This is a genomic window from Phenylobacterium sp., from assembly GCF_036495085.1.
Classification (GTDB): domain Bacteria; phylum Pseudomonadota; class Alphaproteobacteria; order Caulobacterales; family Caulobacteraceae; genus Phenylobacterium.
Map to the genome: position 1 here is coordinate 1 of NZ_DASXNL010000101.1, position 47,546 is coordinate 47,546.

52 protein-coding genes are annotated in these 47,546 nt (G+C 67.3%); 21 read left to right on the forward strand and 31 right to left on the reverse strand.

The window, feature by feature from the left end; genetic code table 11:
- Together VGI62_RS12030 and VGI62_RS12035 are read left to right on the forward strand one after the other, a co-directional pair.
- Nucleotides 1-663: PEPxxWA-CTERM sorting domain-containing protein (locus VGI62_RS12030; RefSeq protein ID WP_331504733.1), on the forward strand; the 663-nt coding region annotated here is incomplete at its 5' end.
- A 478-nt stretch (nt 664-1,141) separates the two neighbouring features.
- Nucleotides 1,142-2,119 (forward strand): SDR family NAD(P)-dependent oxidoreductase, encoded by a 978-nt coding sequence (locus VGI62_RS12035; protein WP_331504734.1) that lies wholly within the window; start codon nt 1,142-1,144, stop codon nt 2,117-2,119.
- Here VGI62_RS12035 and VGI62_RS12040 read toward each other — a convergent pair.
- From VGI62_RS12040 to VGI62_RS12050, 3 genes are all read right to left on the reverse strand, one after another.
- Complete coding sequence (locus tag VGI62_RS12040; RefSeq protein ID WP_331504735.1) at nt 2,116-3,258, reverse strand: serine hydrolase domain-containing protein; 1,143 nt, start codon at nt 3,256-3,258, stop codon at nt 2,116-2,118. The genes VGI62_RS12035 and VGI62_RS12040 overlap by 4 nt on opposite strands.
- Before the next feature lie 75 nt (nt 3,259-3,333).
- Nucleotides 3,334-3,750 carry a DUF2784 domain-containing protein gene (locus tag VGI62_RS12045; protein WP_331504736.1) on the reverse strand — a complete coding sequence of 139 codons (417 nt, stop codon included), beginning with the start codon at nt 3,748-3,750 and terminating at the stop codon, nt 3,334-3,336.
- A 93-nt stretch (nt 3,751-3,843) separates the two neighbouring features.
- On the reverse strand, nt 3,844-4,284 hold the full coding sequence (locus VGI62_RS12050) for a CBS domain-containing protein (RefSeq protein WP_331504737.1): 441 nt from the start codon (nt 4,282-4,284) through the stop codon (nt 3,844-3,846).
- Nucleotides 4,285-4,542: 258 nt separating this feature from the next.
- Between VGI62_RS12050 and VGI62_RS12055 the strand changes: the two genes are divergently transcribed.
- From VGI62_RS12055 to VGI62_RS12095, 9 genes are all read left to right on the forward strand, one after another.
- Entirely contained in the window at nt 4,543-4,680 is a 138-nt protein-coding gene (locus VGI62_RS12055) for an entericidin A/B family lipoprotein (RefSeq protein WP_331504738.1), read from the forward strand.
- A gap of 138 nt (nt 4,681-4,818) precedes the next feature.
- On the forward strand, nt 4,819-5,181 hold the full coding sequence (locus tag VGI62_RS12060) for a DUF983 domain-containing protein (RefSeq protein ID WP_331504739.1): 363 nt from the start codon (nt 4,819-4,821) through the stop codon (nt 5,179-5,181).
- A gap of 68 nt (nt 5,182-5,249) precedes the next feature.
- On the forward strand, nt 5,250-5,408 hold the full coding sequence (locus VGI62_RS12065) for a DUF3309 family protein (protein ID WP_331504740.1): 159 nt from the start codon (nt 5,250-5,252) through the stop codon (nt 5,406-5,408).
- Between the two features lie 60 nt (nt 5,409-5,468).
- Nucleotides 5,469-6,797: an MFS transporter gene (locus tag VGI62_RS12070; RefSeq protein ID WP_331504741.1), complete on the forward strand. Its 1,329-nt coding sequence runs from the start codon at nt 5,469-5,471 to the stop codon at nt 6,795-6,797.
- On the forward strand, nt 6,790-7,509 hold the full coding sequence (locus tag VGI62_RS12075) for a DUF599 domain-containing protein (protein ID WP_331504742.1): 720 nt from the start codon (nt 6,790-6,792) through the stop codon (nt 7,507-7,509). Before VGI62_RS12070 ends, VGI62_RS12075 begins: the two co-directional genes overlap by 8 nt.
- A gap of 13 nt (nt 7,510-7,522) precedes the next feature.
- Nucleotides 7,523-7,951: a YciI family protein gene (locus VGI62_RS12080; RefSeq protein WP_331504743.1), complete on the forward strand. Its 429-nt coding sequence runs from the start codon at nt 7,523-7,525 to the stop codon at nt 7,949-7,951.
- A 20-nt stretch (nt 7,952-7,971) separates the two neighbouring features.
- The gene (locus tag VGI62_RS12085; protein ID WP_331504744.1) at nt 7,972-9,204 is read left to right on the forward strand and encodes an RNA polymerase sigma factor; all 1,233 of its coding nucleotides are present in this window, start codon (nt 7,972-7,974) and stop codon (nt 9,202-9,204) included.
- Nucleotides 9,205-9,245: 41 nt separating this feature from the next.
- Entirely contained in the window at nt 9,246-11,021 is a 1,776-nt protein-coding gene (locus VGI62_RS12090; RefSeq protein WP_331504745.1) for a feruloyl-CoA synthase, read from the forward strand.
- A gap of 18 nt (nt 11,022-11,039) precedes the next feature.
- Nucleotides 11,040-12,581, forward strand: coding sequence for an acetolactate synthase large subunit (locus tag VGI62_RS12095; RefSeq protein ID WP_331504782.1), 1,542 nt, complete (start codon nt 11,040-11,042; stop codon nt 12,579-12,581).
- 95 nt (nt 12,582-12,676) lie between these two features.
- On the opposite strand, the gene VGI62_RS12100 is transcribed toward VGI62_RS12095, so the two are convergent.
- From VGI62_RS12100 to VGI62_RS12110, 3 genes are all read right to left on the reverse strand, one after another.
- Nucleotides 12,677-14,005 (reverse strand): hypothetical protein, encoded by a 1,329-nt coding sequence (locus tag VGI62_RS12100; RefSeq protein ID WP_331504746.1) that lies wholly within the window; start codon nt 14,003-14,005, stop codon nt 12,677-12,679.
- A 169-nt stretch (nt 14,006-14,174) separates the two neighbouring features.
- Nucleotides 14,175-14,636: an NfeD family protein gene (locus VGI62_RS12105; RefSeq protein WP_331504747.1), complete on the reverse strand. Its 462-nt coding sequence runs from the start codon at nt 14,634-14,636 to the stop codon at nt 14,175-14,177.
- Nucleotides 14,637-14,639: 3 nt separating this feature from the next.
- The gene (locus VGI62_RS12110) at nt 14,640-15,629 is read right to left on the reverse strand and encodes an SPFH domain-containing protein (protein ID WP_331504748.1); all 990 of its coding nucleotides are present in this window, start codon (nt 15,627-15,629) and stop codon (nt 14,640-14,642) included.
- A 107-nt stretch (nt 15,630-15,736) separates the two neighbouring features.
- On the opposite strand from VGI62_RS12110, the gene VGI62_RS12115 reads away from it, so the two are divergent.
- The gene (locus VGI62_RS12115) at nt 15,737-16,306 is read left to right on the forward strand and encodes a hypothetical protein (protein ID WP_331504749.1); all 570 of its coding nucleotides are present in this window, start codon (nt 15,737-15,739) and stop codon (nt 16,304-16,306) included.
- Here VGI62_RS12115 and VGI62_RS12120 read toward each other — a convergent pair.
- The 10 genes from VGI62_RS12120 to VGI62_RS12165 all read right to left on the reverse strand — a co-directional run bounded on the left by VGI62_RS12120 (nt 16,285) and on the right by VGI62_RS12165 (nt 25,622).
- Nucleotides 16,285-16,680 (reverse strand): MmcQ/YjbR family DNA-binding protein, encoded by a 396-nt coding sequence (locus VGI62_RS12120; protein WP_331504750.1) that lies wholly within the window; start codon nt 16,678-16,680, stop codon nt 16,285-16,287. The two genes, VGI62_RS12115 and VGI62_RS12120, sit on opposite strands and share 22 nt — an antisense overlap.
- A 31-nt stretch (nt 16,681-16,711) precedes the next feature.
- The gene (locus VGI62_RS12125; RefSeq protein ID WP_331504751.1) at nt 16,712-17,695 is read right to left on the reverse strand and encodes a nitronate monooxygenase family protein; all 984 of its coding nucleotides are present in this window, start codon (nt 17,693-17,695) and stop codon (nt 16,712-16,714) included.
- A 70-nt stretch (nt 17,696-17,765) separates the two neighbouring features.
- Entirely contained in the window at nt 17,766-18,551 is a 786-nt protein-coding gene (locus VGI62_RS12130) for an SDR family NAD(P)-dependent oxidoreductase (RefSeq protein ID WP_331504752.1), read from the reverse strand.
- A gap of 212 nt (nt 18,552-18,763) precedes the next feature.
- The gene (locus VGI62_RS12135) at nt 18,764-19,561 is read right to left on the reverse strand and encodes a 3-hydroxybutyrate dehydrogenase (RefSeq protein ID WP_331504753.1); all 798 of its coding nucleotides are present in this window, start codon (nt 19,559-19,561) and stop codon (nt 18,764-18,766) included.
- A gap of 2 nt (nt 19,562-19,563) precedes the next feature.
- Entirely contained in the window at nt 19,564-20,385 is an 822-nt protein-coding gene (gene yaaA, locus VGI62_RS12140; RefSeq protein ID WP_331504754.1) for a peroxide stress protein YaaA, read from the reverse strand.
- A 53-nt stretch (nt 20,386-20,438) separates the two neighbouring features.
- Nucleotides 20,439-21,848 (reverse strand): FAD-binding oxidoreductase, encoded by a 1,410-nt coding sequence (locus VGI62_RS12145; protein WP_331504755.1) that lies wholly within the window; start codon nt 21,846-21,848, stop codon nt 20,439-20,441.
- Between the two features lie 23 nt (nt 21,849-21,871).
- Entirely contained in the window at nt 21,872-22,795 is a 924-nt protein-coding gene (locus tag VGI62_RS12150) for an L-threonylcarbamoyladenylate synthase (protein WP_331504756.1), read from the reverse strand.
- Nucleotides 22,796-22,829: 34 nt separating this feature from the next.
- The gene (locus VGI62_RS12155) at nt 22,830-23,582 is read right to left on the reverse strand and encodes a class I SAM-dependent methyltransferase (protein ID WP_331504757.1); all 753 of its coding nucleotides are present in this window, start codon (nt 23,580-23,582) and stop codon (nt 22,830-22,832) included.
- Nucleotides 23,583-23,649: 67 nt separating this feature from the next.
- Nucleotides 23,650-24,981 carry a YceI family protein gene (locus VGI62_RS12160; RefSeq protein ID WP_331504758.1) on the reverse strand — a complete coding sequence of 444 codons (1,332 nt, stop codon included), beginning with the start codon at nt 24,979-24,981 and terminating at the stop codon, nt 23,650-23,652.
- Between the two features lie 35 nt (nt 24,982-25,016).
- Nucleotides 25,017-25,622 (reverse strand): YceI family protein, encoded by a 606-nt coding sequence (locus VGI62_RS12165; RefSeq protein ID WP_331504759.1) that lies wholly within the window; start codon nt 25,620-25,622, stop codon nt 25,017-25,019.
- Between the two features lie 151 nt (nt 25,623-25,773).
- On the opposite strand from VGI62_RS12165, the gene VGI62_RS12170 reads away from it, so the two are divergent.
- From VGI62_RS12170 to VGI62_RS12180, 3 genes are read left to right on the forward strand one after another with little or no spacing between them, the layout of a single operon-like run.
- Nucleotides 25,774-27,123, forward strand: a complete 1,350-nt coding sequence (locus VGI62_RS12170; RefSeq protein ID WP_331504760.1) for an amidohydrolase family protein — start codon at nt 25,774-25,776, stop codon at nt 27,121-27,123.
- Nucleotides 27,124-27,125: 2 nt separating this feature from the next.
- Complete coding sequence (locus VGI62_RS12175; RefSeq protein WP_331504761.1) at nt 27,126-28,238, forward strand: dipeptidase; 1,113 nt, start codon at nt 27,126-27,128, stop codon at nt 28,236-28,238.
- A 39-nt stretch (nt 28,239-28,277) separates the two neighbouring features.
- The gene (locus tag VGI62_RS12180) at nt 28,278-30,020 is read left to right on the forward strand and encodes an acyl-CoA dehydrogenase (protein ID WP_331504762.1); all 1,743 of its coding nucleotides are present in this window, start codon (nt 28,278-28,280) and stop codon (nt 30,018-30,020) included.
- Between the two features lie 28 nt (nt 30,021-30,048).
- Here VGI62_RS12180 and VGI62_RS12185 read toward each other — a convergent pair whose 3' ends face one another.
- On the reverse strand, nt 30,049-31,230 hold the full coding sequence (locus tag VGI62_RS12185) for an amidohydrolase family protein (protein ID WP_331504763.1): 1,182 nt from the start codon (nt 31,228-31,230) through the stop codon (nt 30,049-30,051).
- A gap of 46 nt (nt 31,231-31,276) precedes the next feature.
- Here VGI62_RS12185 and VGI62_RS12190 point away from each other — a divergent pair, with 46 nt between their 5' ends.
- Nucleotides 31,277-31,834, forward strand: a complete 558-nt coding sequence (locus VGI62_RS12190) for a DNA-3-methyladenine glycosylase (RefSeq protein ID WP_331504764.1) — start codon at nt 31,277-31,279, stop codon at nt 31,832-31,834.
- Nucleotides 31,835-31,844: 10 nt separating this feature from the next.
- Here VGI62_RS12190 and VGI62_RS12195 read toward each other — a convergent pair whose 3' ends face one another.
- Entirely contained in the window at nt 31,845-32,489 is a 645-nt protein-coding gene (locus tag VGI62_RS12195; protein WP_331504765.1) for a DUF1109 domain-containing protein, read from the reverse strand.
- Nucleotides 32,479-33,027 carry a sigma-70 family RNA polymerase sigma factor gene (locus tag VGI62_RS12200; RefSeq protein WP_331504766.1) on the reverse strand — a complete coding sequence of 183 codons (549 nt, stop codon included), beginning with the start codon at nt 33,025-33,027 and terminating at the stop codon, nt 32,479-32,481. The genes VGI62_RS12195 and VGI62_RS12200 overlap by 11 nt, the downstream gene beginning before the upstream one ends.
- Before the next feature lie 110 nt (nt 33,028-33,137).
- Here VGI62_RS12200 and VGI62_RS12205 point away from each other — a divergent pair, with 110 nt between their 5' ends.
- Nucleotides 33,138-33,824 (forward strand): DUF1223 domain-containing protein, encoded by a 687-nt coding sequence (locus tag VGI62_RS12205; RefSeq protein WP_331504767.1) that lies wholly within the window; start codon nt 33,138-33,140, stop codon nt 33,822-33,824.
- Nucleotides 33,825-33,934: 110 nt separating this feature from the next.
- On the opposite strand, the gene VGI62_RS12210 is transcribed toward VGI62_RS12205, so the two are convergent.
- Nucleotides 33,935-34,417, reverse strand: a complete 483-nt coding sequence (locus VGI62_RS12210; protein WP_331504768.1) for a peroxiredoxin — start codon at nt 34,415-34,417, stop codon at nt 33,935-33,937.
- A 126-nt stretch (nt 34,418-34,543) separates the two neighbouring features.
- Between VGI62_RS12210 and VGI62_RS12215 the strand changes: the two genes are divergently transcribed.
- Nucleotides 34,544-35,107: a YqgE/AlgH family protein gene (locus tag VGI62_RS12215; RefSeq protein WP_331504783.1), complete on the forward strand. Its 564-nt coding sequence runs from the start codon at nt 34,544-34,546 to the stop codon at nt 35,105-35,107.
- Here VGI62_RS12215 and VGI62_RS12220 read toward each other — a convergent pair.
- Both VGI62_RS12220 and VGI62_RS12225 read right to left on the reverse strand, forming a co-directional pair.
- A complete protein-coding gene (locus tag VGI62_RS12220) occupies nt 35,104-36,771 on the reverse strand; it encodes a bifunctional diguanylate cyclase/phosphodiesterase (protein WP_331504769.1) in 1,668 nt (555 codons plus the stop codon). The genes VGI62_RS12215 and VGI62_RS12220 overlap by 4 nt on opposite strands.
- 39 nt (nt 36,772-36,810) lie before the next feature.
- Complete coding sequence (locus VGI62_RS12225) at nt 36,811-37,422, reverse strand: GNAT family protein (protein WP_331504770.1); 612 nt, start codon at nt 37,420-37,422, stop codon at nt 36,811-36,813.
- Nucleotides 37,423-37,562: 140 nt separating this feature from the next.
- Here VGI62_RS12225 and VGI62_RS12230 point away from each other — a divergent pair, with 140 nt between their 5' ends.
- The 3 genes from VGI62_RS12230 to VGI62_RS12240 are packed head-to-tail and all read left to right on the forward strand — an operon-like array spanning nt 37,563 to nt 39,723.
- On the forward strand, nt 37,563-38,807 hold the full coding sequence (locus VGI62_RS12230; protein ID WP_331504771.1) for an acyltransferase family protein: 1,245 nt from the start codon (nt 37,563-37,565) through the stop codon (nt 38,805-38,807).
- A complete protein-coding gene (locus tag VGI62_RS12235) occupies nt 38,804-39,424 on the forward strand; it encodes a hypothetical protein (protein WP_331504772.1) in 621 nt (206 codons plus the stop codon). The genes VGI62_RS12230 and VGI62_RS12235 overlap by 4 nt, the downstream gene beginning before the upstream one ends.
- Nucleotides 39,421-39,723 (forward strand): transcriptional regulator, encoded by a 303-nt coding sequence (locus tag VGI62_RS12240; RefSeq protein ID WP_331504773.1) that lies wholly within the window; start codon nt 39,421-39,423, stop codon nt 39,721-39,723. Before VGI62_RS12235 ends, VGI62_RS12240 begins: the two co-directional genes overlap by 4 nt.
- Here the strand turns inward: VGI62_RS12240 and VGI62_RS12245 are convergent.
- From VGI62_RS12245 to VGI62_RS12285, 9 genes are all read right to left on the reverse strand, one after another.
- Nucleotides 39,720-40,934: a pitrilysin family protein gene (locus VGI62_RS12245; RefSeq protein WP_331504784.1), complete on the reverse strand. Its 1,215-nt coding sequence runs from the start codon at nt 40,932-40,934 to the stop codon at nt 39,720-39,722. The two genes, VGI62_RS12240 and VGI62_RS12245, sit on opposite strands and share 4 nt — an antisense overlap.
- A 104-nt stretch (nt 40,935-41,038) precedes the next feature.
- On the reverse strand, nt 41,039-42,430 hold the full coding sequence (gene thrC / locus VGI62_RS12250) for a threonine synthase (protein ID WP_331504774.1): 1,392 nt from the start codon (nt 42,428-42,430) through the stop codon (nt 41,039-41,041).
- Entirely contained in the window at nt 42,430-43,188 is a 759-nt protein-coding gene (locus tag VGI62_RS12255) for an SURF1 family protein (RefSeq protein WP_331504775.1), read from the reverse strand. The genes thrC and VGI62_RS12255 overlap by 1 nt, the downstream gene beginning before the upstream one ends.
- A complete protein-coding gene (locus VGI62_RS12260) occupies nt 43,181-43,537 on the reverse strand; it encodes a DUF983 domain-containing protein (protein ID WP_331504776.1) in 357 nt (118 codons plus the stop codon). The genes VGI62_RS12255 and VGI62_RS12260 overlap by 8 nt, the downstream gene beginning before the upstream one ends.
- Nucleotides 43,537-44,409, reverse strand: coding sequence for a cytochrome c oxidase subunit 3 (locus VGI62_RS12265; RefSeq protein ID WP_331504777.1), 873 nt, complete (start codon nt 44,407-44,409; stop codon nt 43,537-43,539). Before VGI62_RS12265 ends, VGI62_RS12260 begins: the two co-directional genes overlap by 1 nt.
- A gap of 226 nt (nt 44,410-44,635) precedes the next feature.
- The gene (locus VGI62_RS12270) at nt 44,636-45,244 is read right to left on the reverse strand and encodes a cytochrome c oxidase assembly protein (RefSeq protein WP_331504778.1); all 609 of its coding nucleotides are present in this window, start codon (nt 45,242-45,244) and stop codon (nt 44,636-44,638) included.
- A complete protein-coding gene (locus tag VGI62_RS12275) occupies nt 45,222-45,374 on the reverse strand; it encodes a hypothetical protein (protein WP_331504779.1) in 153 nt (50 codons plus the stop codon). Before VGI62_RS12275 ends, VGI62_RS12270 begins: the two co-directional genes overlap by 23 nt.
- A complete protein-coding gene (gene cyoE, locus VGI62_RS12280) occupies nt 45,371-46,345 on the reverse strand; it encodes a heme o synthase (RefSeq protein ID WP_331504780.1) in 975 nt (324 codons plus the stop codon). Before cyoE ends, VGI62_RS12275 begins: the two co-directional genes overlap by 4 nt.
- A 79-nt stretch (nt 46,346-46,424) precedes the next feature.
- The coding region (locus tag VGI62_RS12285; protein WP_331504781.1) for a cbb3-type cytochrome c oxidase subunit I at nt 46,425-47,546 on the reverse strand (1,122 nt) is incomplete at its 5' end.

A 47,546-nucleotide genomic window follows, 5' to 3' on the forward strand; every position in this document is an offset into this window, starting at 1 on the left:
GGCATCTGCCTAGTGTTGGGAGAAGATCACATGCGTAAGGTGCTTCTGGGACTCGCCGCTTCGAGCGCAATTCTTGTCGCCGGCGCGGCCAATGCCGCCGTCACCGTGCAGTACTGGGTCAATCAGACGGCCGTGGCGCAGAACGCCACGATCGCCAACGTCACCGGGCTTGGCACGCCCAGCGGAACGGGCAGCGTTTCGACGTTCAACTTCTCAACGTCTAACAGCCCCGGGACCTCGATCGACACGTGGCTGGGCATCAGCACCGGCATAAACGGCAGCCACGCGCTGGACAACACGGTCTTCCTGTTCACCGGGTCCACCTTCCTGCACGCCGGCGTCAACAATTACACCATAGAGCACGACGACGGCGTGCAGTTGTCAGTCGGGGGTATTTCCGGCTTCCCGTTGAACGCACCTGGGCCGACCCCGCCGGAGTCGACGGCCTTCTCGATCACAGCGCCTAGCGCCGGCAACTACAGCTTCACGCTGTCCTACGGCGAATGCTGCGAGGGTCCGGCCGTCCTCCAGATCCTGCCGGGCGCTGGCGCCACGCCGTTCGGCAGCCCAACTCCCGAGCCCGCGACCTGGGGCCTGATGCTGGCGGGCTTCGGCGCGATGGGCGCGGCCCTCCGTTCGAGACGCCGGCTCCAGACAGCCTGATCCAGTCAGACCAGGTTGCCTCAAGTTCGAGACGAGCCGCGGTCGCTCTGGCGACCGCGGCTCTCCATTTGTGGCGGCCGCTACTGTCGCGAGTGCGGAATACCAATGGCAGTTCGCGACCTCCAGATGGTGTATCGCGCCCGCTTCTGATCCGTGGACTCGGGCTTCGGCCGACACGAACCCTGGCGACCTGACCTGCGGCCGCCGCTCGAGCTGGGTAAGCGAAGCATTGGTCCGGACACCGGAGGGCGCCTTGTCAGCCCGGGTGGCCGGCCTTGCGGGAGCGGCTCCGGAGTCAAGGCCACTATCAGTTCGGCCTTCCGCGCTCCCGGGCAGGCGCCGGCTGGCGGCCAGGATGGGCCATTCGTGCGATACGAACCACCGGCGCCACGAAGGCGAAAGCGTGCGCGGCGCTAGCGCAGGCGCTAGCGTGGCCCCTCTTAGTCCAGAACGCCCAACCCAACCTCGCGAGAACCCCATGGCCGGACCCTTCGGAGCCCAATCCACAACCGACGAAGTCCTTGAGGGCGTCGACCTCAGTGGCAAGCGTATCCTGGTGACCGGCGTTTCAGCCGGCCTGGGCGTCGAGACGGCCCGCGCCCTTGCAGCCCATGGCGCGCAGGTGGTCGGCGCCGCCCGTGACCTCGCCAAGGCGCGCACCGCCACCGAGCCGGTCCGCGCTGGGGCCGCCGGGGGCGGCGGATTGGATCTGGTGGAACTCGACCTGGCTTCCCTGGCCAGCGTGCGCGCCTGCGCCGACGCCCTTGTCGCGGCCGGCAAGCCCTTCGACATCGTCATCGCCAACGCAGGCGTAATGGCCACACCGTTCGGCAGGACGGCCGATGGCTTCGAAACCCAATTCGGCACCAACCACCTCGGCCACTTCGTCCTGGTCAACAGGCTCGCCTCGCTGATGCGGCCAGGCGCACGCCTGGTGAACCTCTCCTCGGCCGGCCACCGGTTCTCTGACGTCGACCTCGACGACCCGAACTTCGAGCGAACGCCGTACACGGAGTTCGGCGCCTATGGTCGCTCCAAGACCGCCAACGCCCTCTTCGCCGTGGAGTTCGACCGCCGCCACAAGGCCGGCGGCGTCCGCGCCGCGGCTGTCCACCCGGGTGGGATCATGACCGAGCTCGGCCGCTACATGACGCCCGAAGTCACCCAGGCGATGATCGATTCGATCAATCGCGCGACGCCGGCGGGCGACGCCCCGGCCTTCAGCTGGAAGACCATTCCACAGGGGGCGGCGACCACGGTCTGGGCCGGCGTTGTCGCAGCCGCCGACGAAATCGGCGGGCGTTACTGTGAGGACTGCCACGTCGCCCAGATCGAGGCCGATCCGGACGTGCGCGGCGGCGTGCAGCCCTACGCGCTCGATCCCGAGCGCGCCATGGCGCTGTGGGCCAAGAGCGAGGAGCTGGTCGGCGAGCGGTTCGGAACGATCAGCCGCTAGATCGTCCCCAGCGCTGTCCACATCGCCATCGCCAGCCCGAGCGCGCGCATATCGCCCGTCGTCGTCCCGGCCATCTTGTTCATGGCGTAGCCGAAGGTCGTGCGGGCATCCATGTCGATGATAACCAGCGATCCCCCATAGCCGCCCCAGAAGATAGTGTTGGGGTTGGGCAGCGGGACCACGCCGCCGGCCAGGCCGAAGCCCATGCCAAACCGGGACGGGGCGCCGAGGATCAGGTCATCGCCCTCGATCTGCAGCTCCAGGGCCTTGCGGCAGCCGGCCTCGGACATGAAGCGCTTGCCCCTGGCGACGCCGCCGTTGGCCAGGATTGCATGGATCTCAGCGATCGAGCGGGCGTTGCCGGTCCCGCCGGCCGCGGGGATCTCCGCGCCGCGCCAGCCGCGGGTGCCGGTGGCCGAGACGTCGATGCCCGGGTTGTTCGACATGTTGGCCTGCAGCTCGGTTTGCTGGCCGTCAGCGATCGCTGAGCCCCGCGGCGGCGGGAGCAGCTCGGCGACGCGCGCGTCCTCCGAGGCGGGCAGGCCGATGTGGAAGTCAGCCCCAAGGGGTTCGGCGATCTCCTGGCGGAAGACAGTGCCGAGCGTGCGGCCAGTGATCCGACGCACCACCTCGCCGACCAGGTATCCCTGGGTGAGCGCGTGGTAGCCGGACTGCGTCCCCGGCTCCCAGTAAGGCGCCTGGGCGGCCAGCAGCGCGGTGACCTTTTCCCAGTCGTAGAGGTCCTTGGTAGTGATCGGCTCCTTCCAACCCGAGAGACCCGCGGCGTGGCTCATCAGGTGGCTGACCTTGACGCCGGCCTTCCCGTTGGCTGCGAACTCGGGCCAGTAGCGAGCGACCGGAGCCTCGAAGTCGAGCTCGCCACGATCGGCCAGGAGCAGGGCGGTGAGCGCCGTCATCGTCTTGGTCGTCGAGTAGACGTTGACGATTGTGTCTCGCTCCCATGGCCGGGTCTTGGCTGGATCGGCGAAACCGCCCCACAGGTCGACCACCGTCTCGCCCTCGACCGTGGCGCAGAAGGAGGCGCCGATGTCGGCGCCGCTCGCCAAGTTCGCCTCAAAGGCTGCGCGAACCGGCGTGTACCGCTCGTGTGTGGACCCCTGCACCGCACCGTCAGCCATGTCGCGTCTCCCCTGGTCCCCGCCCATCGCAGGGGAAGAGGTCAGGGGATCATCCGGCGCCCGCGTTCGGCAAGTTCAAATTTTCCGGACACGTCCTTCGGCACCGGCTTTTGTCCGCCTGACAGGGACCCTCCACCAAAGCGCGACCACCAGGGCGAACAGTGCAATGTAGATCACCCCGAACACCCAGATCGGCAGCGGCCAGTAGATCAGGCTGTTGACCCAGCGCATGATCAGGGGCGCCTCGCCGCTGGTCCGGCTCAGCTGGTCTTGCCACAGAGTCAGGAAGCAGGCGCGCCCGAGCAGCGCCTGGGCGGCTACGACGCCCCACGAGGCGAGATGCAGCAGCCGCCACCAACGGATATGGACCCATTCCCAATGGCGCGCCGCGCCGACCAGGATGGCGATCAGGCCCAGCACATTGAAGGCGATCACCGCCAGATGCAGTGCAAGGACCGCATCGCCGAGCAGTGGGGCCGCTGTCGAAGCCATGTTCGGCACTAGCTCTCCGTGTGCCGCAAGAGCCAAGCCATCGCCGGCCTGTGAAGACCAGCGTCGCTATGCCGAGACAGCGCCCCGGTGGGCTCAGTGGGCAGTCTGTGAGTGCTGTCCGCCGTGCCGAGAAATGTCGCAGAGCGCGTCGCCGGTTCGATGCGACAGGCCATCTGCAGCCGCCATGTCACCCAGCGAAATGATCCCGACGAGCCGCTTCTCATGGTTCAGCACAGGCATGCGCCGAAGCTGCAGTTCGCCCATGTTGCGCAGGACCTCGCCGATCTCCTGATCGTCGTAGCAGTATTTGACCTCGGCGTTCATCACCTCGGAGACCTTGGCGCTTGGTCCCTTGCCCTGGGCGACCGCGCGTATCGCGATGTCGCGGTCGGTGATCATGCCGACTAGGCGGTCATTGTCGCTGACCGGCAGCACGCCGGCGTCGAGCTGCGCCATGGCTTTGGCGGCATCAGCGATGGTGTCGTTGGGGTTCGCCAGTTTCACCTCGCGCGTCATGCATTCGCTCACTCTCATCGCTGCCTCCTGAAGGGATTTCGGCGGGCCGATCCCGCCGCGCCGTGTTCGCTCCGAAAGCGGCGCGGCGTCGATTGGAGGCATGACCAACCCAGGGGCGCGCAGAGTGTTCCCGGCGGGCGGCGGGCGTTCATGTCGACTAAGATGCACGATGCAGTGATCCCGGCGCAGCCGGCGTCATTATTGCGCATTAAGCGGGAGCTTGACTGTGCCGCGCGGTTTGGCGAAATCGCTCCGGACCTGAGGGGGATTTTCCGGATGCGCAAACTGATCGTGCTCGCCGCTGCGGCTTCGGCTCTGCTGGTGGCTAGCTGCAACACCATCGCCGGCGCGGGCAAGGACGTATCGGCGGCCGGCAAGGCGGTCACCCGCACGGCCGACGACGCCAAGCACTAGGCCGGCCAAAAACTCACAGACGGCGAGCCGAAATAGCTTGGCGGCCCCGCGGCGGATCGGCCCTCGCGGGTTTTCTTTGCGTGCGCGCGAGCGCATATGTGAGCGATGGCTGAGATCATCCATCCAATGAGGCGCTCGGTGTTTCGGGGCCTTGCGGGGCATTGTCCGGCATGTGGCCGCGGCAACCTGTTCTGGAAATACCTGAAGGTGAACGCTCACTGCGAGGTCTGCCACACCGACCTTTCGCGCTATCCGGCCGATGATGGCCCGGCTTACCTGACCATCCTGCTGGTCGGCCACCTGGTGGTGGCGCCGATGCTGTTCTTCCCGATCGTCTGGCGCTCGAACCCGCTTTACGCGCTGCCGATCATCCTCGTACCGCTCTCGATCCTGACGCTTGGGCTCCTGCCGCGCATTAAGGGCGGCTGGGTCGGAATGATGTATGCCCTGGGCGTCAAGGACACCGACGCAAAGCTGCACACCGCCGACGTCGCCGACTAGCTTACCGGAACCTCCCCTCTGACTGTCCGTTTGCCGCCCCGCGGTCGGACACGACGAAGGAGAGACACATGAGCCTCGGCCTGATCTTGATCATCATCTTGGTGCTGCTGCTTGTCGGCGCCTTGCCGAGTTGGGGCTATTCACGCAGTTGGGGTTACTTCCCGAGCGGCGGTCTGGGCCTCATCCTGGTGATTATCGTCGTGCTGGTGTTGCTCGGGCGAATCTAGCGCCGCCCCTGACGCCGAGCGCAAACTCCCCTAGCATGGCCCTCCACACGGGGGAGCTGCATGGCGGAAGACGGGGCGACGACAGCGGGCCAGGCTCTACAGCCGCCGCCGGCGCTGGGAACCCTGGCGCGGATCAAGGCGATCCTCGGCGGCTCGGCCGGCAATCTGGTCGAATGGTACGACTGGTTCGCCTATTCCTCGACCAGCCTCTATTTCGCCGCGCACTTCTTCCCGAAGGGCGACGCCACCGCTCAGCAGTTGCAGACCGCGGCCATCTTCGCCGCCGGGTTCATCGCCAGACCGGCCGGCGCCTGGCTGATGGGCGTCTACGCTGACCGCGCGGGACGTCGCGCGGCTCTTACCTTGTCGGTGGCGCTGATGAGCTTGGGCTCCTTCGCCATCGCACTCCTACCCACCTTCGCCCAGATCGGCGTCCTGGCCCAACTCGGCCTGCTCGCCGCGCGGCTGGTCCAGGGCCTGTCGTTGGGCGGCGAGTATGGAGCCAGCGCCACCTACATGTCGGAAATGGCCGGCAGTCGGCGGCGCGGCTTCTGGTCGTCTTTCCAGTACACCACGGTCATTGGGGGCCAAGTGACGGCCCTGGTCGTCCTGGTGGTGCTGCAGCACGTGCTGTCGACAGAAGCGCTCGAGGCCTGGGGCTGGCGCATTCCCTTCGCTATCGGCGGCCTGCTGGCCATCGTCGTGTTCTGGATTCGAACGGGCCTCGAGGAGACCCGCGCCTACCTCCGGGCCGCCGCCCAGACCGGCAAGCGTGGACAGACGTTGGCGCTCTTCCGAGATCACCCGAAGGAGTTCTCGATCGTCCTTGTCCTGACCGCCGCCGGCTCCTTGGCCTTCTATGCCTACACGACCTACATGCAGAAGTTCCTGGTCAATACCGCGGGTTTCTCCAAGGACACCGGCACCGCCATCATGGCCGCTGTGCTGGTCGTCTACATGCTGATCCAGCCCGCGGTCGGCTGGCTTTCCGACATCGTCGGCCGCAAGACCACCATGGCTGTGGGCCTGGTGCTGGGCGGGCTCGCCACCTACCCGGTGATGACCGCGATCAGCCACGCCGGAGCCCCGCTCACGGCATTCGGACTGGTTATGATCCTGGTGCTCTGCCACTCGGGCTACTCGGCGGTGAACGCCGCGGTGAAGGCCGAGCTGTTCCCGGCCCACGTCCGCGCGCTTGGGGTGGCGCTTCCCTACGCGATCGCGAACGCTCTCTTTGGCGGCACAGCGGAATATGTCGCCGAGTGGCTTAAAGGGGCGAAGATCGAAAGCGGTTTTTATGTCTACGTCGCGGTCGTCATGCTGGTCGGCGCTGTCGCCGCCGTGCGGCTTCGCAACACCAATACCACAAGCCTGATCCACGATGATTGAGCTCAGCCCTCTGAACACCGTCGCGATCGGATTGTTCGCGCTCTGCTGGCTTTTCTACCAACCGGTGCTGACCTTTCTGGCCCGTCGGGGAAGGGGGTCGATCAACACCGACCTGACGGTCGTGCGCGCCGCCTGGATGCGCAACATGGCCAGGCGAGAGAACCGCTTCATGGACGGCCAGCTCCTGGCTCAGTCACTGAACTCGGCCTCGTTCTTCGCCTCTTCAAATCTGCTGCTCATCGCGGCCACCGCCGGCGCGCTCTTCGGCGGCCAGGCGACATTCAGGAACGTCGCCAGCCTCGTCGTGATCAAGACGTCGTCGCGGGTGCTGTTCGAGGGCCAGATGGCGCTCGTGCTGCTGACCCTGGCGCGTGGCCTGCTCGACTTCATCTGGGCGATCCGGCAGATGAACTATTGCCTGGCCGCCATCGGGGCGACGCCGGAGCATGTCGACGACGCCACCCACCACGCCTTCGGCGACCTCGCCGCCCGGCTCCTGAACCCGGCGATGCACTCCTTCAATTCCGGCGTCCGCGGCTACTATTTCGCACTGGCGGCAGCCTCGTGGCTTTTCGGTCCCATCGCCTTCATGGTCGCAACCGTGGGCGCAGTCACGCTGCTGGTCTGGCGCCAGCGCCGCTCGCCGGCCGCCGCGGCCATGGCGGAACTTCGCAAGCTGCTGGAAAGGCCGCCTTCCCCACGCGCCGGCTAGGCCCGGCAGGCAGATGTCGAATCCCGTCGGCCAGGCGCGTCTCTCCGATGACGCGGCCTCTCGCGTCGATCAGACTGACGAAACGGGAAAGGACCACATCATGCAATATCTGCTGCTCATCTACGGGGACGAGAGCCTGAGCGATCCCCAGGCCCTGCAGGAGATCACCGCGGCGCACATGCGTCTGGGCGCCGAGCTCCAGGAGGCCGGCGTCATCGTGGGCGGCAATCGGCTCAAGCCCACCGACACCGCCACCACCGTGCGCACGGTCGCCGGTTCGCAGAGCCTGCACGACGGCCCTTATGCGGAGACCCGCGAACAGCTGGGCGGATACTATCTGGTCGAGGCGCCCGACCTCGATGCCGCCATCGGCTGGGCCAAGAAGATCCCCGGCGGACCGAACTACGCCATCGAGGTCCGCCCGATTTGGCCCCTGCAGTAGGCGTTCCGGAGCCGGCCGCGGTGGGCCCGGAGGCCATCCTTGACGAAGCCGTGCGCGAAGCGGGCGACCGCATTCGCGCCGCGCTCGCCATGCGTTTTCGCGACTTAGACATGGCCGAGGAGGCCTTCGCCTTCGCCAGCCTACGCGCCGTCGAGACCTGGCGGCGGGACGGCGCTCCTCGAAACCCCGCCGCGTGGCTCTACGCGGTGGCGAGGCGGCGGGCATTCGACATCGGGCGTCGCGCCAAGGTGCGCGGCGCAGCAATGCACGATCCGCCCGAACCGGAGCCCGACCCCGAAACCATCCTGGTGGCGGCCTTCGAACCGATCCCGGACGAGCGGCTGCGGCTGATCTTCGTCTGCTGCCATCCAGCGCTGGCCCCTGAGGCTCGGATCGCGCTCACCCTTCGCACACTCTGCGGCCTGTCCGTGGAGCGGATCGCCCGGGCCTGGCTGGCCAGCGAGACCGCCATGCTCCAGCGCTTGACGCGGGCCAAGCGCAAGATCCGCCAGGCGCGCATTCGCTTCGAGATCCCCGGGCCGGACGCCTGGGGAGAGCGTCTCGAGGCGGTGCTCGCCACATTGGAGATCGCCTACGCTCAGGCCTACGAGGACGCCGCCGGCCGATCCGACGCGGCCGAACTGGCCGGCGAGACGCTCAGGCTCTCCGGCCTCCTGGCCGAACTGCTGCCAGCCGAGCCCGAGGTCCTGGGCCTGGCCGCCCTGATCCGGCTGGCCGAGTCACGGCGGCCCGCCCGGCTCGACCGCGCCGGCGCCGCGGTGCCGTTGTCGGAGCAGGACGTGACGCTTTGGGACGGCGAGCTGATCGCCCAGGCGGTCGGCCTGATGCGCCGCGCCGCCGGCATCGGCCGCAGCGGACCCTATCAGTTGATGGCCGCGATCCACGCCGCCCACGCCTCGCGCCTTGAGACCGGCGTCACGCCCTGGAGCGACATTGTCGCCCTCTATGACGCCCTGTTGACCGTGCGGCCCTCTCCGCTCGCTCAGGTCAACCGCGCAGTCGCTGTGGCGGAGGCAGAAAGTGCTGAGGCCGGTCTCGCGGCCCTGACGGCCGTGGCCAGCCCCGAGCGCCTCGTCGCCTGGCTGCCCTATCAGGCGGCTCGCGCCGGCCTCTTCGCCAAGGTCGGCCGTGAAGATGAAGCTATCTCGGCACTGCACGCGGCCTTGGCGCTGCACCCGCCGCCGGCGGAGCGCCTGTTCCTGGAGCAGAGACTGGCTGCATTGAGCCGCTGAGCCTTCCCTTCGCCCCCGGCGCTTGGAATAAGGCTCCCTGCATGGACGCCGAACCTAATATCTCCACCGCCCCGCTCCGCGACCCGCGCTATGCCCCGCGGCGGCTGGAGGTGGAGCGGCGGCCGGGTGGCGAGCTGGTGCTGACCAATCCGACGCCCTACTCCACCGAATTCCAGACCATGACCGCCGCCCTGGCGTACTGGGCGAAGATCGCGCCGGGTCGGGTATGGCTGGCTGAGCGGTCGGGCGAAGGCTGGCGGATGGTGACATTCGCCGAGGCGCACGAAACGATCTGCGCGATCGCGGGCGGCCTGCGGGCGCAGGGGGTCGTGAGCAGCCGGCCGCTCTTGATCCTCGCCTACAACGGGATTGACCATGGACTCATCGCCTACGCTGCCATGAGCCAGGGCATGCCGGTCGCACCGGTGTCCCCGCAATATGGTCTGAAGAACGCCAATCCCGAGCGCCTGACCCGCGCCTGCGAGGTTCTGAAGCCGGCGGCCGTGTTCACCGATGACCCCGCAATATTCGCCGAAGGCCTGGCTTCGCCCGACCTGGCCGGCTTGCCGGTGATTGCGGCAAAGCACGCCCGAGCGGGCGATATCTCCTTCAAGGAGCTGCTCGCCGGCCCGGCTCTGGCCGCAACCGCTGTGGCGGGAAGCCATGCCAAATATCTGCTGACCTCCGGCTCGACGGGCCATCCCAAGGCGGTGATCTGCAGCCACGCCAATGTCTGCCTGAACTCAGCCCAGATCGCCGCCTGCTACGACGACCCAGAACCCCCGGTGATGGTGAACTCCGCGCCCTGGAGCCATAGCCTGGGCGCCAATTCGATCCTGCATATGTCGGCGCACCGCGGCGGCACGCTCTACATCGATCATGGCCAACCGACGGCGGCGCGGTTCGGTGAGACGGTGCGAAATCTGAAAGAGATCTCACCCACCTATCAGAACATGGTCCCGGCGGGCTGGATGCTGTTCGTCGACGAACTCGAACGCGACGAGGCGTTGGCCCGGCGGTTCTTCGAGCGCGTGCGGGTGCTCCAGTACGGCGGCGCCGCGCTGGGCCAGGCGGTCGCCGACCGCATCCAGGCCCTGGCGGTCCGCACTGTGGGTGAGAAGATCAGCTTCGCCTCGGGCTATGGCGCGACGGAGACCGGCCCCACCGCCTGCAATGTCCATTGGCCGAACGACCGCATGGGTATGATCGGCCTGCCCGTGCCCGGAACCTCGGTGCGCCTGGTCCCAGAGGCCGGCAAGCTCGACTTCCGCGTGAAAGGTCCGCAAATCACGCAAGGCTACCTTGGCCGGCCCGAACTCTCGGCGCAGTCCTTCGACGACGAGGGCTTCTATGTGATCGGCGATGCGGCGCGCTTCATCGATCCCGAAGATCCTGCGCAAGGGATGATTTTCGACGGCCGGCTCTCGGAGAACTTCAAGCTGGCCTCCGGCACCTTCGTGGGCGTCGGCGACCTGCGGATCGGCGCCGTCTCGGCGATCGGTGGGGCCGTGACCGACGCGGTCGTCTGCGGCGAGGGGCGCGAGGCGGTGGGCCTGCTCTTCTACCCAAATCCTCGCCTCGCGCCGGACGCTGTCGCAGCGGCCGTTCGAGCCGGGCTCGAAAGCTTCAACGCCAGGGCCCGCGGTTCCGGCGGCCGCGTGGCGCGCGCGCTCGTTCTGCCGGATGCGCCCGATGCGGCCTGTGGCGAGATCACCGACAAGGGCCACATCGCCCAGGCGCTCGCCCGCTCGCGCCGTGCGGATGCGATTTCGCGGCTGTTCGCGGACCCTGCGCCGCCCGACGTTTTGGTGTTCTGACGTGAAAGGCTTGGCATGATGAACGGCGCAGACGCCCTGCTCGCGACCCTGGTGGCCAACGAGGTCACGGCATGCTTCGCCAACCCTGGCACCAGCGAGATGCAGTTCGTCGCCGCACTCGACCGAAGCCCGAAAATGCGGCCGGTTCTCTGCCTCTTCGAGGGCGTGGCCACCGGGGCGGCGGACGGCTATGGCCGCATTGCCGAGAAGCCGGCCTGCACGCTGCTGCACCTCGGCCCAGGCTACGGGAACGGGGTCGCGAACCTGCACAACGCGCGCCGCGCCTATACCCCGATCGTGAACGTCATCGGCGACCACGCGACCTATCACCGCCAGTACGACGCACCGCTGAACTCCGATATTCCAGCTCTGGCCGCGCCCAATTCCGTCTGGGTGAGGTCCGCCGACAGCCCCGACGCCGTGGCCGGCCTGGCCGCAGAAGCCATCGCCGCAAGCCTGGGGCCGCCGGGCGGCCCCGCGAGCCTAATTCTGCCGGCCGACAGCGCCTGGCTGGAGACCTCGAGCGATCCCGTCATCGCACAAAGGCCGGTGCGTCCTGCGCCCGCTGGATCAGCCGTGGACACCGTCGCCCGCGCGCTGAAGGCCGCCGCCAAGCCGGTGATCCTGATCGGCGCCCAGGCCTGCCGCGCCGAAGGCCTGGCCCAGGCCGCGCGCCTGCAGGCGGCAGGCGTCACGGTCTATTGCGACACCTTCGTCGCGCGCCAGCCGCGCGGAGCCGGCGCGTTCGCGCCGAAGAAGATGCCGTATTTCGGCGAGATGGCGCTGGCCGAGCTGGAAGGCGTCGACCTGATGGTTTTCGCAGGCACGACCCAGCCGGTGGCCTTCTTCGCCTATCCGAACCGCCCGAGCGTGCTGGTGCCCGACGGCTGCGCCACCCTGACGTTGGCCGAACGGAGCGAGGACGCCGTCGCGGGTCTCGCCGCCCTGGCCGATGAGCTCGGCGCGCCGAGCCTAGGCCCAAGCCAGGCGCTCGCCCTGCCCGAGGCCGCGCCCAGCGGCAAACAGACCGCCTACACGATCGGCGCCTCGATCGCCCGACACATGCCCGAGGGCGCCATCGTCTGCGACGACGCGGTGACGTCCGGAGCGGGCGTCGCGGCGGCGGCGATGACGGCGCGACCGCACGAGGTGCTGGCGCTGACCGGCGGGGCGATCGGGGCCGGCCTGCCGCTGGCGATCGGCGCGGCGGTGGCGGCGCCGGACCGCAAGGTCCTCTCCCTGAACGGCGATGGCGCGGCGATGTACACGGTGCAGTCGCTCTGGACGATGGCGCGCGAGAACCTCGACGTGACAGTCGTCGTCTTCGTCAACAACAGCTACCGCATCCTGAACATCGAAATGACCCGGACGGGCGCGGGTGACGCCGGCCCGCAGGCCGCCAAACTGCTGGGCCTGGGTGATCCGTCGCTGGACTGGGTCTCGCTCGCCCGGGGCATGGGCGTGAGCGCCGTGCGCTGCGCCAGCGCCGAGGACTTCGAAAACGCCTTCGCCGCCGCCATGTCCCAGCGCGGCCCGATGTTCATCGAGGCAGCCATCTAAGGGGCGATCCCGCTTCCCAACGCTGGACGATAAAAAAGGCCCGCGAGGCTTTAACCCCGCGGGCCTTCATGGACCGCCGCTCGGGCGGGCGAGCGTTAGCTCTTGCCCTTCGGCTTGTTGGTCGGCAGCACGCAGTTGCCGGCGAAGCTGCAGGCCACGGCTTCCTTCGGCGTCTGCGGATCCGAGAAGGAGATCATGTAGCCCGGCAGGCCGTCGGAGCAGGCCACTTCCAGCCGGATGGCGCCGTCAGCGCCCTTCAGCGGCTGGCCAACGCTCGACACGACGCATTCCTTCTTGTCGAACTTGCGCAGGTCGGCGGTCAGGCTGGCGTAGTCGGCTTTGCCGAGGGTGCACTTGTAGCCGGCGACGAGCGCATGCCCGCAGTCCAGCACGACGCCCTTGCCGGTCGCCGGGAACATGCCGATGGCGCCGGAGCCATCCGCGCAGACCAGCTCGACCACTTCGGTGTCGCCCTTTGCCGGGAAGATGGCATATCGCGACACGTTGCAGTTGGACCCGGAGTTCTTGGCAAGCTTGGTGTAGAGGCCGGCCTGTTCGGCGGTGGCCGCACGGGTGTCGGTGAGCGTGCAGGTGCCGCCCGGGACTTTTGCACAGTCCAGCGTCTCCTTGATCGCGCCTTGGCTGACCTTGAAGATGTAGCCCTTGCCGCCTTCGCAGGAGACTTCGAAGCCCTCGGTGCCGTCAGTGAAGAGGCCGACGAAGCGGCGGTCCTTCACCACGCAGCCGTTGTTGGCCGTCTTGGCCAAGTTGTCGACAACAGCCAGACGCACGGCGGGCGTGGCCAGCGTGCACTTGATGTTGCCGCTCGCCGCGTCATAGGCAAGGCAGTTGGTGGCGCTCGCGGGCTTGGCGATGTCGAGCGGAGCGCTGGCCGTGACGACGTAGCCGACGCCGCCGGGGCAGGAGACCTCAATCAGCGTATTGTTGGCGGTCTGGCCGATGCCGCGGATCCCGTCCGGCGCACAATTCACCTTGGCCGAGGACAGCAGCGTCGCGACCGCCGGCTTCAGTTCGAGGTTGGTGGGCAGAATGCAGGGGGTGTTCGTCTTGGTCGCCGGGTCAGCCGGATAGTTGACCAGGATGCAGCTGAAGGCGTTCGGCGGGCCCGCCGCTGCGGTCTGCAGCAAGAAGCCCGGCGCTGCGTCACAGGCGACTTCATACAGGCTGGAACCGGGCGAGCCGGTCTTCTTGTCGGGCGGCGCCTTGCCGATGAGGCGTGCGTCGCTGACCTTACAGGGAAGCGATGCGGCCGCGACCAGCGCCGGGGCGTCGGCCATGCCGGCCTTGCGCGCTTCCGGGCTGACGGCGATCGCCGGCGCCTTCGGGGTGGCGGCCATCGCCGCTGCCGGCGCCATCATCATGACGATGAGGGCCGCGAGCAGCCTTAATCCTATTGGCCTCATGACTTCGGTATCTCCTGGACGTTTGGTGCGGGTATGACCCCTTTGGCGCACATAAGTGCCATGAACGTCCCGGGGGTCAAGAAGGCCCTATGGGAGCGGCGAACTATGACGCACTTCCAAGGGTTTAGCAGGCCGCAAGGCCGTCATGGAGCCCGCCAGCGGTCGAATCTCAGGCGCTGCGCACCTTGAGGTGGGCGCCGGCCACCCCGGTGACCTCGACCCGCGACCCCGCCTCGAGGCCGTCGCCCTCGTCGAGTTCGGCCGCCCATTCCTTGCCGTCGATGAAGACGCGGCCCGCGCGACCGTGGAACGCACCGACCGCGCGCCCCTGGTGGCCGACCAGCCTCGCCACATTGTCGTTGATGTCCCCGACAGGATGGGTGAGCAGCGATCGGGGCAGATAACGGCGGGCGAGGACGGTCGAGGCTATCGTCAGCACGGCGAACGCCAGCACCGACTCCGCCAGGCCAAGGTCTGCGAAAGTCGCCAGCACGGCCACCGCGCCGGCCGAGGCGGAGGGCCACAGCAACCAGCCCGAGCCGGTAGCCACCTCGAGGGCCAGCAAGGCCGCTGAGAGCGCGATCCACACCCAGAAGGGGTGGTTGGCGTAAAACATCGTCAGGTCGGGCATGGCCTAGCTCCCGGTGGGCGGCACCGCAGATCCGCCGCGCGTCGCCGGCCGGGTAGAGCCGCCGCCGCGGGGCGGGGCCGGCGGCTGCTCGGCCTGGGCGGTTTTTACGAGTTGGGTGATGCCGGCGATGGAGCCCACCAGGGACGCCATGTCAGCCGGCACGATCACCGTCTTCTGCTGTGGACTCTCAGCCAGCTTGCCGAAAGCCTCCACATATTTCTGGGCGATGAAGTAGTTGATCGCGTTGACGTCGCCCTTGGCGATGGCGGTGGAAACCAGCTCGGTCGCCGTGGCCTCGGCCTGGGCGGAACGCTCGCGCGCCTCGGCGTCGCGGAAGGCGGCCTCGCGACGGCCCTCGGCCTGCAGAATCGCCGATTGTTTCTGGCCCTCGGCCACCGTGATCGCCGCCTGTTTCTCGCCGTCGGCCTCGGTTATCACCGCGCGCCGTTCGCGTTCGGCCTTCATCTGCCGCGCCATCGCGTTGGTGATGTCCGGCGGCGGCTGCAGGTCCTTGATTTCGATCCGCGCCACCTTGACACCCCACGGGCTGGTCGCCTGATCGATGACCTCCAGAAGGCGAGTGTTGATCTGGTCGCGCTGCGACAGCACCTCATCCAGCTCCATATTGCCGACCACAGTCCGCAGGTTGGTCATGGTGAGCTGGGTGATGGCGAAGTCGAGGTTCGTCACGCGATAGGCTGCGGCGGAGGCATCCATCACCTGGATGAAGACAATGGCGTCCACCTGGACCGAGACGTTGTCCTTGGTGATCACGTCCTGGCGCGGCACGTCCAGCACCTGCTCCATCATGTTGATGCGCCGGCCGATGCCTTCGACGAACGGGGTCAGGAAGCTGATGCCGGGCTTGAGCGTACGGGTGTAACGCCCAAACCGCTCGATGGTGTACTCGCGTCCTTGCGGCACGATCTTGATGGCCCCGAGCGCGACCACGACGGCCAGCACCAGGAAGACCGCAGCGACAGCAAGACCCATGAAAAGCTCCTCAGCCAGACTCCAAGCTTAGCCACCGCGCAGCCCGGACGCCACGGAAACCGAACGCCGTGCTCGCGCCCAATTCTGAGGTCTGGTAGCGCTTGCCCATGCTCTTGAAGACCCAAGCCCTCGTCGCCGCCGCCCTCCTCGTCTCGGCCGCCGCCCCCAAGTCCAACGCGCCCAAGGCGACTGCGGCCAAGCCGGCGGCGACAAGGTCCGCTCCCGTCAGGCCCCAGGTTGCGCCCGTCGCGAACTTCGACGCCCGCAATCCGGCGAGTGTCGTGGAACTCCTGAACGCTGGCGGCGGCAAGGCTGCGATCGCGCGCAAGGACCCGGACGCAGTGCTGGTGCTCGTGACTTCGGTCGCGGCCAATTTCAGCCTGCAGTTCGCCGCGTGCGACGCCCAGGGTCGCGGCTGCAAGGCCGTGCAGTTCGATTCCCTGGCTGAAGGGTCGGGCCCGACGTTCGCCCAGCTCAATGCGTTCAACCAGACCTCAGCCCTATGCCGCGGCACGGAGGACAAGACCGGCAAGCCCCATGTCCTCTATTCGACCCTGCTATTCCCGGACGACACCTACGACCACTTCCGCGTCCAGATGGAAGCCTGGACCGGGTGCATCGGCGAGTTCCGCAACTTTTTGAAGGATCCGAACGGCTACCTGGCTTCGGCGCCCTGACCCGAGTGCAAAGCCTCGAGCTCGGCTTTCTGCTTGCGCGTGAGTTTGGAGCGCACCTGATCGTAGGAGTGGCCGACCAGGCGTTCGATCTCCTCAACCGGCACATCGGCCTCGAGGCCGACGCTTATCCAGAAACGCCGATCCAGATGGGAGCGGTGGCCCACGCCGGCATATTGCTCGCGCAGGACCTCCGCCAAGTGCGGGTCACATTTTAGGATGACGGACTTCGTGCGCCCGAGCGTCAGTATGGCGAACATCTTTCCGACGACCTTGTAGATCAGGACGCCGGGCGCGGAGGCCAACGGCGCACCCACGGCCCCGGGCATGGCCTCCACACTGGCTTTCACCGCCGCGACTTGTTCATCGAGCCTCAAGGCGGGCTCCATTGGCCGGCTAACGGTTGGACTACGCTGGGGCGTTGGCCTTCGCGCGGAGCGCTGCAACTCGGTCGATGGAAGCCTCGGCCTCGGCCATGATGCGCCTGACGATCTCGCCGGCGGGCAGGACATCATGGACTCCCCCAGCCGACTGCCCCATGGCGAAGGCGGAGGTGTCGGCGTCGAGGCCTTCGATCTGGCCGCCGATGCCGCCCATTACGCCTGCGCGACTGGAGAGGATGGCCTGCTGGGGAAACGGCTGAATCTCTTGCGGCCGACGCTCCCAGTCCTCGACGTAGGGGTTCTTTTTCACCCGCATCGGCTTGCCGGAATAGCTGCGGGTTCGGACCGTGTCCTCATCGGAAGCCTCGACGATGACGTCCCGGTACATCTGGCCGGCATGCGCTTCTTCGGAGGCGATGAACCGCGTGCCCATCCAGACGCCTACCGCGCCCAGGCTGAGGGCCGCAGCCAGACCGCGGCCGTCATAGAGACCACCGGCCGCCACCACGGGGATCTTCACCGCCTCGACCGCCTGAGCGACCAACGGCATGGTGCCGACGAGACCGGTGTGACCGCCGCCCTCGCCGCCTTGGCAGATCACCGCATCGCAGCCGGCCTGCTCGGCCTTCACCGCGTGCTTCACTGCCCCGCAGACCACCATCACCTTCAGGCCGGCGCTCTTCAGCCGCTGCATGATCGGCATCGGCACACCAAGACCGGCGACAAAGGACGACGCGCCCTCCTCGATGATGATATCCACCGAGGCGGTGAGGCTCTCGGGACTGGCGGCCAGAAGGTCGACACCGAATGGCCTGCGGGTCAGCGCCTTCACCTTGCGCATCTCGTCGCGGATGAAGTCCGGGGTGCGGCCCGCCATGCCCAGCACCCCATAGCCGCCAGCGTTCGACACCGCCGCTACGAGCTCGCCGTAGGAAACCCCGCCCATGCCGGCAAGCATGATCGGATGCTCGACGCCAAGGAGATCGCAGAGCTTGGTGTGCAGGGTCATGGTGTTCCTTCCCGGTCTTGTCGTGGGAAGCATGGCGCCGCGGCGGCCGCGTGCAAACCGTGACGTGGGGTCAGAAGATCGCGTAGCCCCCGTCGATCAGGAAGCTGTCGCCGGTGTGGAAGCGCGATGCGTCGGACGCCAGGTAGACGGCGATGCCGCCGAAGTCCTCCGGTTCGCCCCAGCGCCGGAACGGAACTCGCTTGATCACGGCGTCGTTGAACTTGTCATTGCCCTGGGCGCCCGCGGTCATGTCGGTGGCGATCCAGCCCGGCAGGACGGCGTTGGCGCGTACGCCATAACGGGCATGTTCGACGGCGATGGCCCGGATCATCGAGATCACCGCGCCCTTGGTCGAGGCGTAGGCCTCGTTGCGCGCCGCCCCATCGATCGCCGAGAGCGACGAGGTGACGATCAAGGAGCCGCCGGCCTTGTCGCCCGCGCCAGACCGCTCGACCATGTGCTTGCAGGCTTCGCGGAAGGTGAAGAAGACGCCATCCAGGTTCACCGCGAGCACCCGGCGATAGGTTTCGGTCGAAAATTCTGCGAAGGACTTGGCCCCGCCGCCAACACCGGCATTAGCGATCACGGTGTCCACCCGGCCGATCTTCGAGACGGCCTCGGCCATGCCAGCGGTCACCGCGGCCTCGTCGGCGACGTCCACCTTCTGGACCATAACCCGGCGGCCATGCGCCTTGAGCTGGGCCTCGGCCGCGGCGTTCTTCGCCGCGTTGGTGCCCCAGATCACCACGTCCGCACCGGACTGGGCCATGGCGTCGGCCATGCCGAGGCCGATGCCGCCGTTGCCGCCGGTGACCAGCGCCACCTTGCCCGTCAAGTCGAACGGCTTGTAGGCCATAACCGCCTCCTCCCCTCGTGGTTTTCAAACGGTTGTTGGTTGCGAAAGGCCTCGATCGGACGGCGCTCGTCAAGCCGCGGCGTGCGGCCCCAACCAGGCTACCTCGACCTTCACCTGGTTCAGTTGGGACGACGTGCCGGTCACCGACCGCGTTGAAGTGCGCGCGAACATGGGGCGCCTCGCGTGAGATTGGCGCGCGCGCCCACCTCGGATCAGGTGGCAGTCCATCCGCCATCGACCGAAAGCGCCGCACCGGTCGCAGACGCCCCCAGGTCGGAGACAAGGTAGAGCAGCATGCCGGCCAGGTGAGCATACTCCACGAACGCCTTGGTGGGCTGAGCCGCCAGGATGACGTCTTCGATCACCCGATCCTCGGGAATGCCGCGGGTCTTGGCCTGGTCGACCACCTGGGCCTCGATCAGGGGCGTCTTCACATAGCCTGGGCAGATCGCGTTGACCGTGATCCCGGTGCGCGCGAGTTCTACCGCGCAGCCCTTGGTGAAGCCCACCACCCCGAACTTGGCGGCCACATAGGGCGCCTTGAACGCGGAGGCGACCAGGCCGTGGGCCGAAGCGATGTTGACGATCCGCCCGCGCCCCTGGCTCTTCATGATCGGGATCGCCGCTTTGGTGGCGTGGAAGGTAGAGGACAGGATCACCGCGATCAGGGCGTCCCATTTCTCCTCCGGATATTCGTCGACCGGCGCAACATGCTGGATGCCGGCGTTGTTCACGAGGATGTCCAGGCGACCGAATTCCTTGTGGGCGAAGGCGATCAGGTCGGCGATCTCCTCGGGCTTGGTCATGTCGGCGCCATGATAACGGACCGCGGCGTTGGTCTTCTGCTGGATCGCCAGGCGGTCGGCCTCGATCTTGGCCGGATCTCCGAAGCCGTTCAGCACCACGTTGACGCCCTGCTCCGCAAGCGAGGTCGCAAGCGCCTGGCCGATGCCGCTGGTCGAGCCGGTTATCACGGCCACCTGGCCGTCGAGCTTGTAGTCCACCGCCATCGTCAGGCCTCCTGTTTGGTTTGGGCCCGCTGACGGGCGCGAGTTTGGGCGACCGGGGCCGGCTGAGGCCGGGCGAAGGTATATTCCTCGTCGGTCGAGAGGTTGGCCACGAACCGGTAGCCATCGCGGTCGAAGGCCTTCAGGTCGGCCGCGCGCTCTATCCGGTTGTCGATAGCAAAGCGCGCCATCGTGCCGCGCGCCCGCTTGGCGAAGAACGACATGATCCGCGCCTCGCCATCCTTCTCTTCGAGGAACCGGCAGGCGACCACCGGCGCCTTCAGGGCCTCGCGGTCGACGGCGCCGAAGTACTCCTGGCTCGCGCAGTTCACGAGGGTCGCGTCCTTGTGGCCGGCCAGCGCGGCGTCCAACGTCTGCGAGACCCGCGGGCCCCAGAAATCGTAGAGGCTGGATCCCCGCCGGGTCCGGATTCGCACGCCCATCTCCAGCCGGTAAGGCTGGATGGCGTCGAGCGGTCTGAGCACGCCATAGAGTCCCGACAGGATACGCACATGGTTCTGCGCCCAGCCGAGCGCCTTGCGGTCGAGCTCGCGGGCGCGCAGGCCCAGGTAGACGTCGCCGTTGAAGGCAAAGGCGGCCTGCAGGCCGTCCTCGCTCTCGGGCTGGAAGGCCTGAAACCGCTCTCGGTTGAGCTTCGCCAGGTTGTCGGAGAGATCCATCATCCGCTTCAGGTCAACGACCCTGAGCTTCTTGGCGACCTTGGCGAGTTCGGCGGTGTGGTCGGTGAGCTCCGGCGCCGTCAGCGGCGCGGCCTCAGGCGGGGCGGTGAAATCGAGCGCCTTGGCCGGGGATAGGACGATCAGCATCGCCGATGCTTTGCCGCGTCTTGCCCACGGCGCCAACCGTCCAATTGGATAACCTAGAACAACACCCGCGGGTTCATGATCCGCTTTGGGTCGATCGCCCGGCGGATCGCCGAAAGCGCCTCGATCTCGACCGATGATTTGTAACGACGAGCTTCCTCGGTCTTCATGGAGCCCAGGCCATGCTCGGCGCTGATCGAACCGCCCATCGAGGCGACAAGGTCGTGGACGATGCGCGCCCCTGCATCGCGCTTTGCGGCGTGCTCAGCGTCCGAGCCGCCGTCTGGTCGCAGGACGTCGTAGTGGATGTTGCCATCGCCCATATGCCCGAATGCGGCGATCCGCGCGCCGGGCCGGAAGGCCTGCATCGCCGCCGTCGCCTGATCCAGGAATTCAGCCACCCGGCTCACGGGCACAGAGATATCGTGCTTCCACGTCGCGCCTTCCGGCTTCTGGGCGGGCGACTGGTTTTCGCGGATGGCCCATAGCGCCTTGGCCTGTGCGTCCGTCTGAGCGACCACCGCATCCTGGATCAGGCCATGCTCCAGGCCGGCGGCCAGGAACCGCTCCATCGAGGCCTCGGCCGATCCCGGCTCGCCGGACGAGAATTCCGCCAGAACGTACCACGGATGGATCTCGGCCAGCGGATCGCGCGTGCCGGCGATGTTCCTAAGCGCGAAGTCGACGCCGAGGCGGCCCATCAGCTCGAAAGCCTCGACAGCGCCGCCGGTCTCGTCCTTGGCGCGGACCAAAAGCTTCAAGGCCTCTTGTGGCGAGGCCAGGCCGATCATCGCCACCGCGCGCGAGGCCATCACCGGATAGAGTTTCAGCGACGCGGCGGTGACCACGCCCAGCGTCCCCTCCGCGCCGATCAGGAGCTGCTTAAGGTCGTAGCCGGTGTTGTCCTTGCGCAGGTGCTTCAGCCCGTTCCACACCTCGCCGTTCGGCAGCACCGCCTCCAGTCCCAACACCAGGCTGCGCGTCATTCCGTAGCGCAGCACCTGCGTGCCGCCGGCGTTCGTGGAGACGACGCCGCCGATGGTTGCGGACCCTTCCGACGCCAGACCCAGCGGAAAGCGCCGACGCACGGCCGCTGCGGCCTCGTGCACCCCAGCCAGCGTCACGCCGGCCTCTGCAACCAGGACGTCATCGAACGTGTCGGTTTCGCGGATTGCCCGCATCCGCTCAGTCGACAGCAGGACCTCGCCCATCGGGATCTGGCCGCCGACCAGCCCCGTGTTGCCGCCCTGGGTGGTGACTGGCGTCCCGGACTCGCAGCAGATGCCGATTATCGCCGCGACGTCCTTAGTGGTCCTGGGCAGCGCCAGGAGGGGTGTCTCGCCCGTCCAGCGGTCGCGCCACTCCAGAAGCTTCGGGGCCAGTCGCGCGGGATCCTGGCTCCAGCCATCTTCACCCAGCACCGCCTTCAGGCGGGACAGCACATCGGCGGGCACGGACACGGTCATCGCAGGACCTTAGCGCCGCAGGCCTAGCCGACAAACCCCGCCGCGCGGCGCAGACGATCGTTGATCGCCTCGCCAAGGCCGGTGTCCGGTATCGGGGCCACCGATATGCCCGCTGCGCCCTGGCTGCGGTCGGCGGCGCGCAGGTAGGCGAAGAGATTGGCCGCGGCCTCGGCGAGATCGCCCTCGGGGCTGAGGTTGAAGCCACTGCCGCCGTGTGGACCGAAGCCCAGCCAGACCTCGTCGGTCCGCGGCTCGGTCGCGTTCAGTCGCAGCGGCAGGCTTGGAGCGTAGTGGCGGGAAAGCCGCCCCGGCGAGCGCCTGGCGTCGGCCTCGGCCTCCAGGAGCGGCCCGATCAACGCCTCGATCTGGCTTCGCGTAACCGAGCCGGGCCGCAGCAGTCGCGCCTCGTCGATCAGGGCGACGACCGTCGACTCCAGGCCGATGGCGCACGGACCGCCGTCAAGCGCGGCAGCGGCGGCGGGCCCGGTCTCTTCGACCGCGTCGGCATAGGTGGTGGGGCTTGGGCGACCCGAGCGGTTGGCGGAGGGCGCCACAAGGGGCCCGCCGAAGGCCTCCAGCAGGGCATGGGCCACCAGATGGGCTGGAGAGCGCACGGCCACGGTGTCGAGGCCGGCGCGGGCCAGGTCGCAGACGAGCGCATCGTCCTCCACCGGCAACACCAAAGTCAGCGGTCCTGGCCAAAACGCCGCCGCCAGCCGCTCGGCGCGCTCGTCGAACCTGGCGATGCGCCGCGCAGTCGCGACGTCCGCCACATGGGCGATCAACGGATTGAACGCCGGCCGCCCCTTGGCCGCATAGACCGCCGCCACGGCGCGGGCGTCGCCCGCGTCGGCCGCCAGGCCGTACACCGTCTCAGTCGGCATGATGACGAGGCCCCCCCTTTTCAGGGCGGCGACGGCGGCTTCGATGTCGGCGGCTTTCTCCACGCCGGCTCGTTACACCGCCTGGGCGTCGGCTGTCCTACTTCTTGGGTTTGCGAAACTTGTAGACGAATTGGTCGGTATGGCCGCGGATGGTCTTGTCGAAGACCAGCTTCTTGTGGTCGTCGGCGGGGTTGCGCAGCACGTCGCTCTCGCCATCGAAGACGAAGCCCGCATCGGTGACCTGCTTTTTCACGATCGCCGGGTCGATGCGATGCAGCGTGTCGGTGTCGCGCAGGCCGGAGCCCGCCTCGGCGACGTGGTCGACAACGAGGAAGGTCCCGCCGGGTTTCAGCGCCCGGAACACCGCCCGATTCAGCACCATCGGGTCGATCTTGCCCATGAATTTGTCCGGATAGTCGTGGTAGTTCTGAACCGTGAAGACCAGATCCACCGGTTCGGGCGCGGCGAACTGCGCGCCAGGCTGCAGCATGACCGAGGTATTGGGATAGCCGGTCTTGGCGAGGTCGGCATTCTTCACCGGATCCGGCTGAGCTTCCTTGGCGTACTCGTTTGGCCAGATCATGTAGACGTGGCCCTTGGGCCCAACCGCTTTCGAGAAGATCTTGGTGAAATAGCCAGAGCCCGGGATCAGGTCGACGACCTTGTCGCCCGGCTTCACGCCGGAAAATGCGAGAAGTTCGGCGGGATGACGGCGTGAATCGGCCTCGCGGTCGGCGTCGCGGCCTTTGTCGGCGACCGCGGATGCAAGATATGGCGGGATCGCTGTCGCGGCGGCGGCCACAGCGCCCAGGCTGACGGCCACGCAGGCGGCCACAAGCAAGGTTTTCATCTTCCATCCATCGTGGTGCGGGTGTGGCCACGCTCCGGCTGCGCAGCGCCCCTGTCAATGCCGCCCTCTACCGTTGGTCGCGCCTAGCCGTCAGTTGGACGTGGACAGCCACTTTGGCCGGGATCTGGTCGGTGGCGGCGAACTCACCCTGGCCGACCCCGAAGGCGATCCGATCGAGGCTCGTGTCTCCGCTCATCTGCGCCTTGTCGCCGGTTATCTTCAGGCGGAACGGCAAGTCGACAGGCCTGGTCACGCCTCGCAAGCTGAGCGATCCGTGGGCGACATAGCGCTCGGCCCCGGTCTTCTCGAACCTAGCCGCGGTGAAGGTCGCCTTCGGATGCGTGGCGGCGTCGAACCAGTCGCCGCTCGGCAGCGAGGCGTCGCGCTGATCGTCGCCGGTCTTGGCCGAGGCCGTGTCGATCGTCACCGTCACCTTTGAGCGGTCGAGGGCGTCAGGACTGAAGACGATGTCCGCCTTCCAGGTGTCAAAGCGGCCTTGCACAGCCTGGCCGCCCCAGCTTGTCGAGAAGGTAAGGCTGGAGCCGGCTGCGACCTTCCAGGCGACGGGCTCGGCCGGTGGCGGCGGCGCGACCGGAGCCGGCGCTGCAGCCGCCTGCGTCGCTGCGGGCGGAGCGGGCTCCTGCGGTGCGGGCGATGAAGCTGCCTCTTGCACGGGCGCCGGCGGCTCAGCAGCGGCCGGCGGGGGTCCTGCGGCCGGGCGGGGCGGCTGCACGATCTTGCCAAATGCGGCCGCGCCTACGACGGCGAGCGCGATCACCAGCAGCCTAGGCTCCCACCACCGGCCGTCCACCGCGCCAGGCGCCATGCGCCCCAGCACCGGCTCGTCGCGGCCGAGGAACTGGTGTTTCAAGGCGCCGCCGACATGCAGGACGAACAGCAGATAGACGCCATACGAGAGCAGTTCGTGGCCGTTCTGGCCGAAGGCATGGGCGATTTTCTTGGCGCCGGGCGCAAGGCCGGCGACACCCGGAAAGTCGGGCCACCGCACGGTCCAGTAAAGCAGGGTCGGAATCGAACGTCGGCTCGCCGAGACCATCAGCCAGCCGGTCAACGGCATGCCGATCATGATCACGTAGAAGCCCCAGTGGACGATCTTGGAGAGCACCAGCTCCCAGCGCGCCAAACCCGGCGGCTCCGGCGGAGGCGGGTTGCCCAGGCGCCAGCCCAGCCGGATCAGGCTGAGGAGCAGGATGGTGATCCCGATCGACTTGTGGAGCTGGATGAGCGCGAAGCTCTCCGGGGTGGGTCTGCCGCCCATCCGCCAGGCGATGCTCACCTGAAAGGCGATGGCCAGCGCGATGATCCAGTGCAGGATAATCGCCACAGTCGAGTAGCGGCTGCGGCCGATCCTCTGTGGATCGCGGGCGGCCTCGGTCATCGTTGGAGCCTTCCTGCTGGCTTGCGGCGCCGGTTCTACTTCTTTTCGAACTCGCCCTCGAAGATCACGTCGACGTCGTCGGCGGCGAACTGGTTCAGAATACTATTGGAGAGACCAAAGTCGGATCGCTTGATCTGCGTCACGCCAGAGAACCCCAGCCGCGTGCCCAGGGGCACCACGCCATGGCCGGCGCCCGCGAAAGTCACGTCCAGGGTCACCGGCTTGGTCACGCCGCGAAACGTCAGGTCGCCCGTCAGGGTACCCTTTCCGTCCTGACCGCCCTGCACGCCGGTCGAGACGAAGGTGATGTCGGGATATTTGTCGGCGTCAAAATAGCCGGCGATCTGTTTGTTGAAAGCCGGATCATTGGTGTCGACGGACTTGGGGTCGATCGTGAACGTGACCTTGGTCGCCTGCCAGTTCGCCGGATCGTAGGTGAAATTCCCGTCCAGCCCGTTGAAACGCAGCGTGTAGTGAGAGAAGCCCATGTGGAGGACCTTGGCGGTCAGGCTCGCGTGGCGCTTGTCGAGCACATAATTCCCCGCCGGGACCTTGGTCGGGTCTTGGGTGGTGGGGTTGGCCACCGCAGATCCTGATAGGAATATGGTGACAGTCAGGGCTGCAGCGGCGTGACGGATCATTGCTTCGTCTCCCAAGGGTCGTGGCTGCAGATGGGTCGAAGAAAGCCTAACCGAAAGACAGGCCGCGCGGATTTACGCCGTATGAAGTGCGGCCTTGCCGGGCGCGCGATCGCGACCTAACCCTCCGGGCGATGCTCGGGGAGGGGTTCGCATGATCCGTTTGGGCTTTGCAGCCGCCATCGCGGCCTGCTTCGCCGTTCTTGTCGGGGGAACGGCGTGCGCCGCGGATGGGCCGCCGGCGACGGTCTATCGTCACGCCTGGCTGATCGACGGATCGGGGGGGCCGATGCGCCCGGGGATGTCGGTGCTGGTCGAGGGCGAGCGGATCAAGTGGGTGGCGCCGGACGCCGAGATGGCCGTCCCGACGGGCGCACGGGTTGTCGATCTCACCGGCAAATATCTGTTGCCCGGCCTGATCGACTCCCACGAGCACCTGGCGACGCCGCCTAACCGCCGCCAGGCAGAAGCCAACATGCGCCGCGACATCTATGGCGGGGTGACGGCCATCCGCGACATGGCTGACGACCTGCGCGCCGTGGCCGAGCTCACTCGCGCCTCGCGCGCCGCGGAGATTCCAGGGCCGGATATCTATTACGCCGCCCTGATGGCCGGCCCGAGCTTCTTCGACGACCCTCGCACCCACGCCGCCACCTTCGGCGTGACACCGGGCAAGGCGCCCTGGATGCAATCCATCGACGAGACGACCGACATGCGCACGGCCGTCACCTTGGCCAAGGGCACATCCGCCACGGCGATCAAGATCTACGCGAACTTGCCGGCCGATCTGGTCTCGAAGATCGCGGCCGAGGCTCATCGTCAGGGCCTCCTGGTCTGGGCGCATACCGCCGTCTATCCCGCCACGCCCTCACAGGTGCTGGCGGCGCGGCCGGATGCGGTCTCCCATGCCTGCGGTCTCGGCCACGAGGTCGCCGGCACGCCGCAGACCTACCAGTCGCGCACGCCGATGGACCCCGCGCCCTACCTGGCCGGTGACAACCCGACCATTGCGAAGCTGCTGCAGACCATGAAGGCGCAAGGCACGATCCTCGACGCCACCGGAAGCATCTATGCCGAGCATTCCGAGCAGCTGGCCTCCAAGAACCCCAAGGCCAAGCCCTCGCTTTGCAGCGGCGCCATGTCCGATGCCCTCATCCGCCAGGCCTGGCGCGCCGGGGTTGCGGTGTCTTCCGGCACCGATTGGGTCGCGCCGTGGGATGATCCATGGCCCACCTTGTATCACGAGCTGGCGGCCCTGGTGCGGATCGGCATGTCGCCTGGCGAGGTTATCCACGCCGCGACGCTGGTGGGCGCGCGTGCGGCCGGCCAGGAGCCCGACATGGGTTCGATCGCGCCCGGCAAGCTCGCCGACATGATCGTGCTGACACGTGACCCGCTGGCCGACATCCAGAACCTGAAGAGCCTGGAACTCACCATCAAGCGCGGCCGGACCTACCGCCGCGCCGACTTCAAGCCCCTGACCAAGCAAGACCTCGAGGACTGAGCATGACCTTCAACCGCCGCACAGTCCTTGCCATGTCGGCTGCGGCGGCCGCCGCGCCGGCGCTTGCCGCCAAAGCCGATCCGATCGCCGGGATGACCGTGATTAACGCGTTGGGCGGCCTGATTGACCCCAACCACGACCAGCCGCCTCACCCGGTCATCACCCCGCGCATACTGGCCGACGCCCGAGCCTCCGGCATGACCGCGGTGAACTGCACCTTCGGCTATGTGGCGGGCGCCGATGAGCCGTTCGAGAGCTCGGTCGCCAACGTCGCCGAATGGGACCGTCTGACCCGCGAACATCCGCGCGACCTCATCAAGGTGCTGAGCGCCGCCGACATCGCCCGCGCCAGGGCGGAGAAGAAGATCGGGGTGATCTACGGCTTCCAGAACGCAGCCATGATGGGCAAGGACCCGGCGCGCGTGGACATTTTCGCCAACATGGGCGTGCGCGTGATCCAACTCACCTACAATGTCGCCAACCAGCTTGGCGACGGATCCATGGCGCCCGAGGGACGGGGCCTCACGAGGTTCGGCCACGAGGTGGTCGAACGCCTCAACGCCAACCGGGTGATGGTCGACCTCTCGCATTCCGGGACCCGGATCTGCCTCGACGCCGCGCGGGCCTCGAAGCAGCCGATCTCGATCAACCACACCGGCTGCCGCGCGCTCACCGAGCTTCCGCGCAACAAGACTGACGAGGAACTGCGGCTGGTTGCCGAACGCGGCGGGTTTGTCGGGGTCTACTTCATGCCGTTCCTGAGCCTCTCCGGCCACCCGACATCCGCCGACGTGGTGGCGCACATCGAACATGCGCTCAATGTCTGCGGCGAGGACCATGTCGGCATCGGCACCGACGGCGGCACGACGCCGATCGACGACCTGGAGGCCTACAAGGCCGCGCTCGCCAAAGAGCATGCCGATCGCGTGGCCAAGGGGATCGCCGCGGCCGGCGAGCGAGCCGACACCCATCCGTTCGTCGACGACCTGCGCGGGCCCGACCAGTTCCGCAAGCTCTACCGCCTGCTGGCCGCGCGAGGCCACAAGCCGGCGCGCATCGAGAAGATTCTCGGCCAGAACTTCGTTCGCTACGCCCGCGACATCTGGGGCGCCTGAGCTTAAAACACCGCCCGACCCTGACCAGGAGACCCGACCATGACCTTCCGCGCGCCCGTCAGGGACCTGGCCTTCGCACTCTCGAGCGTGGGCCACGACGCGCTGATCGCGCGGGCTTATCCAGACCTCGACACCGGCACGGTGGCTGCGGTCCTTGAAGCCGCCGGCGCCTTTGCGACCGATGTGCTGGCGCCGCTGAACCGCAAGGGCGACACCGAGGGTGCGCGCTACGAAAACGGCAAGGTCACTGCGGCTCCAGGCTTCGCCGATGCTTACAAGGCGTTCGTGGATGGCGGCTGGAACTCGCTGAGCGCCGATCCGGACTTCGGGGGGCAGGGCCTTTCCAAGGCCATGGAACTGGCGGTCTTCGAGATGGTCCACGCCGCGAACATGGCCTTTGGCCTCTGCCCTATGCTGACCCAGGGCGCCATAGAGGCGCTGGCGATGCACGGCACCGAACGCCAGAAGCGCCTGGTGTTGCCAAAACTGGTCTCCGGCGAGTGGACGGGGGCCATGTGCCTGACCGAGCCGCAGGCCGGCTCCGATCTTGCAGCGCTCACCGCCATGGCCAAGCCTGACGGCGCCGGCGGCTACCAGCTTTCCGGCCAGAAGATCTTCATCACCTGGGGCGACCACGACGCTGCCGACAACATCTGCCACCTGATCATCGCCCGCACGCCAGACGCGCCGCCCGGCGTGAAGGGCATCAGCCTGTTCCTGGCGTCCAAATTCCAGGTGAAAGACGACGGCAGCCTTGGCCCGCGCAACGATTTCCGGCCGGCTTCCATCGAGCACAAGCTGGGGATCCACGGCTCGCCGACCTGCGTCATGCTCTATGAGGGCGCGCAGGCCGAGCTGGTGGGAGAACTGGGCCAGGGCTTGCCACATATGTTCATCATGATGAACGCCGCGCGACTGCAGGTCGGTGTTCAGGGCGTCGCCATCGCTGAGCGCGCCTTCCAGCAGGCGCTGGCCTTCGCACAGGAGCGCAAGCAGGGCCGCACGACCTGGGACGCTGACGGGACGATCTACGGCCATCCCGACGTACGCCGAATGCTGATCCTGATGAAGGCCAAGACCGAAGCGGCCCGCGCCATATGCCTGACGACCGGCGTGTTGGCCGACATCGCCCGCCTGGCCGACAGCGAGGAGGAACGCGCCGCGGCTCGCGCGCGCCAGGAACTCTTGACCCCCATCGCCAAGGCCTGGTCCACCGACATTGGTGTCGAAGTGGCCTCGCTCGGCGTGCAGGTGCACGGCGGCATGGGCTTTATCGAGGAGACCGGCGCAGCGCAGCACTATCGCGACGCCCGCATCGCCCCCATCTACGAGGGCACCAACGGCATCCAGGCCATCGACCTCGTCGGCCGCAAGGTGGCGATGGAGGATGGCAGGGTCATGGGCGGCCTTTGCGCGGAACTGGCCCTGACCGCCGAGAGCCTGACCGAGATCCCTGAACTGGCGTTGGTAGGACGGCGGCTGGCGGCCGGGGTCGCAGCCCTGGAGCGGGCCACCGAGTGGCTGCTGGCCAACCGCGGCGCGCCAAGCCTTGCGGCCGCCACGCCCTACCTGAAGCTCGCCGGCGACGTGATCGGCGGGGCGATGCTGGGCCGCCAGGCGCTGGCAGCCGCCGGCTCGGATGACCCTTGGCTCAAGGGCAAGGCGGCGCTCGCCAGGGTCTACGCGGGCCAGGTCCTGGCGCAGGCTGGTGGCCTTGCCGATGGCCTGATGGACGGCGCCGACGACCTAGAGGCTACACCCGCCGCGGCGCTGGCGTCTTAGGTCCTTCCGCTCCAGGACAGGCGTCGCCTCAAGCCGCCTGCAGCTCAGGCAGATCGTGCAGGGCCGGGTCGAGGCCGGCTCCCATCAGGTCGATGAAGTTGTCGCGGAAGAACCGACGCCGCGCGGTCTCCGAGGCGCCTTGCAGGCTGTCGTTGAATCTCTTGAGCGGGTTGCGGCCGCCCTCCACGTGGGGGAAGTCCGACGAGAACAGGCACATCTCCTCGCCGGAGTTCTCAATGATCCAGCGCGTGTCCTCATGCGGATAGGGCGTTGCGCGGAATTGGCGGCGCAGGATCTGGCTGGGCCTGGCCGACAGCTTTTGCAGCCGTTCTTCCTTGCCGAACGCCGCAACGCCGGAATCCAGAAAATGCATCAGGCTGGGCAACCATGAAGCGCCTAACTCGATTGCGCCCCACTTCAGGCGTGGGAAGCGGTCGAACACACCGTCGATGATGAGCGCCGAAAGCGTCTGCCAGAGGCTGAGCGGGATCGCCATAAAAGTCAGCGACGTGAAGTTCTCATCACCGCCGTGGAAATCCTTCACGAAGGGCAGGCCATTCTCCAGGTAGTCCCTGGCCATCTTCTCTTCGCCGCCCACGTGGAAGAGCACGGGCACCCCGGCCTCCTGCGCGAGCGCCCATAAGGGGTCGAGTTCCACATGGCTGGGTGAGAAGCCCGGCGGATGGCGTGACGGGATCACCAGGGCCTTGGCGCCCAGCGCCAGCGCCTCACGCGCGATCTGCGGCGCACGCGCCCGATCGATCAGAGGCACATAGCCGGTGGCCAGCAGGCGCCGGTCGACCGAGCAGAACTCGGTCATCATACGATTGTGGGCGCGCGCCGTTTCGACGGCCAGTTCCACCTCGCCCATCTGCTCAAGCCCGAAGTTGGAGAGGCAGGCGGTCGTGAACACCAGCTGGCTTGCGAAGCCGAGGTGGTCGAGTGTCGCCGGCCGGTCCTGGGCTTTGAAGGCGCCCAGGGCTTCGTAGTTCTTGCGCAGCAGGATGTTGGCCTCGGCTCCGGCGCGAAACTCCGGGTCCTCCTGCTGGGCGGCGGCCTTGGCGAACCACTCGGGCAGCACGTCCTTGCGCCCGGTCTTGGCCACGAAGGCGTCGCGGAATTTGGGGTCAATATAGCGATTGATCGTGCCCGGCAGCTCCATCACATGGCTGTCGGCGTCGTGGATGGTTTGGCCCTCGACGTACGGCATGCGAAATCCTCCCGGTATGGCTGGCCCTATTTCGCGCCCCGAGACCTTGCGCCGTCAAGCCGAGGTGTTCACCGCACCCTCAGACCAGGCGGCGCGGATGCTGATCGGGTGGACGTTGACGATGGATGGCGTCGGCGGGCGCATCGTCGAGACCGAGGCCTACCACTTCGAGGACCCGGCCTCGCACAGCTTCGCGGGCCCGACGGCCCGCAACGGGGTGATGTTCGGCCCGCCGGGCGTGGTCTACGTCTACCGCTCCTACGGCATCCACTGGTGCATGAACCTGGTCTGCGGGCCGCAGCCCGGCAGCGCGGTTCTGCTCCGCGCAATCGAACCCACGGTGGGGATCGACCTGATGATCGTCCGCCGCGGCGTGGACGACCTGCGCCGGCTCTGCTCCGGGCCGGGGCGGCTCTGTGAAGCCCTGAGCGTGACGAGAAAACAGAACGGCCTTCGCGTGGACGAGGCGCCGTTCGCATTGGAGCCGGGCCCGGCGACCGAGGTCGTCGTGGGCCCGCGGATCGGGATCAGCAAGGCGGTCGATGTCCCTTGGCGGTTCGGAGAAGCCGGATCGCGCTTCGTGAGCAAACCGTTCCCGCGGTGAGCCGCAGGAGCTACCTCCAGCGCAGCAATCGCGATCCCAGGAGTGCGCCCAGACCCGCCACGAGCGCCATGCCCAGCGTATACCAGACCGCCAGGAACGGGGCGGCGGTCTCGTCGCAGGCAAAGGCGTAGATCGCAGCTCCGAGTCCGCCGGCGCAGCCTCCGGCGACCAACCCTGCCAGCAGAAGGCGGGTGGGCGCGAGGCCCCGCACCGCCCAGACCGCTCCTGCCAGCAGGGGCAGGCCGATCACCAGGATGCGCCACGGGCAAAGCATCGAGGTGTGACCCATCAAGAGATCGTGGTGAGCTTCCGGCGGAGCGCTGGCCATCCGGTAGAGGGCCATCGCCGCGACGAGCGCCAGCGGCGCGGCGGCGACCAGGACCAAGCCACCCGTGCGGACGGCCGGTCTCGCCAATCGTGCGAGGACCGCAGCCAAGGCAAGGCCGGTAAGGGCCGCATAGCCGAACTTCATCCAGAACATCGGCGTCGAAACCGCCTGCGCCAGGTCTGGGCGAACGCCGAGCCAGGCCAGCATGATCGCCGTTGCGCCCAAGGCGCCGCCGGCCAGCCCAAGGGCGATGCGCCGCGCCACGGCGCCCGGCGCCACAGGCGCGAGGTCGCCCGCCAGACTGTGGATGAGGTCATCAGTCTTCATCGCGCCCGGCGCCTCCGTACTTGCCGCCCAGCGCCTTCAGGCCCCGATGGACGGCGACCTTCACAGCCGACTCGCTCATGCCGTGCTTCTGGGCCGCCTCGCGGGTCGAGAGACCTTCAAGCTTCACATCGCGGATCAAATCCCGGGTCCTGGGCGGCAACTCGGCCATCACGCGTTCCAGATCACGGCTGGCCATCGCGGCCTCCGCGCCCGCCGTGACGAACAGCGCCTCGGCCGCCTCTGCCGGCGCGCGAAGATGAGCACGGCCGCGGCGCAGCGCATCGATCAGCTTGTAGCGTGCAATCGCATAGGCCCAGGCGGTGAAGGGCTGCCCCGCATCGTAGGTCGCACGACGGGTGTGCACGGCGATCAGGGTTTCTTGCACGAGGTCCTCCGCATCCACACCCGGCGGAACGCGACGGCGGTAGTAGGCGCGCAGCAACCCCGAGAGTTCGTCCAACAGCCGGCGGTAGGGCCCGGCCTCCCCGGCAAGGCCGGCGAGCATCAAGCTGCGCAGTCTGGGTTCGATCTCGTCCAACGCCGCCTTTGTGGAATTCGGTTCGCGCGCACGAAAGGTTACAGGCTAGCCTCACGTAACCGAACTGCGTTTTCGGTCGAACCTGTCATCGAACCCCCTCGGAGATGACAATGAAGCAGCTGATAGCATGCAGCCTGGCGGCTCTCGCCCTTGCCGCGCCGGCCTTCGCTCAGCCGGCTGGGCCGGTGCAGGTCGTGGAGCTTTTCACCAGCCAGGGCTGCTCATCCTGCCCGCCGGCGAACGCAGCGGTGGCCCAGCTCTCCGCCCGCCCGGAGATCCTGGCGTTGTCCTTCGGCGTCACTTACTGGGACCAGCTTGGCTGGAAGGACACCTTCGCGCAGAAGAAATTCACGGATCGCCAATGGGACTACGCCAAGGGCCTGCGCCACGACAACGTCGGCACCCCGCAGGTGGTGATCAACGGTCGGCTGGACGTCGTCGGCCGGCGGGTTTCCGAGATCGAGGCCGCGCTTCGGAGCGCACGCTTGGCCGGCGACGGCGCGGCAGTCACCTTTACGACGACCGGCGCGATCGTCACGGGCGCCGCGCCGCGCCACGCCGCCGACGTCTGGCTTGTCCGCTATGACCCCAACATCGTGCAGGTGCCGGTCAAGCGCGGCGAGAACACCGGCAAGACCCTGCCGCATAAGAACGTCGTGCGTGAACTGACCCGCCTCGGCGAATGGTCCGGCGGACCGAAGACCTACGCTGTGGCGCCCGCCCCGACCGGACTGAAGAGCGCCATCCTGGTCCAGGCCGGGCCGGGCGGCCCGATCTTGGCGGCGGCCAAAAGCTAGGCCCTACGCGGGATCGACGAGCAGCGGCGAGCGCCCACTCGCCCCGCCAGGGCCCCTGCCGACCTGCTCGAGGCCCCGCGGCTTGAGGGCCGGCGGGGCCTTGCCGCCGTCTAGAGTTGCGCCAACAGATAATCCGCCGCCGAAACGCGGAATTCGCCACCCTCTTCGATGTTCAGCTCCTTCACGACGCCGTCGTCGACGATCATCGAATAGCGCTGCGAACGCTTGCCCATGCCGAAGCGCGAAGCGTCGAAAGCCAGGCCGACCGCATCGGTGAAGGCTGCGCCGCCATCCGCCAGCATGACGATGTCCTCGCCGACCGCCTGGTCCTCGGCCCAGGCGCGCATGACGAAGGCGTCGTTGACCGACAGGCAGGCGATGACGTCGACGCCCTTGGACTTGATGTCGCCGGCAAGCTGCTTGAAGCCAGGCAGGTGCTTGGCCGAACAGGTCGGGGTGAAGGCGCCCGGGAGCGCGAACAGCGCCACCTTCCGGCCTTTGAAGAACTCGTCGGTTGTGATCGGCTTCGGACCCTCGGCGGTGGCCTGGGTGAGCGTGACGCTGGGCAGCTTGTCGCCGACTTTGATGGTCATGGGTCCTCGTCCTCTGACGTTAAGCTTCGGGAGATAGCCTCATCTTCGCGCAGGGCAAGCCGACAATGGCGCCTTGGCGGCGAAGGCCTCTTGAAAGCGCCTCGTCCGAAGCCGAATGTCGAGACGATGGAAGGCGGATTCTTCTGCGGCCGGCTCTTGATCGCCATGCCGGGCATTGGCGACCCACGCTTCGAGCGCGCGGTTATTCTGATCTGCGCCCATGACGAAGAGCACGCCATGGGGTTGGCGCTGAACCGGCCCATTGAAGGCCTCACAGTGCCCCAACTGCTCGAGAAGCTGGACATCAGATCGACCATCACCCTGCCCCCGGACCTCGTCCTTATGGGGGGGCCGGTGGAACGCGAGCGGGGCTTCGTGCTGCACACCGCCGACTACAAAGGCGAGCACACCCTGGGCGTCGGCGAGGACGTGGCGCTCACCGCAACCCGCGAGGTTCTCGAGGCCATGGCCAACCAGACCGGACAACCGCGGCGCGCATTGCTCGCGTTGGGCTATGCCGGGTGGGGCGCCGGCCAGCTCGAGGACGAGATCAAGCAAAACGTCTGGTTGACCTGCGAAGCCGACGAGGCGCTCATCTTCGGCGATCGGCACGAGCTGAAGTGGGGCCGCGCCTTGGGCAAGCTCGGCGTCGATCCGGAGCGACTGGGGGCCGCCGCCGGAAGAGCCTAACCGCGCGAACCCCTGGCTTTCACAGGGGCGGCGCCATCCACGTAGCTTTCGTTGAGATAGACTTCGGCTTCCTGAGCCGAGAGCGCCGGCGCATAGCCGAAGCCTTGGCCATAATCGCAACCTAGCGCCAGTAGCTGGCGGGCCATCCCGGCGTTCTCGACTCCTTCGGCGACGACCTCCAGCGCCAGGTCCTGACCAAGCTTCACCACTGAGGAAACGATCTTCAGCGAGCCATCGTTGGTGGCCATCGTGCGCACGAAGTATCGGTCGATCTTCAGCGTGTCGAAAGGCAGGCGTGTCAAATAAGACAGCGACGAAAAGCCGGTGCCGAAGTCGTCGAGCGCCAGCGCAGCGCCAGCAGCGCGCAGCTCGTGCAAGACCACCGCGGCCCGCTCGGGATCGCGCATGACGTCGCTCTCGGTAACCTCAAGCTTCAGCGCCCCCGGCGGCAAGCCGGTTTCACGCCGGATGGCGGCGACATCGGCCACGAGGTCCGGCCGATCGATCTCGCCGGTGGAGAGGTTGACCGCGATGGTGAGCTCACCGGCCGCCCTGTGCTTCGTTCGCCAGACGGAGAGCTGTTTGGCGGCGTCGCGCATCATCATCGCGCCAAGTTCCTGCATCAGGCCCATCTCTTCGCAGAGCGTCAGGAAGGCGTCGGGCATCAGCAGGCCGCGACGCGGGTGGCGCCAGCGCACCAGGGCCTCGAAACCGGAAAGCGCTCCGGTGGATAGGCGCACGATGGGTTGGTAGAAGGCCGCAAGTTCGCCGCGCCCAAGCGCGCCCTTCAGATCACCTTCCAACGCCAGGCGTGAGAGACCATCACTCTCGAGGCCGCGTGCATAGGCGGCGGCGCCGCCGCGGCCATGGCTCTTTGCGGATTCCACCGCAAGCTCCGCCCGGCGCAGCAGCTCGGCGGCTTCCGGCGCGTCGGAACCGCCGTCGGCCTCCACCGCGCCAATCGAGAGCGTTGGGTGGATATCGAAGCCGGCGACCCTGAGCGGCTGCTCCAGAGCCCGGCGCAGCATTTCTGCACGGGGCGAGGCGCCGGCCGGGGCCATCGCGGCGAATTCGTCCTCGCCGATGCGCGCCAGGACGGCGTCCGGCGGAAATGCGGCGGCCAGGCGCGAACCAAGCGCGGCAAGCACCAAATCGGCCCGCTCGTGTCCGAGCGCTTCGTTCAAGCGGCGCAGGCGGTCGAGGTCAGCGACGATCAGCTCGTAGCGGCCGGCGACCTGCAGCTGTTCGCGGGCCCGGATGATGAAGCTGCGACGATCCAGCAATCCCGTCAGCAGGTCCTGGTCGGAGGCCGCGAAGCGGGTCTCCGGCGCAACCACGCCGGCGGCGCGGCATCCCTCCTCAAGCCACACGCCCCGCCAGATGGAGATGCCTGCGCCGCGCATGCGAAGCCTCACGGCGACGTCGGTTCCCGGTTCCTGGACACGCAGGATGTCCTCGGCGTAGGCCCGATCCTGCGGCAGAGCCAGCGCGCGCAACGCGGCCGAGGAGCAATCGGGGGCCAACGGGCCAAGGCCGAGGGCTCGTGTCGCCCCGGTGAGCCGCATACGATCACGTTCCGGCTCCCAGACCCATAGGGCGACATCTGCCGCGCCCAACGCCTCAAGAGTTGAGGTGGCGTCCCACATCCAACGGTCGTTCGGCATCGCCAAAGGAAGATCGGTCCCGCAAACTTAAGCGTCGGATCAGACCGACACGCCTTCGTCCGGACCCTCTGGCCTCTTGAACGGCGAGGTCAATCCGAACAGCACATGATCTCGCCAAGCGCCGTTAATTTTCAGATAAGCCTTAGCGAAGCCTTCCTCGTCGAAGCCGGCTTTCACCAACAATCGGCGCGAAGGCAGGTTCTCTGGAATGCAGGCGGCCTCCAGGCGGTGAAGGCCGAGGCTCCGAAAGGCGAAGTCGCTGAGCGCACGCACAGCCGCCAGCGTATGGCCGTGGCGCGCGAAGGGCTTGCCGCACCAGTAGCCGACTGAACCCATCTGGGCGACGCCCCGTCGGATGTTGGACAGAGTGATGCCGCCTGTCAGGGCCCCATCGCCGTTGCGGAACACGAACAACGGATAGGCCGCGCCGGCGTCGCGGTCGCGGGCATAGGCCACCAGTCGCCTGCGGTAGGCCGCGCGGCTCAGGTCGTCGGCCGGCCAGGTGGGCTCCCAGGGCTGGAGGAAGGCGCGGCTCACCGCCCTCAGTTCGCGCCACTCCGCGTAGTCCGAGGCTCTTGGCGGCCGCAGGCTGACGCCTTCGCCCTCTACGCGAAGGCCGCTCTCCGGCGCGATCCAGTCCAGCAGGGCCATGAGCGAAGGTCGCGCAATTGCTCCTCGCCCGCAAGGCGAGCCCGATCCGGGCTTTGATAGACCAGTTTACATTATAGACTAGTTGATATACGAAGCTGCCGCTTGCGGCGCCGGGGCCGCTAGCCAATGGAGGGAGTGCGATGACCGCCGCCCCTGCGACTGACCTGGCGTCAGAGCGCCTGCACGGGCTCGATGCCGTGAGGGGCTATGCCCTGCTGGTCGGGATCGTCTACCACGCCACCATGTCGTTCCTGCCGGGACGGCCGATCTGGGTGGTCGAAGACACGCACAGAAGCCTGCTGCTGTCTGGCCTCTTCTTCCTCTCACACACCTTCCGGATGACCACCTTCTTCCTGATCGCCGGCTTCTTCGCGCACATGATGGTCGAAAAGCGCGGAGTGAAGGGCTTCGTGAAGGACCGCGCCAAGCGGATCTTGGTCCCGCTCCTGGTCGGCTGGCCGATCATCTTCGCAGCGATCATCGCAGCCAGCGTCTACGGCGCCTACGTGATGACCGGCCATATCCCCAAGCCGCCGCCTCCGAACCCGCAGGCGCCTGCGCTGGCCTTCCCGCTGACCCACCTGTGGTTCCTCTACCTCCTGCTCATCCTCTACGGGCTCACCCTGGGATGTCGCGCCCTCGTGCTTCGACTGGACAGGAGCGGCCGGTTCCGCAGGCGTGCCGACGCCGCCCTGGCGAGCATCGTGGAAAGCCCCCTGGCGCCGCTCGCCCTGGCCGTCCCATCCACCCTCGCCCTTTCGTTCGTCGGCCCATGGGCGAAATGGTTCGGTGTGCCGACCCCCGACAACTCTCTCCTCCCCAATATCCCGGCGCTGGTCTCGTACTTCACCGCCTTCGGGTTCGGCTGGCTGCTGCATCGCCAGCCCGGCCTGATCAACAGCTGGACACGGCGCTGGCCGCTGAACCTGGCGTTGGCGTTGGGCTTCACCGCGCTCTGCCTGTCCATGGCAGGCGTGGCCCCGCTGATGGCGCTGGAGCCGCTCGGGCCGCAACGCACGCTCTTCGCTGGCGTCTACAGCCTCGCGACCTGGACCTGGACCTTCGCTGTCGTCGGCATGGCGCTTCGCTTCCTTTCGAACCATAGCCCCGTGCGGCGCTACATCGCCGACTCGTCGTACTGGCTATACTTGATCCACTTGCCGATCGTGATGGCTCTGCAGGCTGCGGTGGCCAAACTCGACTGGCCGGCGGAGGTGAAGATCCTGCTCGTCCTCGGGGTGGCCTTTCCGCTGATGTTCGCCAGCTATCAGTTCCTCGTGCGCCGCAGCTTCGTCGGCGCGATCCTGAATGGTCGGCGCGCGCCGAAGGCCGCCGCCGAGGCTCCGCCGCAGCTTGCGCCCCTCGCCCGGGAGACCTTCCAATGAACCTTGAAGAAGCCCGCGACGATCTCGCCTTCATGCGCGCCCTGGTGTCGACCACCGAAGACTCGCAACTGACCTTCGGTGAAACCTACCTGGCGTGCGGCCTTTGCTACGGCGGTCAGATGGTGATGCACGGCCTCCAGTTCCTGGGCTGGGCGCCGAGCGAGGGGCAGGGCGCCTTGTTGATCGGCTTCGGGCCCACGGCAGTGTTCGTGGCCCTGCTGATCTGGATCCTCACTCGGCGGCGGGTCGCCCAGGCGCCCACCGCCGTTAACCGGGCCGTCGCAGCGGTGTTCGGGTCCGTCGGCCTCGCCAACCTTGTGATGATCCTGATTTTCGGCCTCCAGGCTTGGCGCCAGCAGAGCCTGCTTATCTGGCTGATCTACCCATGCGTTGTGATGGTGCTGCAGGGCATGGCGTGGATGGTGGCCGCTTCCCTGAGGCGCAAGGGGTGGATGGGCGGCGTCGCGCTCGGGTTCTTCCTCACCGGCGTCGGCATGGCCTTCGCCCTTCAGAACCTCCGCGCCTACGTCGTCATCGCCGGCATAGGAATGCTCGCCTTCATGGCGGCGCCTGGCGGCCTGATGATCTTGCAGGCGCGCCGGAGCGCGCGAACTTGACCAGCTACGACATCGGCAAGATTGACGATGTCATCCACGGGCGCCTGCGCCTGGGGGTGATGGCTTATCTGGTCAACGTCGAGGTTGCCGACTTCAACGAGCTGAAGACCCTCCTCGACGTCACTCAGGGCAACCTGTCAGTCCAACTGCGCAAGCTCGAGGACGCCAACTACGTGACGATCGAAAAGGGCTATCTGGGACGAAAGCCGCGCACCCGGGTCCGCATGACGGCGACGGGACGCAAGGCCTTCGCGGTCTACCTGGAAGCGCTGGGCAAGCTGATCGGGCCGCAGAACTAGCCGAACAGCGACCGCTCGAATGCAGGCGCAGCCTTCAGCGCCGCCTTCGGTCCAAGGACCGCCACGGCCGCGCGCTTGTGGGCCAGGATCTGCTCCGTCAGGGAAACCAGATGGGAAGGCGTCACCGCATCGACCTCTGCGGCCACCTCGACGGGATCAAGCGTATGGCCGAACAGCAGCACCTGCCCCGCGGCCTGCTCGGCGCGGGCGAGCGCACCTTCGCGGCCCATGAACATGGCTCCTTTGAGCTGGGCCTTTGCGCGGGAGAGCTCGGCCTCGCCGACAGGCTTCAACATGCCGGCGATCTCTCCGGCAGCCACCCGCGCCAGTTCGGCCGCGTCGCCGGCCGCACAGCCGGCGAAGACCCCGAGAACGCCTGCGTCGGCATAGGTCTCCGAATAGGCGTCGATTGCGTAGGCCAGTCCCCGGTTCTCGCGCGCCTCTTGGAACAACCGCGAGGCCATGCCGCCGCCGAGCACCTCGGCCAACAGCCTGAGCGAAAAATAAGCCGGATCCATCACCCCTACGGCGGGCAGCAGCAGCACGAGGTTGGCTTGTTCGAGTTTCTTGGCGAGAGGCCGCTGGCCGCCGACAAAGCGCGCGGGAGCCTGCGCCTCCGGCGCCGCGCCGTCGTCGCTTGCGTGTCCGAAGTCGCGCTCCACGAGCCGCAGCAGTTCGTTCTCGTCCACCGCCCCGGCAGCGCTGACCACGAGCGTCTTGGGCCCGTAGAGGCTGGCCCGCCAGGCGCCGAGCGCTTGCGGGGTCGTCGTCGCGATTGATTGCGGGGTGCCCAGGATCGGACGTCCCAGCGGCTGGCCCTCGAAGGCTGCGGTCTGGGCCAGCTCGAAGACCAGGTCGTCGGGCGCATCAGCCGCCTCGGCGATCTCTTGGCCCACCACCTGCTTTTCGCGCTCAAGGTCCGCCTCATCCAGGGCCGGACGCTGAACCAGATCGGCGAGCACAGCAGAACCAAGATCGAGTCCGCCGGCGAGGGCGCGCACCTGGAAGCTCGTCCGCTCATAGCCGGTGGCGGCGTTGATGTTGCCGCCCTGCGCCTCGATCACCTCGACGATCTGGCGGGCCGAGCGGGCGCCGGCCCCCTTGAAGACCATGTGTTCCAGAAGGTGCGACCAGCCCGAGCGCAACTCGTCTTCCGCCCGCGCGCCGCGCCCGGCCACGACCGAAAGCGCCACGGTTTGAAGGCCCGGCATCGGATCACAGACCACGCGGACACCATTCGCCAACGTATGGAGCCCGGGCTTGGCGAGCAGAGGGCCGGTGACCGGGGGCTTGGCGGCAGGCGACGAAATGGGCCTCAAGCCTCCGCGAAAGCCTGGACGTAGGCCTTGATGGTCTCGGCTTCCGCAGGCAGCCGATCGAAGCGTTCGGCGCGGCTGGCCAGACCTTCGACGCCGCGCGGCAGCTCCGGGGTGACGCCGCAGGCCTCGGCCACCGCCTCGGGAAACTTCGCCGCGTGCGCCGTAGACATCACGACGACCGGGGAATCGAGACCGCCGGCGCTGCGCAGGCCCGCGACCGCCACGGCCGTGTGCGGATCGATCAGCTCGCCGGTTTCCCTGAGGGTCGCGACGATGCTTGCCCCCGTGTCGACCTCGCTCACCGAGACGCCGCGGAACAGCTCGCGCATGCCCGCGAAGGCTTGCGGGGGCACCTCGATGGTTCCGCTTTCGGCGAATGCGTTGAAGGCGCGGGCGGTTTCAACGGGTTCGCGACCCACGCCCTCGAAATAGAGTCGTTCGAAGTTCGAGGCCGACTGGATGTCCATGGCCGGCGACATGGTGGGATGCACCTTGCCGCGCGTGTATCGGCCGGTCTCGAAGGTGCGCGCCAGGATATCGTTCGAATTTGTGGCGACCAGAATCCTGCCTACGGGCAGGCCCATCCGGTGGGCGACGTAGCCTGCGAAGGCGTCGCCGAAGTTGCCGGAGGGCACGCAGAACGAGACCTTCCGCGCCGGCGCGCCAAGCGCCGCGGCCGTCGTGAAATAGTAGACCGCCTGCGCCGCAATCCGCGCGAAGTTGATGGAGTTGACACCTGAAAGGTCCACCGCCTGGCGCAGGTTCTTGTCCTGGAAGGCCTGCTTCACGATTGCCTGGCAGTCGTCGAAAGAGCCTTTCACCGCCACGCAGGCGACATTGGCCTCAACCGCTGTCGTCATGAACCGCCGTTGCACCTCGGAGATGCGGCCCTCCGGAAAGAGCGCCACGACCTTCACGTTCTTGCGTCCGCGGAACGCCTCGACGGCAGCCCCGCCGGTGTCGCCGGAGGTGGCGCAAAGGATCGTCTGGGTTCGCCGCTGCGCACCCAGCAAGTGATCGTAGAGGCGAGCCAGGATCTGCATGGCCACGTCCTTGAAGGCGAGACTTGGCCCGTGGAACAGCTCAGCCATGAACACGCCGGGATAAAGCTGGGTCATCGGCGCGACCGCGGCATGAGTGAAGGTCGCATAGGCGTCGCAGCACATCTGCGTAAGGTCGGCGGGCGCGATCTCGCCGTCGGCGAAGGCGCCGATCACCCGGGCGGCGACGTCGGCGTAGGCCATGTCGCTGAAGCCTGCGATCTCGTCGGGGGAGATCTGCGGCCAGGTCTCGGGCACATAGAGGCCGCCATCGGGCGCAAGCCCGCCCAGCACGGCGTCGACAAAGCCGACCGAGGGCGCCTGCCCCCGGGTGGAGACGTACCGCATCAGGCTCTCATCCTTTTGAAGAGAGCGGCGGCATAGACGCCGGCCAGGGCCCCGGCAAGACCGAACCACGTAAGCGCATATTCCAGGTGCCGGTTGGGGATGTCCGTCGGAACGGGCGCCGGGACCAGCGCCTTGAACTCTGGGCTGGTCACCGTCTCGGCCATCAGGAAATAGGGCGCAGGCGCGGGCGCATGCAGTTGCCGGGCCATGCCGAGGGCATCGCGCAGAAACCAGCGCTCAGGCCGGCTCGGCGGCGTGAAGAGGTTGCCGCGCTCGGGCCTGCGCAAGATCCCCGTGACGGTCATCGGGGCTTTCGAAGCTGGATCGACGGGCGGGCGCGCCGTGACCGTGTCCGGCACGAAGCCGCGATCGACCAGCACGGTGTGATAGCGCGCGCTCGTCACGTCGCAGCGTGAGATGAGGCGGGCTCCGGCCTCACCGTCGATGATCCCGTACATCTCGACGAAGGGGGCGGCCGCCAGGCCCGGGCAGTTCGCCGTCACGCGGGTGAAGTCGGTGTCGCGCCCAGCGCTGAGCGCATCCAGCACAGGCTCGATCGGTCGCGCCGGCGCCGACTGCAGGGCGGCGATGCGGGTCAGCAGGCCCTCTTTCCATTTCAGGCGTTGGAGCTGCCAGACACCCAGGCCGATCAGGATCGCGAACGCGATAAGGGTGGCGATTGTCAGGCCAAGCGGAAAGCCGCGCGACTGAGGCCTGGCCGTCCGGGGCTCGATCTGCGGCTCCCAGGCCTCAGTCATGGCGAGCTTGGCTGGCCTTGTTCATGAACTGGGCGGCCAGCATCAGCCCCTTCATGGGCCGCAGCAGCACCAGCACGATAACCAGGGTCATCGGCAGCCAGATGCCGAGCGTCACCCAGACCGGTGGATTGAAGGCCACCATCGTGAAAAGCGCACCGAAGGCCACGAACACGCCCGCGATCAGGATTACGAACACCGCCGGCCCATCGCCGGAGTCGGCGGCCGCCAGATCGAAGCCGCAGGCCTCGCAAGCCGGCGACACCTTCAGGAAGCCCTCGAAGAGATGGCCCTCTCCGCAGTTGGGGCAGCGCCCGGCCGCGCCCGAGAGCAGAGGATTGGGCTTACTCATCAACCGCCGCCGTTCGCTCCGAAGATCACGTAGATGAAGGCGAACAGGAACAGCCATACGACGTCGACGAAGTGCCAGTACCAGGCGGCCGCCTCGAAGCCGAAGTGCTTTTGCGGCGTGAAGCCGCCACCCAGCAGCCGCGCCAGGCAGACGCTCAGGAAGATCGTTCCGATCAGCACGTGGAAGCCGTGGAAGCCCGTGGCCATGAAGAAGGACGAGCCGTAGAGCCCGGCGTTCGCCGCCTCAGGGGAGAAGAAGTACTTGTGCTCGATGATGTGGCTGTACTCGTAGGCCTGGATCGACGTGAAGAGGATGCCCAGGCAGATCGTCAGCAAGAGGCCGATCTTCGCGCCCTTTCGATCGCCCACCTGCAGAGCATGGTGCGCCCAGGTCACCGTGGTGCCGGAGAGCAGCAGGGTGAGCGTGTTGACCAAGGGCAACTGGAAGGCCGGCACTGTCTCGACGCCATGCGGCGGCCAGTTGGCCCAGGCGGTTCTCACGTCTTCGATCGCGGACTGCGTCCGTACGTGATGGAAGAGCGCCATCTCGAAGAAGATCCAGAACCACGCGACGAAGAACATCACCTCCGAGGCGATGAACAGGATCATCCCGTAGCGCAGGCCGATCGACACCACCGGCGTGTGGTCGCCCTTGTTGGCTTCCAGAACCACATCACGCCACCAGACGATCATTGTGAAAAGCACGCCGGCGAGGCCAGCGAAGAACAACCAAGCCGTATGCTGCGGCAGGCCGAACATCCCCTTCATCCAGGTGACGCCGCCCAGCGCCATCACCGTCGCGGATATCGAGCCGACCAGGGGCCATGGCGACGGATTGACCAGGTGGTAGTCGTGCTTCACGCCTTCGGCCATCTTCGTCCTTAGTCCCTCACAAATCCACGCGGCCGAGCCTTGCGGGACTCATCCGCGCGGAAGACCGGTTCGCGTGACGCTATAGCCCTGCCGCGCCGCCTCCGCCAAGGGGAAAGGGGGAGGCTACGGCGCCGTTAAACCATTCAATTTCAGAACTCGACCTGCGCCGCCGATATTTAGCTTCGCCATCAGCGATCGAACGCCGCGCCGGCCGCTGCGCTCGGGGCTAACCAGCCCTTCGCGGCGTTGCGGCCGCCGTCGCCGTCTGGGGCTTCACGTCCGTAGCCGGAAAGAAGGTGTAGGACAGCGTCACGACCTTGCCGTTCTTGGTTTCGAAGTCCTGGGCGTATTTCGGGTCGATGAAATAGAGCACGGGCATCTCCACCGTGGCGCCGGCGGCCACAGTCTGGTCGGAGAAGCAGAAGCAGGACAACTTGCGGAAATAGACGGCGGCCTGGTCCGGCGAGACGTTGAACACGGCGCGCGCCGTCACCGGATGGTCGGCATGGTTCGTGACCTTGAACGTCGCGACAGAGGTTTCGCCGATCTTGACGGTCTGCGACGTCTGCTCGGAGGCGAAGTCCCAGGGCAAGCCCCGGACATTGGTGTCGAAATGGATTTCCAGGGTCTGGTCCAGCACCGTGGCCGGCTTGGTTTCGGCCTTGCGCACGGTGCCGCCGTAGCCGGTCACCTGGCAGAAGGCGCGATAGAGCGGCACCGAAGCGTAGGCCGCCCCGACCATGCCGACGATCACCGCGCCGCAGATGAGCGCGACGCCGCCGTTGCGGCCTAGCCTGGCCTTCGGCCGGAGATCAGAAGGGCCGGTTTGCGACATTGGCGCCCAGGCGAACGAGGGTGACGACGAAGACCAGGATCACGAAGAGCACCAGGCCGAGCGCCAGCGCGATGTTGCGGCCACGGCGCGCCTTGGCCTCGACGTCGGTTTCACGGGCGGGATCGCTCATCGCAGAAGCTCCAGCGGCTTGATGCCAATCAGGTGTTCGACCAGCAGGGTGGCGAAGAGCAGGGAGAGGTAGAGAATCGAGAAAGCGAAGAGGTTGCGCGCGTCCTTGGCGCCGGCGCGCACGTCGTACAGGCCATCGTCGTTGCGCTGCGCGCCCACCTCGCCGGCCCGGCTGCGGAACAGTCGGAAAGCCAGGAGCACGAAGACCAACCCGCCCAGAGCCGCCACCCCCAGATAGACCGGGCCGCCGAGGCCGGTGAAGGCCGGGACAATGCAGATCGGCGTGAACAGCAGGCTGTAGATCAGGATTTGGCGGCGCGTGGAGGATGGCCCGGCGACCAGCGGCATCATTGGGACGCCGGCCTTCTTGTAGTCCTCGCTGGTGTAGAGCGAGAGCGCCCAGAAATGCGGCGGCGTCCACATGAAGATGATCGCGCAGAGCAGCCAGGCGTTGAGCGGAGTCGAGTTGCTGGCCGCCGCCCAGCCGATCACCGGCGGCAGGGCGCCGGCCAGGCCGCCGATGACGATGTTCTGCGCCGTCCAGCGCTTCAGCCACATCGTGTAGACGACCGCATAGAAGAAGATGGTGAAGGCGAGCAGGCCTGCGGCCAGCCAGTTCAGCGCCATGCCCATCAGCATGACCGAGAACAGTGAAAGCACCACGCCGAGCGCCAGCGCGTCGGCGCCCTGCACCCTGCCCGCCGGCCCCGGCCGGCCGCGCGTGCGCCGCATCTTGGCGTCGATGTCGGCGTCGTACCACATGTTCAGGGCGCCCGACGCGCCGGCGCCCACGGCGATGCAGAGGATCGCCACTGCGCCCAGGATCGGGTTCACCGGGTGATCGGCGCTGACCAGGCCTGTCAACCCGGTGAACACCACCAGCGACATCACGCGCGGCTTCAGAAGTTGCACGAAGTCCTGCCAACGGGCAGGCGCTCGGGCGGTGGTGGAGAGGGCCGGAGACATGGCCATGAGACACTACTCTTAAATGGTAGAGGGGCGCGAACCCTGCGATCCGCGCCCCTTGGGTCGTGTTTGGTGAAGCCGGACCTTAGTGGGTTTCGGCCTGCACCACCGGCAGTTCGTTGAACTGGTGGAACGGCGGCGGCGAGGAGAGCGTCCATTCCAGGGTCGTGGCGCCTTCGCCCCAGGGATTGGCCTCGGCCTTGCGGCGGAAGATCATCGCGTCGAGCAGGACAACGAGGAACACCCCGACGCCGACCAGCGTAATGACATAGCCGATCGAGGAGACCTTGTTCCAGAAGGCGAAGCCCTCCGGATAGTCCACATAGCGTCGCGGCATCCCCTGCAGGCCCAGGAAGTGCTGCGGGAAGAAGATGACGTTCACCCCGACGAAGGTGATCCAGAAGTGCAGCGTGCCCAGCCACTCCCGGTACTTCACGCCCCACATCTTCTCGAACCAGTAGTAGAAGCCGGCAAAGATCGCGAACACGGCGCCCAGGCTCAGGACGTAGTGGAAGTGGGCCACCACGTAGTAGGTGTCCTGGAATTGGTAGTCGACGCCGGCGTTGGCCAGGACCACACCGGTGACGCCGCCCAGGGTGAACAGGAAGATGAAGCCGATCGCCCACAGCATGGGCGTCTTGAAATCGATCGACCCACCCCACATCGTGGCGATCCAGCTGAACACCTTGATGCCTGTGGGCACCGCGATGACCATCGTCGCTGCGACGAAATAGGCCGTCAGGTTCACGTTCATACCGGTCGTGAACATGTGATGCGCCCAGACCAGGAAGCCGATGAAACCGATCGCCACCATGGCGTAGGCCATGGCCAGGTAGCCGAACACCGGCTTCCTCGAGAAGGTCGACACGATGTGGCTGATCATCCCGAACCCCGGCAGGATCAGGATGTAGACCTCCGGGTGCCCGAAGAACCAGAACAGGTGCTGGTACATCACCGGGTCGCCGCCGCCGGCCGCATCGAAGAAGTGCGTGTGGAAGTTACGATCGGTGAGCAGCATGGTGATCGCACCCGCCAACACCGGCAGCGAGAGCAGCAGCAGGAACACCGTCACCAGGATCGACCAGACGAACAACGGCATGCGGTGCAGCGTCATGCCCGGCGCCCGCATGTTGAAGATGGTGGTGATGAAGTTGATGGCGCCCAGGATCGAGCTGGCGCCGGCCAGGTGCAGCGACAGGATCGCGCA

Coding starts and splice junctions, on each gene's coding strand:
- VGI62_RS12035 (WP_331504734.1), top strand. CDS start 1,142: ATGGCCGGACCCTTCGGAGCCCAATCCACAACCGACGAAGTCCTTGAG.
- VGI62_RS12040 (WP_331504735.1), bottom strand. CDS start 3,258: ATGGCTGACGGTGCGGTGCAGGGGTCCACACACGAGCGGTACACGCCG.
- VGI62_RS12045 (WP_331504736.1), bottom strand. CDS start 3,750: ATGGCTTCGACAGCGGCCCCACTGCTCGGCGATGCGGTCCTTGCACTG.
- VGI62_RS12050 (WP_331504737.1), bottom strand. CDS start 4,284: ATGAGAGTGAGCGAATGCATGACGCGCGAGGTGAAACTGGCGAACCCC.
- VGI62_RS12055 (WP_331504738.1), top strand. CDS start 4,543: ATGCGCAAACTGATCGTGCTCGCCGCTGCGGCTTCGGCTCTGCTGGTG.
- VGI62_RS12065 (WP_331504740.1), top strand. CDS start 5,250: ATGAGCCTCGGCCTGATCTTGATCATCATCTTGGTGCTGCTGCTTGTC.
- VGI62_RS12070 (WP_331504741.1), top strand. CDS start 5,469: ATGGCGGAAGACGGGGCGACGACAGCGGGCCAGGCTCTACAGCCGCCG.
- VGI62_RS12075 (WP_331504742.1), top strand. CDS start 6,790: ATGATTGAGCTCAGCCCTCTGAACACCGTCGCGATCGGATTGTTCGCG.
- VGI62_RS12080 (WP_331504743.1), top strand. CDS start 7,523: ATGTCGAATCCCGTCGGCCAGGCGCGTCTCTCCGATGACGCGGCCTCT.
- VGI62_RS12090 (WP_331504745.1), top strand. CDS start 9,246: ATGGACGCCGAACCTAATATCTCCACCGCCCCGCTCCGCGACCCGCGC.
- VGI62_RS12095 (WP_331504782.1), top strand. CDS start 11,040: ATGAACGGCGCAGACGCCCTGCTCGCGACCCTGGTGGCCAACGAGGTC.
- VGI62_RS12100 (WP_331504746.1), bottom strand. CDS start 14,005: ATGAGGCCAATAGGATTAAGGCTGCTCGCGGCCCTCATCGTCATGATG.
- VGI62_RS12105 (WP_331504747.1), bottom strand. CDS start 14,636: ATGCCCGACCTGACGATGTTTTACGCCAACCACCCCTTCTGGGTGTGG.
- VGI62_RS12110 (WP_331504748.1), bottom strand. CDS start 15,629: ATGGGTCTTGCTGTCGCTGCGGTCTTCCTGGTGCTGGCCGTCGTGGTC.
- VGI62_RS12115 (WP_331504749.1), top strand. CDS start 15,737: ATGCTCTTGAAGACCCAAGCCCTCGTCGCCGCCGCCCTCCTCGTCTCG.
- VGI62_RS12125 (WP_331504751.1), bottom strand. CDS start 17,695: ATGACCCTGCACACCAAGCTCTGCGATCTCCTTGGCGTCGAGCATCCG.
- VGI62_RS12130 (WP_331504752.1), bottom strand. CDS start 18,551: ATGGCCTACAAGCCGTTCGACTTGACGGGCAAGGTGGCGCTGGTCACC.
- VGI62_RS12135 (WP_331504753.1), bottom strand. CDS start 19,561: ATGGCGGTGGACTACAAGCTCGACGGCCAGGTGGCCGTGATAACCGGC.
- yaaA (WP_331504754.1), bottom strand. CDS start 20,385: ATGCTGATCGTCCTATCCCCGGCCAAGGCGCTCGATTTCACCGCCCCG.
- VGI62_RS12145 (WP_331504755.1), bottom strand. CDS start 21,848: ATGACCGTGTCCGTGCCCGCCGATGTGCTGTCCCGCCTGAAGGCGGTG.
- VGI62_RS12155 (WP_331504757.1), bottom strand. CDS start 23,582: ATGAAAACCTTGCTTGTGGCCGCCTGCGTGGCCGTCAGCCTGGGCGCT.
- VGI62_RS12160 (WP_331504758.1), bottom strand. CDS start 24,981: ATGACCGAGGCCGCCCGCGATCCACAGAGGATCGGCCGCAGCCGCTAC.
- VGI62_RS12165 (WP_331504759.1), bottom strand. CDS start 25,622: ATGATCCGTCACGCCGCTGCAGCCCTGACTGTCACCATATTCCTATCA.
- VGI62_RS12170 (WP_331504760.1), top strand. CDS start 25,774: ATGATCCGTTTGGGCTTTGCAGCCGCCATCGCGGCCTGCTTCGCCGTT.
- VGI62_RS12175 (WP_331504761.1), top strand. CDS start 27,126: ATGACCTTCAACCGCCGCACAGTCCTTGCCATGTCGGCTGCGGCGGCC.
- VGI62_RS12180 (WP_331504762.1), top strand. CDS start 28,278: ATGACCTTCCGCGCGCCCGTCAGGGACCTGGCCTTCGCACTCTCGAGC.
- VGI62_RS12185 (WP_331504763.1), bottom strand. CDS start 31,230: ATGCCGTACGTCGAGGGCCAAACCATCCACGACGCCGACAGCCATGTG.
- VGI62_RS12195 (WP_331504765.1), bottom strand. CDS start 32,489: ATGAAGACTGATGACCTCATCCACAGTCTGGCGGGCGACCTCGCGCCT.
- VGI62_RS12205 (WP_331504767.1), top strand. CDS start 33,138: ATGAAGCAGCTGATAGCATGCAGCCTGGCGGCTCTCGCCCTTGCCGCG.
- VGI62_RS12210 (WP_331504768.1), bottom strand. CDS start 34,417: ATGACCATCAAAGTCGGCGACAAGCTGCCCAGCGTCACGCTCACCCAG.
- VGI62_RS12215 (WP_331504783.1), top strand. CDS start 34,544: ATGGAAGGCGGATTCTTCTGCGGCCGGCTCTTGATCGCCATGCCGGGC.
- VGI62_RS12220 (WP_331504769.1), bottom strand. CDS start 36,771: ATGCCGAACGACCGTTGGATGTGGGACGCCACCTCAACTCTTGAGGCG.
- VGI62_RS12225 (WP_331504770.1), bottom strand. CDS start 37,422: ATGGCCCTGCTGGACTGGATCGCGCCGGAGAGCGGCCTTCGCGTAGAG.
- VGI62_RS12230 (WP_331504771.1), top strand. CDS start 37,563: ATGACCGCCGCCCCTGCGACTGACCTGGCGTCAGAGCGCCTGCACGGG.
- VGI62_RS12235 (WP_331504772.1), top strand. CDS start 38,804: ATGAACCTTGAAGAAGCCCGCGACGATCTCGCCTTCATGCGCGCCCTG.
- VGI62_RS12245 (WP_331504784.1), bottom strand. CDS start 40,934: ATGCCGGGCCTTCAAACCGTGGCGCTTTCGGTCGTGGCCGGGCGCGGC.
- thrC (WP_331504774.1), bottom strand. CDS start 42,430: ATGCGGTACGTCTCCACCCGGGGGCAGGCGCCCTCGGTCGGCTTTGTC.
- VGI62_RS12255 (WP_331504775.1), bottom strand. CDS start 43,188: ATGACTGAGGCCTGGGAGCCGCAGATCGAGCCCCGGACGGCCAGGCCT.
- VGI62_RS12260 (WP_331504776.1), bottom strand. CDS start 43,537: ATGAGTAAGCCCAATCCTCTGCTCTCGGGCGCGGCCGGGCGCTGCCCC.
- VGI62_RS12265 (WP_331504777.1), bottom strand. CDS start 44,409: ATGGCCGAAGGCGTGAAGCACGACTACCACCTGGTCAATCCGTCGCCA.
- VGI62_RS12270 (WP_331504778.1), bottom strand. CDS start 45,244: ATGTCGCAAACCGGCCCTTCTGATCTCCGGCCGAAGGCCAGGCTAGGC.
- VGI62_RS12275 (WP_331504779.1), bottom strand. CDS start 45,374: ATGAGCGATCCCGCCCGTGAAACCGACGTCGAGGCCAAGGCGCGCCGT.
- cyoE (WP_331504780.1), bottom strand. CDS start 46,345: ATGGCCATGTCTCCGGCCCTCTCCACCACCGCCCGAGCGCCTGCCCGT.